This window comes from Stenotrophomonas sp. 3diitr2024 (assembly GCF_042136455.1).
GTDB classification, from domain to species: domain Bacteria; phylum Pseudomonadota; class Gammaproteobacteria; order Xanthomonadales; family Xanthomonadaceae; genus Stenotrophomonas; species Stenotrophomonas sepilia.
Genome location: NZ_JBHHMJ010000601.1, coordinates 1 through 53,760 on the forward strand (window position 1 = coordinate 1; position 53,760 = coordinate 53,760).

General features: G+C 66.5%; 53 protein-coding genes and 2 pseudogenes. 34 read left to right on the forward strand and 21 right to left on the reverse strand.

Annotated features, from left to right (window positions below; all coding sequences use genetic code 11):
• Positions 1 to 138 precede the first annotated feature (138 nt).
• On the reverse strand, positions 139 to 1,650 hold the full coding sequence (locus tag ABGA94_RS15535; protein WP_375367767.1) for a thioredoxin family protein: 1,512 nt from the start codon (positions 1,648 to 1,650) through the stop codon (positions 139 to 141).
• 128 nt (positions 1,651 to 1,778) lie between these two features.
• Complete coding sequence (locus tag ABGA94_RS15540) at positions 1,779 to 2,228, reverse strand: GNAT family N-acetyltransferase (protein WP_375367726.1); 450 nt, start codon at positions 2,226 to 2,228, stop codon at positions 1,779 to 1,781.
• 66 nt (positions 2,229 to 2,294) lie between these two features.
• Between ABGA94_RS15540 and ABGA94_RS15545 the strand changes: the two genes are divergently transcribed.
• The 9 genes from ABGA94_RS15545 to ABGA94_RS15585 all read left to right on the forward strand — a co-directional run bounded on the left by ABGA94_RS15545 (position 2,295) and on the right by ABGA94_RS15585 (position 13,434).
• Positions 2,295 to 3,230, forward strand: coding sequence for a TIGR03571 family LLM class oxidoreductase (locus ABGA94_RS15545; RefSeq protein ID WP_375367730.1), 936 nt, complete (start codon positions 2,295 to 2,297; stop codon positions 3,228 to 3,230).
• A 177-nt stretch (positions 3,231 to 3,407) separates the two neighbouring features.
• On the forward strand, positions 3,408 to 3,719 hold the full coding sequence (locus tag ABGA94_RS15550; RefSeq protein ID WP_032129991.1) for a DUF3817 domain-containing protein: 312 nt from the start codon (positions 3,408 to 3,410) through the stop codon (positions 3,717 to 3,719).
• Between the two features lie 154 nt (positions 3,720 to 3,873).
• Positions 3,874 to 5,070 (forward strand): MFS transporter, encoded by a 1,197-nt coding sequence (locus ABGA94_RS15555; RefSeq protein ID WP_134956237.1) that lies wholly within the window; start codon positions 3,874 to 3,876, stop codon positions 5,068 to 5,070.
• Positions 5,067 to 6,260 (forward strand): isochorismate synthase MenF, encoded by a 1,194-nt coding sequence (locus ABGA94_RS15560; RefSeq protein WP_375367733.1) that lies wholly within the window; start codon positions 5,067 to 5,069, stop codon positions 6,258 to 6,260. Before ABGA94_RS15555 ends, ABGA94_RS15560 begins: the two co-directional genes overlap by 4 nt.
• Positions 6,257 to 7,909, forward strand: a complete 1,653-nt coding sequence (locus tag ABGA94_RS15565) for a (2,3-dihydroxybenzoyl)adenylate synthase (RefSeq protein WP_375367735.1) — start codon at positions 6,257 to 6,259, stop codon at positions 7,907 to 7,909. The genes ABGA94_RS15560 and ABGA94_RS15565 overlap by 4 nt, the downstream gene beginning before the upstream one ends.
• Positions 7,909 to 8,541, forward strand: a complete 633-nt coding sequence (locus ABGA94_RS15570; RefSeq protein ID WP_005416909.1) for an isochorismatase family protein — start codon at positions 7,909 to 7,911, stop codon at positions 8,539 to 8,541. The genes ABGA94_RS15565 and ABGA94_RS15570 overlap by 1 nt, the downstream gene beginning before the upstream one ends.
• Positions 8,541 to 8,798 carry a phosphopantetheine-binding protein gene (locus tag ABGA94_RS15575; protein WP_019659922.1) on the forward strand — a complete coding sequence of 86 codons (258 nt, stop codon included), beginning with the start codon at positions 8,541 to 8,543 and terminating at the stop codon, positions 8,796 to 8,798. The genes ABGA94_RS15570 and ABGA94_RS15575 overlap by 1 nt, the downstream gene beginning before the upstream one ends.
• Positions 8,795 to 12,685, forward strand: a complete 3,891-nt coding sequence (locus ABGA94_RS15580; protein WP_111129149.1) for a non-ribosomal peptide synthetase — start codon at positions 8,795 to 8,797, stop codon at positions 12,683 to 12,685. Before ABGA94_RS15575 ends, ABGA94_RS15580 begins: the two co-directional genes overlap by 4 nt.
• Positions 12,676 to 13,434, forward strand: a complete 759-nt coding sequence (locus tag ABGA94_RS15585; protein WP_095377098.1) for a 2,3-dihydro-2,3-dihydroxybenzoate dehydrogenase — start codon at positions 12,676 to 12,678, stop codon at positions 13,432 to 13,434. The genes ABGA94_RS15580 and ABGA94_RS15585 overlap by 10 nt, the downstream gene beginning before the upstream one ends.
• Before the next feature lie 101 nt (positions 13,435 to 13,535).
• Here the strand turns inward: ABGA94_RS15585 and ABGA94_RS15590 are convergent, their stop codons facing one another.
• The 5 genes from ABGA94_RS15590 to ABGA94_RS15610 form a co-directional block, all read right to left on the reverse strand.
• Positions 13,536 to 14,057, reverse strand: coding sequence for a YrhA family protein (locus ABGA94_RS15590; protein ID WP_240431618.1), 522 nt, complete (start codon positions 14,055 to 14,057; stop codon positions 13,536 to 13,538).
• A gap of 186 nt (positions 14,058 to 14,243) precedes the next feature.
• The gene (locus ABGA94_RS15595; protein ID WP_111129144.1) at positions 14,244 to 14,621 is read right to left on the reverse strand and encodes a DUF2894 domain-containing protein; all 378 of its coding nucleotides are present in this window, start codon (positions 14,619 to 14,621) and stop codon (positions 14,244 to 14,246) included.
• Positions 14,611 to 15,249 (reverse strand): OmpA family protein, encoded by a 639-nt coding sequence (locus tag ABGA94_RS15600; RefSeq protein ID WP_111129142.1) that lies wholly within the window; start codon positions 15,247 to 15,249, stop codon positions 14,611 to 14,613. Before ABGA94_RS15600 ends, ABGA94_RS15595 begins: the two co-directional genes overlap by 11 nt.
• Entirely contained in the window at positions 15,246 to 17,510 is a 2,265-nt protein-coding gene (locus tag ABGA94_RS15605) for a DUF802 domain-containing protein (protein ID WP_375367740.1), read from the reverse strand. The genes ABGA94_RS15600 and ABGA94_RS15605 overlap by 4 nt, the downstream gene beginning before the upstream one ends.
• A 10-nt stretch (positions 17,511 to 17,520) precedes the next feature.
• Positions 17,521 to 18,174 (reverse strand): DUF3348 family protein, encoded by a 654-nt coding sequence (locus ABGA94_RS15610; RefSeq protein WP_005416902.1) that lies wholly within the window; start codon positions 18,172 to 18,174, stop codon positions 17,521 to 17,523.
• Positions 18,175 to 18,320: 146 nt separating this feature from the next.
• Here ABGA94_RS15610 and ABGA94_RS15615 point away from each other — a divergent pair, with 146 nt between their 5' ends.
• Positions 18,321 to 19,244, forward strand: a complete 924-nt coding sequence (locus ABGA94_RS15615) for a M14 family metallocarboxypeptidase (RefSeq protein ID WP_111129138.1) — start codon at positions 18,321 to 18,323, stop codon at positions 19,242 to 19,244.
• On the opposite strand, the gene ABGA94_RS15620 is transcribed toward ABGA94_RS15615, so the two are convergent.
• The 6 genes from ABGA94_RS15620 to ABGA94_RS15645 all read right to left on the reverse strand — a co-directional run bounded on the left by ABGA94_RS15620 (position 19,148) and on the right by ABGA94_RS15645 (position 24,690).
• Positions 19,148 to 20,959: a phosphoethanolamine transferase gene (locus ABGA94_RS15620; protein WP_375367741.1), complete on the reverse strand. Its 1,812-nt coding sequence runs from the start codon at positions 20,957 to 20,959 to the stop codon at positions 19,148 to 19,150. The two genes, ABGA94_RS15615 and ABGA94_RS15620, sit on opposite strands and share 97 nt — an antisense overlap.
• A 73-nt stretch (positions 20,960 to 21,032) precedes the next feature.
• Complete coding sequence (locus ABGA94_RS15625; RefSeq protein WP_065196148.1) at positions 21,033 to 21,419, reverse strand: diacylglycerol kinase; 387 nt, start codon at positions 21,417 to 21,419, stop codon at positions 21,033 to 21,035.
• A 56-nt stretch (positions 21,420 to 21,475) separates the two neighbouring features.
• The gene (locus ABGA94_RS15630; RefSeq protein ID WP_111129134.1) at positions 21,476 to 22,717 is read right to left on the reverse strand and encodes a HAMP domain-containing sensor histidine kinase; all 1,242 of its coding nucleotides are present in this window, start codon (positions 22,715 to 22,717) and stop codon (positions 21,476 to 21,478) included.
• Positions 22,714 to 23,388 carry a response regulator transcription factor gene (locus ABGA94_RS15635; RefSeq protein ID WP_111129132.1) on the reverse strand — a complete coding sequence of 225 codons (675 nt, stop codon included), beginning with the start codon at positions 23,386 to 23,388 and terminating at the stop codon, positions 22,714 to 22,716. The genes ABGA94_RS15630 and ABGA94_RS15635 overlap by 4 nt, the downstream gene beginning before the upstream one ends.
• 102 nt (positions 23,389 to 23,490) lie before the next feature.
• On the reverse strand, positions 23,491 to 24,021 hold the full coding sequence (locus tag ABGA94_RS15640) for a nuclear transport factor 2 family protein (protein ID WP_375367744.1): 531 nt from the start codon (positions 24,019 to 24,021) through the stop codon (positions 23,491 to 23,493).
• Positions 24,022 to 24,057: 36 nt separating this feature from the next.
• Positions 24,058 to 24,690, reverse strand: a complete 633-nt coding sequence (locus ABGA94_RS15645; protein WP_240431617.1) for a hypothetical protein — start codon at positions 24,688 to 24,690, stop codon at positions 24,058 to 24,060.
• Between the two features lie 154 nt (positions 24,691 to 24,844).
• On the opposite strand from ABGA94_RS15645, the gene ABGA94_RS15650 reads away from it, so the two are divergent.
• Positions 24,845 to 25,156, forward strand: a complete 312-nt coding sequence (locus tag ABGA94_RS15650; RefSeq protein ID WP_375367746.1) for a hypothetical protein — start codon at positions 24,845 to 24,847, stop codon at positions 25,154 to 25,156.
• 17 nt (positions 25,157 to 25,173) lie between these two features.
• Positions 25,174 to 25,491: a hypothetical protein gene (locus ABGA94_RS15655; protein ID WP_005416890.1), complete on the forward strand. Its 318-nt coding sequence runs from the start codon at positions 25,174 to 25,176 to the stop codon at positions 25,489 to 25,491.
• A gap of 51 nt (positions 25,492 to 25,542) precedes the next feature.
• Here ABGA94_RS15655 and ABGA94_RS15660 read toward each other — a convergent pair whose 3' ends face one another.
• The 5 genes from ABGA94_RS15660 to ABGA94_RS15680 all read right to left on the reverse strand — a co-directional run bounded on the left by ABGA94_RS15660 (position 25,543) and on the right by ABGA94_RS15680 (position 30,528).
• Positions 25,543 to 25,890 (reverse strand): RcnB family protein, encoded by a 348-nt coding sequence (locus tag ABGA94_RS15660; protein WP_065185701.1) that lies wholly within the window; start codon positions 25,888 to 25,890, stop codon positions 25,543 to 25,545.
• Positions 25,891 to 26,024: 134 nt separating this feature from the next.
• Positions 26,025 to 27,461 carry an efflux transporter outer membrane subunit gene (locus ABGA94_RS15665; protein ID WP_111129129.1) on the reverse strand — a complete coding sequence of 479 codons (1,437 nt, stop codon included), beginning with the start codon at positions 27,459 to 27,461 and terminating at the stop codon, positions 26,025 to 26,027.
• Positions 27,458 to 28,342 carry a biotin/lipoyl-binding protein gene (locus tag ABGA94_RS15670; protein WP_111129127.1) on the reverse strand — a complete coding sequence of 295 codons (885 nt, stop codon included), beginning with the start codon at positions 28,340 to 28,342 and terminating at the stop codon, positions 27,458 to 27,460. Before ABGA94_RS15670 ends, ABGA94_RS15665 begins: the two co-directional genes overlap by 4 nt.
• 1 nt (position 28,343) lies before the next feature.
• On the reverse strand, positions 28,344 to 28,553 hold the full coding sequence (locus ABGA94_RS15675; protein ID WP_005416886.1) for a DUF1656 domain-containing protein: 210 nt from the start codon (positions 28,551 to 28,553) through the stop codon (positions 28,344 to 28,346).
• A 4-nt stretch (positions 28,554 to 28,557) separates the two neighbouring features.
• A complete protein-coding gene (locus ABGA94_RS15680) occupies positions 28,558 to 30,528 on the reverse strand; it encodes an FUSC family protein (protein ID WP_258390363.1) in 1,971 nt (656 codons plus the stop codon).
• Positions 30,529 to 30,598: 70 nt separating this feature from the next.
• Between ABGA94_RS15680 and ABGA94_RS15685 the strand changes: the two genes are divergently transcribed.
• Entirely contained in the window at positions 30,599 to 31,393 is a 795-nt protein-coding gene (locus tag ABGA94_RS15685) for a helix-turn-helix domain-containing protein (RefSeq protein ID WP_111129125.1), read from the forward strand.
• Positions 31,394 to 31,426: 33 nt separating this feature from the next.
• On the opposite strand, the pseudogene ABGA94_RS15690 reads toward ABGA94_RS15685, so the two are convergent.
• Positions 31,427 to 32,248: pseudogene (locus tag ABGA94_RS15690) on the reverse strand (alpha/beta fold hydrolase).
• A gap of 143 nt (positions 32,249 to 32,391) precedes the next feature.
• Between ABGA94_RS15690 and ABGA94_RS15695 the strand changes: the two are divergent.
• The 6 genes and pseudogenes from ABGA94_RS15695 to ABGA94_RS15720 all read left to right on the forward strand — a co-directional run bounded on the left by ABGA94_RS15695 (position 32,392) and on the right by ABGA94_RS15720 (position 36,209).
• Entirely contained in the window at positions 32,392 to 32,781 is a 390-nt protein-coding gene (locus ABGA94_RS15695) for a hypothetical protein (RefSeq protein WP_375367749.1), read from the forward strand.
• A 42-nt stretch (positions 32,782 to 32,823) separates the two neighbouring features.
• A pseudogene (locus ABGA94_RS15700) lies at positions 32,824 to 33,443 on the forward strand (RHS repeat protein); the annotation flags it as partial.
• Between the two features lie 175 nt (positions 33,444 to 33,618).
• Positions 33,619 to 34,059 carry a hypothetical protein gene (locus ABGA94_RS15705; protein WP_375367751.1) on the forward strand — a complete coding sequence of 147 codons (441 nt, stop codon included), beginning with the start codon at positions 33,619 to 33,621 and terminating at the stop codon, positions 34,057 to 34,059.
• Between the two features lie 312 nt (positions 34,060 to 34,371).
• Entirely contained in the window at positions 34,372 to 34,701 is a 330-nt protein-coding gene (locus ABGA94_RS15710) for a hypothetical protein (RefSeq protein ID WP_005416874.1), read from the forward strand.
• A gap of 487 nt (positions 34,702 to 35,188) precedes the next feature.
• Positions 35,189 to 35,578, forward strand: coding sequence for a hypothetical protein (locus ABGA94_RS15715; RefSeq protein ID WP_061479978.1), 390 nt, complete (start codon positions 35,189 to 35,191; stop codon positions 35,576 to 35,578).
• A gap of 151 nt (positions 35,579 to 35,729) precedes the next feature.
• Positions 35,730 to 36,209: a hypothetical protein gene (locus ABGA94_RS15720; RefSeq protein ID WP_240431616.1), complete on the forward strand. Its 480-nt coding sequence runs from the start codon at positions 35,730 to 35,732 to the stop codon at positions 36,207 to 36,209.
• Positions 36,210 to 36,228: 19 nt separating this feature from the next.
• Here ABGA94_RS15720 and ABGA94_RS15725 read toward each other — a convergent pair whose 3' ends face one another.
• The gene (locus tag ABGA94_RS15725; RefSeq protein WP_065179221.1) at positions 36,229 to 36,603 is read right to left on the reverse strand and encodes a hypothetical protein; all 375 of its coding nucleotides are present in this window, start codon (positions 36,601 to 36,603) and stop codon (positions 36,229 to 36,231) included.
• A 575-nt stretch (positions 36,604 to 37,178) separates the two neighbouring features.
• On the opposite strand from ABGA94_RS15725, the gene ABGA94_RS15730 reads away from it, so the two are divergent.
• Positions 37,179 to 37,508: a hypothetical protein gene (locus ABGA94_RS15730; protein WP_005416862.1), complete on the forward strand. Its 330-nt coding sequence runs from the start codon at positions 37,179 to 37,181 to the stop codon at positions 37,506 to 37,508.
• Here ABGA94_RS15730 and ABGA94_RS15735 read toward each other — a convergent pair.
• Positions 37,502 to 37,906 (reverse strand): ribonucleotide reductase subunit alpha, encoded by a 405-nt coding sequence (locus tag ABGA94_RS15735; protein ID WP_111128621.1) that lies wholly within the window; start codon positions 37,904 to 37,906, stop codon positions 37,502 to 37,504. The two genes, ABGA94_RS15730 and ABGA94_RS15735, sit on opposite strands and share 7 nt — an antisense overlap.
• A gap of 194 nt (positions 37,907 to 38,100) precedes the next feature.
• Here ABGA94_RS15735 and moaA point away from each other — a divergent pair, with 194 nt between their 5' ends.
• The 14 genes from moaA to ABGA94_RS15805 all read left to right on the forward strand — a co-directional run.
• The gene (moaA, locus tag ABGA94_RS15740; RefSeq protein WP_111128620.1) at positions 38,101 to 39,081 is read left to right on the forward strand and encodes a GTP 3',8-cyclase MoaA; all 981 of its coding nucleotides are present in this window, start codon (positions 38,101 to 38,103) and stop codon (positions 39,079 to 39,081) included.
• An 8-nt stretch (positions 39,082 to 39,089) separates the two neighbouring features.
• The gene (gene moaCB, locus ABGA94_RS15745; protein WP_375367768.1) at positions 39,090 to 40,088 is read left to right on the forward strand and encodes a bifunctional molybdenum cofactor biosynthesis protein MoaC/MoaB; all 999 of its coding nucleotides are present in this window, start codon (positions 39,090 to 39,092) and stop codon (positions 40,086 to 40,088) included.
• On the forward strand, positions 40,085 to 41,338 hold the full coding sequence (gene glp / locus ABGA94_RS15750; RefSeq protein WP_375367754.1) for a gephyrin-like molybdotransferase Glp: 1,254 nt from the start codon (positions 40,085 to 40,087) through the stop codon (positions 41,336 to 41,338). Before moaCB ends, glp begins: the two co-directional genes overlap by 4 nt.
• Positions 41,338 to 41,598: a MoaD/ThiS family protein gene (locus tag ABGA94_RS15755; RefSeq protein ID WP_005416856.1), complete on the forward strand. Its 261-nt coding sequence runs from the start codon at positions 41,338 to 41,340 to the stop codon at positions 41,596 to 41,598. Before glp ends, ABGA94_RS15755 begins: the two co-directional genes overlap by 1 nt.
• Positions 41,599 to 41,601: 3 nt before the next feature.
• Positions 41,602 to 42,102 carry a molybdenum cofactor biosynthesis protein MoaE gene (locus tag ABGA94_RS15760; protein ID WP_005416853.1) on the forward strand — a complete coding sequence of 167 codons (501 nt, stop codon included), beginning with the start codon at positions 41,602 to 41,604 and terminating at the stop codon, positions 42,100 to 42,102.
• A 36-nt stretch (positions 42,103 to 42,138) separates the two neighbouring features.
• On the forward strand, positions 42,139 to 42,681 hold the full coding sequence (locus tag ABGA94_RS15765; RefSeq protein ID WP_375367757.1) for a molybdenum cofactor guanylyltransferase: 543 nt from the start codon (positions 42,139 to 42,141) through the stop codon (positions 42,679 to 42,681).
• The gene (locus ABGA94_RS15770; protein WP_053499740.1) at positions 42,678 to 43,043 is read left to right on the forward strand and encodes a hypothetical protein; all 366 of its coding nucleotides are present in this window, start codon (positions 42,678 to 42,680) and stop codon (positions 43,041 to 43,043) included. The genes ABGA94_RS15765 and ABGA94_RS15770 overlap by 4 nt, the downstream gene beginning before the upstream one ends.
• 144 nt (positions 43,044 to 43,187) lie before the next feature.
• A complete protein-coding gene (locus tag ABGA94_RS15775) occupies positions 43,188 to 44,606 on the forward strand; it encodes a NarK family nitrate/nitrite MFS transporter (protein ID WP_053499738.1) in 1,419 nt (472 codons plus the stop codon).
• A 72-nt stretch (positions 44,607 to 44,678) separates the two neighbouring features.
• Positions 44,679 to 48,422: a nitrate reductase subunit alpha gene (locus ABGA94_RS15780; RefSeq protein ID WP_375367759.1), complete on the forward strand. Its 3,744-nt coding sequence runs from the start codon at positions 44,679 to 44,681 to the stop codon at positions 48,420 to 48,422.
• Positions 48,422 to 49,966, forward strand: coding sequence for a nitrate reductase subunit beta (narH, locus tag ABGA94_RS15785; RefSeq protein WP_375367761.1), 1,545 nt, complete (start codon positions 48,422 to 48,424; stop codon positions 49,964 to 49,966). Before ABGA94_RS15780 ends, narH begins: the two co-directional genes overlap by 1 nt.
• A complete protein-coding gene (gene narJ / locus ABGA94_RS15790) occupies positions 49,966 to 50,646 on the forward strand; it encodes a nitrate reductase molybdenum cofactor assembly chaperone (RefSeq protein WP_111128611.1) in 681 nt (226 codons plus the stop codon). Before narH ends, narJ begins: the two co-directional genes overlap by 1 nt.
• On the forward strand, positions 50,643 to 51,350 hold the full coding sequence (gene narI / locus ABGA94_RS15795) for a respiratory nitrate reductase subunit gamma (RefSeq protein WP_375367763.1): 708 nt from the start codon (positions 50,643 to 50,645) through the stop codon (positions 51,348 to 51,350). Before narJ ends, narI begins: the two co-directional genes overlap by 4 nt.
• A 3-nt stretch (positions 51,351 to 51,353) precedes the next feature.
• Positions 51,354 to 52,253 carry a peptidylprolyl isomerase gene (locus tag ABGA94_RS15800; protein ID WP_065177653.1) on the forward strand — a complete coding sequence of 300 codons (900 nt, stop codon included), beginning with the start codon at positions 51,354 to 51,356 and terminating at the stop codon, positions 52,251 to 52,253.
• Between the two features lie 23 nt (positions 52,254 to 52,276).
• On the forward strand, positions 52,277 to 53,760 hold a 1,484-nt coding region (locus ABGA94_RS15805; protein ID WP_375367765.1), incomplete at its 3' end, for a ribosome recycling factor.

Here is a 53,760-nt window from a genome sequence, read left to right on the forward strand (position 1 = left end):
GACCGTTGGCGCCATGGATGGCGCCATCGAGCCCCCAAGGATGGGTTTGCGGCGTGTCCCGGCCAGCCCCTTCCCCCGCCACAACCGATATCAACAAAAGCGCCGGCAGACGAACCAGCCGCCCGCGTTTTCATCAACTCAACTCAACCAGTCCTTGCACGCGCCATCCACCTGTTCACCGCACGCCTGCTGCATCCTCTGCTGCAACCGCGCCAGCGTCTCGGCACCCTGGTGCTTCCCGCTCCACGCCTTCAGCTGCCCGGCCAGCCGCTCGAAACGCTGGCGGGTGCGCTGGTGGTAACCCGACGGCTGCGCCTCCAGTTCGGCGATCAGCGAGGCGGTGGCCTGCTCGATGCGCGGCGCGTCGTTCGGCGCCAGCTTCAGCAACCCTTCCACGTACAGCACGCCCCATTGCACGCGGGTGGCCGGGCCCTGCGCACCGTCGTAGGCACGCTTCAACCACTCCAGCGCACCGGCAGTGTCGCCGCGCTGCTCGGCCAGTTCGGCCAGCTCGGGCATGTAGTAGTAGGGCTGCTCGCTGCGCTTCAGCTCCGCCAGCAACAACGCCTCGGCACCGGCGTCGTCACCGACCTGGCGCAGTGCGTAGACCGCGCTGCTGATCGTGGCCTGGCGTGCATGCGCATCAGTGGCGGTGGCATCGGCCGCGGCCACGCGCTGCTTGACCCGATCAACCAGCGGCGCGGGCAGTGCGCCCTTCGGCTGCTGCTGGCGGGCCAGCGATACTTCCGTCAGTGCGCGCGACAATGCGTCGTCGGCGCGGTCGCCGCGCTCGGCATCTGCGCGCTCCAGCGCGACCAACAGCTGCTGCCCCAGCGTGTTGCGGGTGGCCGGGCCGACGCTGGCCTGCTGGACCAACTGTGCGCCTGCATAGCCCAGCAACTCACGGTTGCGGCGGACTTCGGCCGGCTGCGCCAGCACGGCCTGCAGCAGCTCGCGTACTTCGGTAGGCGAGCTGGCGGGCGTGTCGGCGGTGGCCAAGGCCAGCAGGGCGAAGCGGCGTTGCAGCGCTGCGTCGGGTGCGGCCTTGGACAGCTGGCGCAGTACATCCTGGCCCCTGCGCCCGCCAGCCAGACGGTTGGCGTCGACTTCCCAGCCGTAGTCGCCCAGTACCTGCCAGTCTTCTGCAGCCAACTTCTCCGGCGTGGCCAGGGCGGTGGCCAGAGTGGCAGCGATTGCACTGCGGCGCCCGGCGGCGACGGTCAATGCCCGGGTCAGTTCGGCGGCGTCGTTGCCACCGGCCACGCGTGTAAGTTCGTTGCGCTGTGGGTCCAGCACGATCAGGGTCGGGTAGCCGCGCACCCCGAAGCGTTCGCCCCAGGCCTGCGCACCTTCCTCGTCGCCATCCAGGTAGACCGGCACGAACTTGCCGGTCAAGGCGATGAAGGCCGGGTCCTTGAACAGGCCGGCCTTGAGCTGGTTGCACGGCGGGCACCAGACCGCGCCCCAGTACAGCAGCACCGGCTTGCCGCTGTCTGCGGCTTCGGCGAAGGCATCATCGACGTCACCCTGGCGCCACGCGATTCCCTTGGCCGGCGCAGGTGCCTCGGCGGAGTTGGCGGTGGAAACCGGGGCCGGGGCGCAGGCACTCAGCGCCGAAGCCAGCAGCAACACGGAAAGCGCGACGCGCATCGGCAGGATCTCGAAGGGCAGGGTGACAAGGCATTGTAGGAACGCGCAGGGAACCCGCTGATTCAGTTTGCTCATGACGGACATGCGCCGGGGCATGACGCCCCGGGCATTGGCCGGGGCCCGTGCCTTCAGGCGGCTGCCCGCACCATCTGCTGGTAGACCAGCCCGTTGAACTCGCCGGCCTCACCGTCAATCACGAAGCCATAGCGCAGATAGGTCGGCACAGCGTTGAGCGATGCGCGTACGGTCAGGGCCGGCTCGCGTACCTGAGTCAGCACCGCCTCGAACAGTGCATGGCCGATGCCCTGTCCCTGGCAGCCGGGATCGACGAACAGCATCGCCAGGTGGCGACCTTCCTTCAGCTCGACCACGCCGACGATACGGCCGTCCTGCTCGGCCACCAGGATATGGTTGTCGCCGTGCAGGCGTTCACCGAACGCATCGGCGGCGGCGACATTGCCGAACGTGGCGATGCCGGTTGCGCTGAGCGAGGGCGCCACCGCCGCAGTGAACGCGGCCAGGCACACCGCGCTGATCGCGGGCAGGTCATCGACGCGGGCAGGGCGGATGTTCGGCATGCAGTGTTCTTCCCGTGGCGGGCTGCGCGTCATCGCTGCCCCGTGCCTGCACGCTAAGCTGCAGGCATGAGTGATTTCAATCCCGCGTACGCTGCGTTGTTTCCAGGGCAGGGCTTGAGCCTGGGCCTGATGACGCCGGTGGCGTCGCAGGGGCTGGCCGATCCGCATCAGGCGCGGCGCATCGCGCGGTTGGCCGACGATCTTGGTTTCGCCGCGTTGTGGGCGCGCGACGTGCCGTTGATGGTGCCGCAGGGTCCGGACGCGGTAGCGAGCGCGCTGGATGACCCGTTCCTGTGGCTGGGCATGCTGGCCGCTGCGACCGAGCGTATCGTGATCGGCAGCGCGGCCATCGTGCTGCCATTGCGCCAGCCGCTGCAGGTGGCGAAGTCGGCGTTGAGCCTGGACCGGATCAGCGGCGGACGCTTCGTACTGGGCCTGGGTTCGGGTGACCGCCCGGAAGAGTTCGCCGCATTCGGCGGGGATCTGGAGGGCAGGGCGGCGACCTTCCGTGAGCGTTGGACGTTGTTGCGGGCGGCGCTGTCACCGGCCGCCGATGAGCGCACCGCCGTATTGCAGGCCACGGGTGGCTTCGACGTGCTGCCAGCGCCGGCAACCCGCATTCCGATGCTGGTGGTGGGTACCGCGCGGCAGAGCCTGCAGTGGATAGCGCGTGAGGCCGAAGGCTGGGCCACCTATCACCGCGAAGAGGCCGCGCAGGAAGGGCGCATCGGCCTGTGGCAGCAGGCGCTGGCGCAGCGCGGCGGGCCAGGCAAGCCGTTCGTGCAGTCGATGCTGCTGGACCTGCAGGCAGATCCGCAGGCGCCGCCCGAGCCGCTGCCGCTGGGCCTGAAGGTCGGCCGCGATGGCCTGCGTGAGTATCTGCTGCGCGTGCATGCGCAGGGCGTGGCGCACGTGATGTTCAACCTGATCGATAACGGGCGGACGATGGATGACGTGCTGCGCGAGATCGGGGAGCAGGTTCTGCCGGATATGCCCGGGTAGGTGTCCACCTTGGTGGACACGCTCTCGCCGCTGCGCCCGCTGAACTGCTGAGTGTTTCCTGCAGTGGCCGAGGCAGAAGCAGTCGAGCACGGCTCGACTCTACATGCAGCGTGCATCTGCGTATCATTCGCATTTGATACCCCGATGCCGGAGCCCCACGTGACCCAACGTTCCCCCATGCACCCGACCGGACGCCTGTTCGCTGCGGTCGCTTTCATCGAGGCCGTGACCTGGGCCGGCCTGCTCATCGGCATGTGGATGAAGTACGGCCCGATGGCCAACGTGGCGCTGGTGAAGCTGTTCGGGCCGCTGCACGGCGTGGCCTTCCTGGTCTATGTGGCAGTCACCCTGTTTGCTGCCGTGCGCCTGCGTTGGCCGTGGTGGGCCAGTGCCCTGGCCCTGCTGGCAGCGATCCCGCCGCTGGTGACGCTGCCCCTGGAGTGGTGGTTCAAGCGCCGTGGCCTGCTCGGCCTGCGTGCAATGCGCTGAACCCAGTGTTGCGCGCCCATTCAAGAGAATGGGTATCAAATGCAAATACGAGACGTTATCATTTGAGGGTGGCATCTGGCCCTGAGCAGGGTCGGTGCCGGGTGGGGCGCGCAGGCGCGCCCGGCCAATCCTTTCCTGTTACGGCTGGTGTTTCATGCACGCACGTCCCGTCGTTCCCGGCTTGCCGGCGCTGGTGTTGGCTGCCCTGATTGGCACCATGGCGATGATGTCCTTCGTCGCCGTGATCGGCCCGGTGGTCCGCATGCTCGGTTTGTCCGAGTGGCATGCCGGGCTGTCAGTCACCGCCGCAGGCGTGTTGTGGATGCTGGCCGCGCGCCCTTGGGGCCAGCTCAGCGACCGCATCGGCCGCAAGCGCGTGCTGATGCTGGCGATGAGTGCCTACACCGTGGTCTACATCGCGCTGGCGGTGTTCATCGACGTGGCCCTGCAGGCGGTGCCGCCGGTGCTGGTGTCAGTGCTGGTGCTGGTCGCTGCGCGCGGCCTGATCGGCCTGTTCTACGCAGCGGTGCCTCCTGCCGCAGCTGCGCTGATCGCCGACAAGGCACCGACCGGGCAGCGTGCGAAGTTCCTCGCCCGCCTGGGCAGCGCCAACGCATTGGGCATGGTGCTGGGCCCGGCTGCCGCGGGTTGGCTGGCCTATACGAACCTGTCGCTGGCGCTGTACGTGGCCGCACTGTTGCCACTGCTGGCGTTGGCGCTGCTGGCCTGGCGACTGCCGGCCACACCGCCTGTAATGGGCGTTTCCGCCCAGCGCCGCGCGCCGATGAGCCGCCTCGACCCGCGCCTGCGCCTGCCGCAGCTGGCGGCGTTCATCGCCATGGTTTCCGTGACCATCGCGCAGGTCACGGTTGGCTTCTTCGCGATTGATCGCCTGGGCCTGGATGCGGCGGCCGGTGCGCGCATGGCCGGCATCGCGCTGACGGCGGTCGGCGTTGGCCTGATCCTGGCGCAGGCGCTGGTGATGAAGCTGGAGGTTCATCCGCGGCGCTGGATCGTCCTCGGCGCCGTGATCTCAGGCATCGGCTTTGCTTCGGTGGCGGGCGTGCAGCAGGCCTGGCAACTGCCTGCGGCCTACGCACTGGCTGCATTCGGCATGGGCTTCGTATTCCCTTCGTTCCAGGCGTTGGCCGCCGACGCGGTGGAGGCGCACGAGCAGGGCGCCGCCGCCGGTACTGTCGCTGCCGCGCAGGGACTGGGCATGGTCGCCGGGCCGATGCTCGGCACGCTGGTGTATCGCGGCGGGCCCAGCCTGCCATACCTCCTGGTCGGCGCGTTGCTGCTGTTGCTGTGCGCGCTGGCCGCAGTGCATCGGACGAAGGAGACCCCATGAACGATTCCCTGATGCAGGGCGCGTGGCCGGAGGCTGCGCCAGCGCCGCAGGAGAGCAGCGACGACGCAACGCTGTTCCTGCTGCAGCACGCTGGCCAGCACGTGCACGCACGCGGTTGCCGCGCCACGCTGCCGGCCGGTGCGCTGGCGACATTGGCGGAACGCGTTTCGGTGTTCTTTGCCCAGCAGCGCGGCGGCCCGGGCCTGCTGGTCGGCGCAGTCCCATTCGAACCCCGTGCCGACGACGTGTTGTACCAGCCCGAGCGCCTGCTGCCAGCGCTGGCACTACAGCCACAGGCCGCGCCAGCGCTGGAGGGTGCCCTGCAGGCCGAGCCTTCGGCGCAGGCGTACGCGGCGTCGGTGGCTGCGGCGGTGCAGGCACTGCGCGCGCCCGAACTGGACCTTCAGAAGGTGGTGCTGGCGCGCAGCCTGGTGGCACGCACCCACCGGGCGCTGTCTCCGGACGTGCTGCTGGCACGGCTGGGCGCGGATCCTTCGGTGGCGACCTATGCGGTTCCGCTGCCGGTGGAAGTGGGTCAGGCGCCAGCGTGGCTGGTGGGCGCGACCCCGGAACTGCTCCTGCGCAAGCGTGGCGCCGAGCTGTTGTCGCACCCGCTGGCGGGGTCTGCGCGGCGCAGCGCCGATGCCGCCGAGGACGAGCGCGCCGCGCAGGACCTGCTGGCCTCGACCAAGGACCATGACGAGCACCGTCATGTGGTCGAGGCGATCGTCGAGGGTCTGGCGCCGTATTGCAGCCACATCGATGCACAGCCGCGGCCGGCGCTGCATGCCACCGCCAGCATGTGGCATCTGGGCACACGCATCCATGCCACGCTGAAGGATCCGCACACGTCGGCCGCCGAGCTGCTGGCGCAGCTGCACCCCACGCCGGCCGTCTGCGGTACGCCGCGGTTGGCGGCGCTGCAGCGCATCCGCGAGCTGGAACCGGTGCCGCGCGGCTTCTATGCCGGCGCCGTGGGCTGGTTGGACGCGCAGGGGGACGGCGACTGGTATGTGGCAATCCGCTGCGCACGCCTGCAGGGAATGCAGCTGCGCCTGTTCGCCGGCGCCGGCATCGTTGCCGACTCGCAGCCCGAGGCCGAGGTGGCCGAGACCGCTGCGAAGTTCGCCGCCCTGCTGAATGCGCTGGGTGTCCATGAATCCGCGCCTGCGATCGAGCCTGCCGCATGACTACCTCCACTGACGCTTCCCGCCTGGCACTGCAGCAGGTGTGGCCGGATGACCTGATGGCACGCTATCGCGAGGCTGGGCATTGGCGTGGCGAGACCTTCCCGGGGTTCCTGCGCGAACGTGCAGAACGCTATGCCGATGACATTGCGGTGGTCGCCGGCGACGTGCGCCTGAGCTATGCGCAGCTGTGGCACGAGGCCGGGCGGATCGGTGCCGGCCTGCTGACGCTCGGCCTGCAGCCAGGGGAGCGGGTGCTGGTGCAGCTGGGCAACACGGCAGGCTTCGTCACAACGGTCTGTGGCCTGTTCCGCGCCGGACTGGTGCCGGTGTACGCGTTGCCGGCACACCGCATCACCGAGCTGGTGCACTTCGCCAGCAAGGCCGAAGCCAGTGCCTACATCACCACCGGGCTGCATGATGGCTTCGACCATCGCGGACTGGCGCGGGCGCTGCAGGCCGACGTGCCGGCGGTTCGCCATGTAGTGATCGACGGCGATGCGGCGGAGTTCATTGGGCTGGAGGCACTGCAGGGCGATCGCAGCCGGTTGCCGGCCGATCCGGACCCGCAGTCTGTGGCGTTCCTGCAGATTTCCGGTGGGAGCACCGGGCTGTCCAAGCTGATTCCACGCACGCACGACGACTACATCTATTCATTCCGTGCCAGCAATGAAATCTGCGGCATCGACCGCGACAGCGTCTACCTGGTCGCGCTGCCGGCCGCGCACAATTTCCCGATGAGCTCGCCGGGCTTCTTCGGCGCGTTGTACGCTGGTGCCCGCGTGGTGCTCAGCCCCGGCCCCGGGCCGGAGGCCGCATTCCCGCTGATCGCCCGCGAAAAGGTGACCTGCTGCGGCCTGGTGCCGCCGCTGGCGCTGCTGTGGGCGCAGGCCGCCGCTACCGGCAAGCATGACCTGTCGAGCCTGCGGGTACTGCAGGTGGGCGGCGCCAAACTGGTGCCGGAAGCCGCACGGCGGGTGATCGACGGCCTTGGCTGCACGCTGCAGCAGGTGTTCGGCATGGCCGAAGGCCTGGTCAACTACACACGGCTGGATGATCCGGAGGACCTGATCGTGGCCTGCCAGGGCCGGCCGATCAGTCCGGACGACGAAGTGCGCGTGGTCGATGACCATGACCAGCCGGTGGCCGAAGGCGAGGTGGGGCATCTGCTCACCCGTGGCCCGTACACCATCCGTGGCTACCACAACGATGCGGTGGCCAATGCGCGCTCGTTCACCGACGACGGCTTCTATCGCACCGGCGACCGTGTGCAGCAGCTGCCCGGAGGCTACCTGGTGGTGCAGGGCCGCGCCGGTGACCACATCAACCGTGCCGGGGAGAAAATCTCCGCCGAAGAGATCGAAGATCATCTGCTGGCGCACCCCGGCGTGTTTGATGCCGCCGTGGTCTCCATTCCCGATGAGTATCTGGGTGAGCGCAGCTGCGCCTTTGTGATCGCGCAGGGCGAACCGTTCAAGGCGCCGGCACTGAAGGCCTGGATGCGCGGGCGCGGCCTGGCGGCGTTCAAGGTGCCCGATCAGGTCGTGTTCGTCGACAGCTTCGATACCACTGCGGTCGGCAAGATCAGCCGCCGCGAACTGCGTGCGCAGCTGCGTGCGCGTCATCTGCAACAGACAGGAGGAACGCGCTGATGGCGCTGCCCCGTATCACCGATTACCCCTTGCCGACCGCCGCTGAGCTACCGCAGGCGCGCGGACCGTGGCGTCCCCGGCGCGATCGTGTCGCGCTGCTGGTGCATGACATGCAGCGTTACTTCCTGGCCGCGTTCGACGCCGGCAGTACGCCCTTGCGGCCTGCGGTGGACAACATCGTGCGCCTGCTGGCGCATTGCCGTGCGCAGGGCATTCCGGTGTTCTACACCGCCCAGCATGGTGACCAGGACCGTCGCGACCGTGGCCTGCAGGCCGACCTGTGGGGGCCGGGCATGCGTCGCAGCGCCGACCATGAGCCGATCATCGAGGCGCTGGCACCGCAACCGGGCGAGCACGTGCTGGTGAAGCACCGCTACAGCGCATTCCAGCGCAGCAACCTGGAGACGCTGATGCGGGTGCGTGGGCGCGACCAGTTGCTGGTGACCGGCGTGTACGCCCATATCGGCTGCACCGCGACCGTGGTCGATGCCTTCCAGCGTGATATCGAGGCCTTCATCGCCGCTGATGCGGTGGCGGACTTCTCGCGTGCCGATCACGATCAGGCGCTGCACTGGATCGCGCGCACCTGTGGTGTGCCGATGACCACCGATCAGCTGCTGGAGGTGCTGTGATGGCTGCCATGGGTGAGGCGCTGGATCTGGAGCGGATGCGCGCCGACGTGGCGCGCGTGCTGGAGTGCACGCCGGCCGAGATCGGTGACGACGACAACCTGATCGACCTGGACCTGGATTCAATGCGCATGCTCGGCCTGGTCCTGGCCTGGGGCAACACTGGCCTGCCGCTGGAGTTCTCGCAGTTGGCCGAGCACACCACGCTGCGCCAGTGGTGGGGTGTGGTGCAGCAACTGCAGGCCGCGCAGAACGCATGAACGCCGCAGCGCTGGCCACGCCGGTGGCGTTGACCGAGGCCCAGGCGGGGCTGTGGTTCGCACAGCGGCTGGCACCGGACAATCCGTCATTCAATACCGCGCACGCGGTATGGATCGACGGCCCGCTGGACGTGGACGCGTTCGTCGCAGCCGCAGACCAGGCTGCGCGCGAGGCCGAGGCTTTCGCATTGCGCTTTGCCGAAGGTGCCGATGGCCAGCCGCTGCAGTGGCATGACCCGGTACACGTGCCGTTGCTTTCGGTACGCGATGTGTCTGCCGAGGCGGATCCCGCCGCTGCGGCACGCAACCTGATGCACGCCGACCGGCTGAGCGCGGTCGATCCCACCCGGGACCGGATCAGCCAGCAGGTGCTGTTCGATCTGGGTGGCCTGCGCTGGGTCTGGTACCTGCGCGTGCATCATCTGGCGGCCGATGGCTACGGCATGGCGCTGTTCACTGATCGGGTGTGCGCGTTGTATGCCGGTCGTACCGGTGAGTCACTGCCGGGGCTGGCGGGCGTGCTGGCCGATGATGCCGCGTTTCGTGCCGATCCGCGCCGCGTGCAGGCCGGGCAGTGGTGGCGTGAGCACATGCAGGGCGCACCGGCAGGCGCAGGCCTGGCCGGCACGCTCGCGGCCAGTGACGACGCGCTGCGCTGGGTGCAGCCGCTCGATGCGGCATTCCGTGAGCTGTTGCTGCAGGCTTCGGTGCGTTGGCTGCAGCCCTGGCCGGATGTGCTGGTCGCGCTGGCGGCCGAGTACCTGCGGCGGATGAGTGGCGCCGATGAAGTGGTGCTGGGCGTGCCCTACATGGGGCGGCTGGGCAACGCGTCGGCGCGGGTGCCGGCGATGGTGATGAATGTGTTGCCGCTGCGCGTGGCGGCCGGCGAGGGCAGCGTCGAGGCCTTTGCCCGGGGCCTGGGTCGCCAGCTCAGTCAAGGCCGCAGGCACGGCCGCTACCGGGGCGAGCAGCTGCGCCGGGACCTGGGCCTGGTCGGCACGCAGCAGCGCCTGCACGGCCCGCTGGTGAATGTGCAGCCGTTCTACAGGCCGCTGGCGCTGACTGGCGTGCAGGCGGCGCTGGAGGTGCTGTGCACCGGGCCGGTGGATGACCTGGCGCTGGGTTTCCGTGGCGATGGCCAGCGCCTGCTGGATCTGGAGATCGAGGCCAATCCCGCGCTGTACAGTCGCGAGGATGTCGAGGCGCACGCGGTGAGGCTGCTGCATTTCGTGTCGGCGGCGCTGCAGGCTGACGATATCGCCGCCGTGCCCCTGGCGACGCCCGCGGAGGCGCAGCAGCTGCTGCAGGGTTTCAACGCCACCGCGCACGCGCTTCCTGAGACCACCTTGGTTGAATTGCTGCAGCAGGGCATGGATCGGGACCCGCACGCGCCGGCACTGGTGTTCGGCGACACTACGCTGGACTACGCAACGCTGGAAGCGCGCAGCTTCGCGCTGGCGGCACAGCTGCGTGCAATGGATGTCGGCCCAGGCAGCGTGGTGGCGGTGGCATTGCCGCGCTCGCTGGAGCTGGTGATCGCGCTGGTCGCGGTGCTGCGTGCAGGCGCGGCCTATCTTCCGTTGGACCTTGCCCATCCCGATGAGCGGCTGGCGCGCATCTTCGCCTCGGCGCAGCCGGTGTGCGTTCTGGCTGCGGCGGAGATTTCGGCGCGCACGGCCGGCGTACCGGTGCTCGCGCCGGAGCAGTGGACCGCGCTGAGCTTCGCCGCGCCGTGGTCCGATCCGGCGCCCAGCGATGCGGCCTATGTGATCTATACGTCCGGTTCGACCGGGGAACCGAAGGGCGTGGTCGTCGAACACCGTGCCATCGTCAACCGCCTGCTGTGGATGCGCGAGCACTACGGCATCCGCGCCGATGACCGCGTGCTGCAGAAAACCCCGGCCACCTTCGATGTCTCGGTCTGGGAGTTCTTCCTGCCGTTGCTGTGCGGGGCCACGCTGGTGGTTGCCGGGCCCGATGCGCATCGCGACCCCACCGAACTGGCGCGGCTGATCCGCGGGCATGGCATCACCACGGCGCATTTCGTGCCGTCGATGCTCGATGCCTTCCTCGCTGCACCGGCCTCCGAAGGCCTGCAGCTGCGACGGGTATTCACCAGTGGCGAGGCGCTGGACGCCGCGTTGCGCGACCGCTTCCACGCGCGCATGCACGCCGAGCTGCACAACCTGTACGGCCCGACCGAAGCCGCGGTGGACGTCAGCTACTGGCCGGCGTCGGCGCAGGATCGATCGCGGCCGGTGCCGATCGGCTTCCCGGTCTGGAATACCCGCCTTTACGTGCTGGACGCGCGGATGCAGCCGGTGCCGGTCGGTGTGGCCGGTGATCTTTATCTGGGCGGTGCGCAGCTGGCGCGTGGCTATCTCGGTCGCGAGGACCTGACTGCCGAACGCTTCCTTGCCGATCCTTTCCTGGCGGGCGAGCGCATCTACCGCACCGGCGACATAGCGCGCTGGCGCAGCGATGGCGCGGTGGAGTACCTGGGCCGCAGCGACCATCAGGTGAAACTGCGCGGCCTGCGCATCGAGTTGGGCGAGATCGAGGCGGCTTTGCGCGAACTGCCGGGCATGGAGCGGGTGGAAGTGCTCCTGCGCCACGACGCACCCGGCGATGCCCGGCTGGTAGCCTATGTGCCGTCGGCACTGGCCGACGCCAGCATGCTGCGCAGTCATCTGGCCACACGCGTGCCGGATTACATGGTGCCGTCCGCCTTCGTTGGCGTGGATCACTGGCCGGTGACCGCCAACGGCAAGTTGGATCGCAACGCGCTGCCCGTACCACCGCGGCAGGAGATCGCCGGGCTGGCGCCGCGCACGCCGTTGGAACAGGAGCTGGCGTCGCTGTTTGCCCAGGCACTGGGGCGAGAAGCGCCGGTGGCGGTGGATGCGGATTTCTTCAGTCTCGGCGGTGACTCACTGTCGGCGGTGCACCTGCTGCTGGCGATCGAACAGCGCTGGCGCTGCGATCTCGGTCTGGGGGCCTTGTTTGCCCAGCCCACCGTGGCCGCGCTGGCGGTTCGTATTGCCGAGCCGCCGGCGCTGGCCGATCACGCACTGGGGCCGGTGATCGCGCTGGCCGCGACCGACGCTGCCGGGCCTACGCCGCTGTTCGTGCTGCACCCGGCCGGCGGCATCGCCTGGAACTACCGCGCCCTGGCCCGGGCACTGCAGCCGGCACGCCCGGTATATGGCCTGCAGTCGCCGGCACTGGACGCGCGGCAGCCGCTGCCGAGCAGTATCGAGGCGATGGTCAACGACTACGTACAGCGTGTGGTCGCATTGCAGCCGACGGGGGCGGTGCATCTGCTGGGCTGGTCGGTGGGTGGCATCCTCGCCCAGGCGATGGCGGTGCGACTGCATGAGATCGGGCGCGAGGTCGGCGAACTCGTACTGCTGGACGCCTATCCCAGCGAGTGCTGGCGGGCCGAGCCGGAGCCCGATGCCATCGCCGCATTGCGGGCACTGCTGGCGATTGCCGGTCATGACCCGGATGCGCATCCGGAACTGGACAGCCGGGAACGCATTCTCGCGTTCCTGCGTCGTGGCGGCAGTGCGCTGGGTAGCCTGCCGGATGTCGTGCTGGATGGCGTGGTGCGCGCCGTGACCGGCACCAATCGACTGATCCGTGAACATATCCACCGGCCGTTCGATGGCACGCTGGTGCATGTGCGTGCCGGTCGAGATCACCAGGCGCGGCCACAGTTGCGGTCGGCGTTGTGGCGGGCACACGCGCGCAGGGTGCAGTCGTTGGAACTGCCATTCCTGCACGCAGAGCTGACCGGACGCGATGCAGTGGCGCAGCTGGCGCCGTGGTTGTCGGCACGCTTGCGCCAATGGGACGAACAACAGGAGATCGCAACATGCAGTTGACCGGTTTCAAAGGCCGCGTGGCGTTGGTGACCGGCGCTGCCGGTGGCATCGGCGAGACACTGGTGCGGTTGCTGGCCGAGGCCGGTTGCACCGTAGTGGCGACCGATCGCGAGGCGCCTGTTACGGCCGATGTGCGTGTGCACACCTTTGCGCTCGACGTGACCGACAGTGCCGCCGTGGACGGCCTGGTGGATCAGGTCGAGTCCAGCATCGGGCCGATCATGCTGGCCGCCAGCGTAGCCGGTGTGCTGCATGTGGGCGGCGTGACCGAGACCGGCGATGACGACTGGCGCCGGGTGTTCGCGGTGAACACCGACGGGGTGTTCCATGTCGGGCGTGCCCTGGCGCGGGTGATGTCGCCGCGCGGGCAGGGCGCGATAGTTACCGTCAGCTCGAATGCAGCCGGTGTGCCAAGGCATGGCATGGCCGCCTATGCGGCATCCAAGGCCGCCGCCACGATGTTCACCCGCTGCCTCGGGCTGGAGCTGGCGCCGTTGGGCATCCGCTGCAACATCGTCGCCCCGGGCTCGACGCTGACCCCGATGCAGACCGGCATGTGGCAGGACGAGCACGGCGCCGAACGGGTGATCGCCGGCAACCTGGAGACCTACAAGGCCGGCATCCCACTGCGCAAGCTCGCCACCCCGGAGGATATCGCCCATTCGGTGATGTTCCTGCTCTCCGAGCAGGCCGGGCACGTAGCGATGAGCGACCTGTACGTGGACGGCGGCGCCACCCTGCGCGGCTGAGGTCCTCAGAGCCGAACCCATGACTCGGCTGATTCAGAAGGCAGCCGGTGTAGCTGTGAATGCCAACCCGGCGTGGCATGGGCATTCTTGAATCTGTTTGTTCAGCAATGCTGTTCGATCAAACCGATGATGTGACAGAGTAGGCCATCTAATGAAGTGAATTCTTCGTAGACATTATCGAACGCTACTTTGTCACGGACCTGGTACCGCCCTGTTGCGAATTCAAAGACGTAGCAATCCATATCGCTCTCTCCGAGTTCTACATAGCCGCCCATGGATCCCTGGTCGCAAGCGAGAAGGTTCATTTCCACCAAAGCAAGCGCTGACCCGCCATCGCGGTATGAGCGTGAAGTGCTCGAGTAGAGGAAGACTCCCGCTGCTGCCAAGCCATCGTGGCGTGAAAGAAAGCCCAGATAGGACTCCGGCAGGGTGATACCTAGCGTAGAAAGCACCAAGCTCTGGAGCGCGTCGACGTCAGAACGTCCAAGTGGAGGGCCAAGGTACATCTCGGCTTCGTTGAGATTCGCGCGGAGCTTGAGAAGTCTGGCTTCTACTGAAGGCTGCATTTGTTGAGATTGAATTCGTGTGCAATGAGGGCAGTCAGACACTGTGGAATTCGTCATTCGACGTCAATGGCAGTCGCCCCAAGCTGTTCAAGTTGGTCAACCATTGACGTGGTTGGCTCGCGGTAGCGATTGGACAGCAGCGCTGCTGGGAGTCGATAAGCGCCAAGCAATGTTGGCGTAACCAGCAGCGTGGATCAGGATTGTCGTGTCCAAGGGGCGCCGAACGAGGTCGGCGTAATGTGTTCAACCCGCGCTGCGCGGCTTTCGTGTCCGTTTCGGCCTTGCGGTCTCACCGCCGCTGGCGGCGCCATCCTGCAGCGCCTGCAGCCAGGACAAGGTGTCCACATAGTCGATGAAGTGGCGCAGGTAGCCGGGGCTGGTGGCCTGCATCGTGTCGAGCATGCGTTGCACCAGTACCGCCGAGTTCAGCGGGCCGCCATCGGCCGGGGCCTCGGCGCGCAGCGAGCGGCGCACCTGCAGTTCGCTGCGCAGCTCCGACCACTCGCGCTGCACCTGCTGCAGCATCGGCACTTGTGGGTAATACGGCAGCGAGCGCGACCCCGCATTGAGGTCACGCACCAATGCGCGCAGGCCTTCCAGCGCGGGCGGCTTACTTGGCATCCGGGGCCTTGGGCTTGGGAATCGGCGCGATCTCCACGCGACGGTTGCGCGCGCGGCCTTCCTCATTGGCGTTGGAACTGACCGGCTGCTCGCTGCCGAACGCGGCGGCGAACACGGCGTCAGCCGGTACGCCATCGGCGATCAGGGTGCGGGTCACGGTCAGCGAACGCTGCGCGGACAGCTCCCAGTTGTCGGCGAAGCGGCGGTTGCCTTCGCGCACCGGCGCATCATCGGTAAAGCCGCTGACCATCAGGATCTCTTCGCGGCTGCCCAGATAGGCGGCCAGCGGTGCGGCCAGACTGCGCAGCAGCTCCTGGCCTTCCGGCTGCAGCTGGTCCGAGTTCAGTGCGAACAGCACGCTGCCGCTGATGCCGATGCGGCCATCGACCAGGGTCACGCGACCGGCGGCCAGTGGGCCGGCCAGCGCCTGTTCCAGGGTCTGCAGGCGCTTGGCTTCGGCCTGGCGCTGCTTCATTTCCTGGTCCAGCCGCTGCGACAGCTCCAGCTGCACCGCGACCACACCCACCAGGATCAGCACGAACGCACCCAGCAGCACCGACATCAGGTCGCCGAAGGCGGCCCAGATCGGTGCGTGCGAGCCGCCATCGACCTCCAGCTCGTCGCTCATGCGCTACCGGCCTTGCCGCGGCGCGTGGCCAGCTGCTGCAGTTCTTCCATCACCTGCTTCTGCGACAGCAGGCTGAGGTCGACCACCTCGCGCGCCTGCGCCACGTAATATGCCAGCTGCTCATCGCTACGGGCCAGCGAGGCATCCAGTGCGCCACCGATCTGTTCCAGGCGGCCGGAAAGCGCGGTGGCGGCACTGCCGAACTGCGCGACCGCTTCACCGAAGGCGCCGGCCAGCTGGCCGACGTCACCCGCGCTGCCGGTGAGTGCTGCCGCAATGCCATCCAGCTTGCCGGTCTCGGCCGCGATATGGTCGGTAAAGCGGTTGCCGACACGCTCCAGCAGCTCGGCCGAACCGCCAACCAGTGCGTCCACCGCGGTGCGCTGTTCGTGCGATGCGTGGTTGATTGCATCCAGCAGGGTCTGCACGGTGGCCAGCAGGCGACCGCGCTCTTCCAGCATCGCGTTGTCACGCACCAGGCTTTCAGAGAGCGTGCTGCGCAGCTCGTTGATGACGTCGGCAGCAGCTTTCGGTGCCGCTGCCGCGGTCTGCAGCAGGGTGGACACTTCGGCCAGCGTGGCGCTGGCCTGCGCGCGACCGTTCTCGCCGATCTGCTGTGCGGTCGCCGCCAGCGTGTCGCAGACCTGTTGCTGCTGTGCAGCCAGGCGTTCGCCATTGGCCTGCAGGCGCTCGGCCAGCTCGGTGGAAACGTGCTGCAGGGCATCACTCCAGCGCTGCAGGCGCTGTTCGTCGCCAGCCTGCAGTTGCGCCTGCAGGGCGGCGTGGGCCTGCTGCAACTCGGCGCTGACCGCGTCCCAGCGCGCTTGGCGCTGCTGCTCGCGGCTGTCCAGGCTGGCCTGCAGTTCGGCGTGCGCAGTCGCGGCGGCGGCCTGCGCGGCCTGCCACTGCTGCGAGCGCTGCGCTTCATGATCCTGCAGCAGTGACTGGTTGGCGCTGTGCTGCTGTTCCAGTGCCTGCAGCAGCGCCTGCGCACGCGCATCCAGATGTTCGCTGGCGGCGATCAACGCCTGCTGCTGGCGCTCGACCAGCGCGCTGTTGAGGGCCTGCTGCTGCTCGGCGGCGGCACGCAAGGCGTCTGCATTGCTCTGTGCATCGGCCTGCAGGCGCTCGCAGATGCGCGCGATCAACGCTTCGGCATGCGTGCCCTGGCCATCGCTGAAGGCCTGCAGGTGCTGGCGCAGATCACTCACCAGCGCCTGCTGTGCCTGGGTCTGTTCACTCACCACCTTGGCCCAGCTGGCTTCGGTGGCGACCCGGCTGCGTTCGAAACCGTCGCTCAGGCCCGCCAGCTGCTGTTGCACGGCGCGCTCGACACGGGCATGCAACGCTTCGCCATGGTGAGCCAGACCGGCCAGGGTGGTTTCAGCCATCGGCTGCAGCGCGCCACCGATGGCCGCGGCACTGGCTTCGGCACCTTCGCGCAGCGACTGCTGCAGCGACAGGGCCAGGCGTTCCTGCAGCGCTTGGCTCTGGGTCAGGAACTCGGCCTGGCCAGCCAGCAGGCGCTCATTGGCGGCCGCACTGTGCTGTTCAAAGGTGCTGGTCATCGCCTGCAGGCGGTCGACCAGCGCCGGCAGCGCGGCGGACTGTGCCTGCAGCAGGCGCAGCGATTCGGCGCGCTGCCAGGCCTGCGAGTACGGATGCAGGTCGCTGGAAATGGCCCGGTCCAGCTGCTGCACGGCCAGCAGACGGTCACGACGCAGCAGCGCCGCCAGCAGGCCGAGCATGGCCGAGCTGGCCACACCGGCGATCGAGGTGCCGAATGCCACCGCCAGGCCCTGCACGGGCGAGGCCAGCGAGCCGCGGATCGCGGCCATGTCGGTCGCGCTCTGCAGGGCCAGGCCGGTGCCACGCAGCGTGTCCATCATGCCCAGCAGGGTACCGAGCATGCCCAGCAGCACCAGCAGGCCGACCAGGTACGGGGTCAGCACCGGTGCGGGCAGGGCGGTGCGCTCGCCTTCCACGCGCAGGCGCACGGCGTTGCGCAGGCCCATCGGCACGCGCTCCAGCCAGGGGGCCAGGCCGTCCTTTGCGCTGGACAGGTCGTTCAGTGCGGCGCGCAGGCCGTTGCTGGCCTGGCGGTAGCGGTACAGCTCCACGCCGCCGGCGATGTAGCAGGCCGCAATGATCGCCGCCACCGCTGCACCCAGCGGATGCACCGAAACGTAGCCAATGCCGATCCAGCACACGGCCAGCAGGCCGACAAGGAAAACAACGACATGGAGAGCAGTTCTGGACATGGTGTTCCGGTCAGTGGGAGCGCAGGGCGTCTTGCAGCCCTTCGATCGGGTGGAAGCGCAGCTGCAGCTCGGCGAGCAGCAGCGTGCGCATGTCATGGCGGAAGGCCGCGCGCCAGCCGGGCTGGCCATGCACGCGTTCAAAACGGGCGCCGAGCACCGCCGGCGCGGTGGCCAGCAGGCTGTGCTCGCGCGGGGTGAGTGTCTGTTCCATCACCGCATCAACCTCGGCCAGTCGCGCCAGCTCCGGCGAGACCTGTACCAGCTGGTCGCGCAGGCGGCCGCGCAGGCGCCCGGTGGCGGTCTGGATGGCCTGCTGCAGCACCCGGTAGCGCTGGCGCAGCGAAGCGAAGTTGGGTGCGGCAGCGGCCTCGGCCAGGTCCAGCAGGCGCTCGGCCTCGGCGTCCTCGCGGATCGAGGCCAGCAGGCTGGCATGGGCCTGGGCGCAGTCGGCCAGTACATCCTCGGCCCCCTCGGCAGCTTCGCCGGGCTCGGGCAGGCGTCCGCCCAACGCGCCGGACAGGGCCACGGCACGGCTCCAGTCCACCCACTGGCCGAGGCGATCGGTCAGGGCGGGACTGCTGGCCGGCATCGCGCCGTCGCTGAGACGGGCGAGCAGGCGGAGGAACTCCGGTCCACCCAGGACCGGCTGCGCTGCGTTCGCCATCAAGGGGTGAGGGGCCAAAAACCGTTGATTTTACAACCAGATGACCCCGGCTGGATGAAGGCGGGGCCTGGGTGGCGGTACCCGCAGGCGCGACAAGGCTTAGAATGTCCGGCTGCATCCACCCGTTCGACCCCTGGAGTACCCCCATGACTGTTGCGCAGTTCTACCCGATCGGCACCCCCGGACAGCCCTGGGGCGACGCGGAACGCGCACAGTGGCGGGCCCGCCAGCAGCGCCAGCGCAGCTACCACGATGACGTGGTGGCCGCCCTTGAGCGCCTGGACGACAGCGTTTTCGACGTGATCCAGTACGGCCAGCTGGACTATGCACCGGACCATTACCCGCTGTTCGCCGTGGTCAACCACGACTGGAACCCGGCGCTGCCGACCGCGCTGATCACCGGCGGCGTGCATGGCTACGAAACCAGCGGCGTGCACGGTGCCCTGCAGTTCCTGGAACAGCAGGCCGAGCGTTACCTGGGCCGGCTGAACCTGATCGTGGCGCCGTGCGTCAGCCCGTGGGGCTATGAGCGCATCCAGCGCTGGAACCCGGACGCCATCGACCCCAACCGCAGCTTCCGTGACGGCGGCCAGATCGTGGAAGCCGCCACCCTGATGGCCTGGGTGGCCGAGCGCAAGCCGAACCTGCTGGTGCACCTGGACCTGCACGAGACCACCGACAGCGACCTGCAGGAGTTCGATCCGGCGCGTTGTGCCCGCGACGGCAAGCCGTTCGAGCGCGACACGATTCCCGATGGCTTCTATGTGATCGGCAACAGCGAAGATCCGCAGGCCGAGTTCCAGAAGGCCCTGATTGCCGCAGTGGCGCCCATCACCCACATCGCCCCGGCCGATGCCGACGGCAACCTGGTCGGCCTGCCGCTGCAGTCGCCGGGCGTGGTCTGGGGCGAGTCGCGTTCGATCGGCGCCTGCGCCGGCTTCACCGACGCACGCTTTGCCACCACCACCGAGGTCTACCCGGACAGCCCGCGCACCAACCCGCAGGAATGCAACGACGCCCAGGTGGCGGCGGTGTGTGCGGGCCTGGATTTCGCCCTGGCGGCGCAGTAGCGCGCCACGTTGCGGGCGGTGACCGGCATCAGCCGGTGCCGCTTCTTCGCCGGCGTGGCGGCCACAGCCGGCGAACCCGACGGGCGGCATCCGGCAAACACATCCAGATTACGCTGGTACACCGTGCTGCTGACCCCGAACAGGCCCAGCAGCGAGTGGAAGATGTTGTCGTGGCTGTGCGCCCGTTGCAGCGCATTCCCACGCAGGCAGGCCATGTCCAGGCCCGCGTTGCGGCCGAAGTCCGATGAGAACCACATCACCATCGGCACCTGGGTCTGTTCGCGCGGGGCGATGAAGTAGGGCGTGCCATGCAGGTACATGCCGCGTTCGCCGAGCGACTCGCCGTGGTCGGACACATAGATCAGCGCAACGTCGCGCCGGTCCGAATAGCCTTGCAGCAGGTCGATGGTCTCCGCCAGCACCCGGTCGGTATGCACCAGGGTGTTGTCATAGGTGTTGACCAGCGCCTCGTTGCTGCAATGCTGGATCTGGTTGCTGTCGCAGGTCGGGCTGAAGGCCCGCGAGGCAGCCGGATAGCGCTCGAAGTAGGTCGGGCCGTGGCTGCCCAGCTGATGCAGCACGACCAGGCCGTCGCCGTTGATCGCGTCGATGCGTGTGCCAAGCTGGTGCAGCAGCACGTCGTCGTAGCAGGTGCCGTCGGTGTTGACGCACTGGCCCGCCACCTTCAGCGCAGGCATGTCCTCGGTCGGCACGCGCTCGCACACGCCCTTGCAGCCGCCATTGTTGTTGTTGCGCCAGAGCACGCTGACGCCGGTACGCTGCAGGATGTCGAGCACGTTCTCCTCGGTCGCCGCGCGAACGTTGTCGTATTGCTGGCGGTTCATCTGCGAGAACATGCACGGCACCGAGATGGCCGTTGCGGTTCCGCACGAGGAGACATCACTGAAGCTGATGACGCCTTCCGTGCGTGAGAGCCGGGGATTGGTTGCGCGTGGGTAGCCGTTGAGCTGGAAGTTCTGTGACCGCGCGGTCTCGCCGACGACCATGACCACCAGCTTCGGGCGCGGGCCGGGTATGCGCCGCGCGTCCATGCCGATCGGGCGCAGCGGTTGCTGGCGGGTGCTATGGAGGCTTTTCAGGTAACCGTGGGTATGGCGCATCACGTTCAACGGCAGTACCTGGTCGCGGATGTAGCGGTTATTGCGCAGCAGCGAGGAGTAGTCCTTGTAGAACGCAAAGCCGATCACCAGCAGCATCACCAGTGACGCCAGAACGTTGGCCGGCCACACCAGCAGCGACCGTATCGAACCCGCTCCGCTGGCGGTGCGCACCAGGGCAAGCGCTGCAGCGGGCATCGCGCCCAGCGCCAGCAGGGTCAACAGCAGCGGCAGCGAGAGATAGGCGTTCAGTTCGGCCTGATTGGTCTCGAACACGTTCTGCACCATGCTGCGATCGATCAGCACGTTGTAGTGCAGCATGAAATAGCTGCAGGCGGCGCTGGTGACGATGAGTACGGCCAGCAGCGGCTTGCGCACGAAGGGTAGTGCCAGCAATGGCGTCAGCAGCAGATTGAACAGGCAGAACAACACCAGCGGCAGGCTGGCCAGGAACAGGATGCTGCGCACACCGTTGAGATCGGTCAGTTCCCACAGCGACTTCCAGAGGGCGATGTTTCCAATCGTGGTGAAGAAAAACGCTGCGGCCCAGACCAGGATGATCGGATGGGGCCGTGGAAAACGGAGGCATTGACGCACGAGCAGGGTCCGCGGAACAGGAGTGCGCGCAGTATCGAAACGGCCTTATCAGGAAGTTGTCAGGATTGCCGGCCTAGCCCAGCAGGATCACGCCCCACACCGCGCCGACCATCAACAACGCGGTGGTCTGTGCGGCGCTGCCCATGTCCTTGGCGTTCTTCGACAGCGGGTGCTGCTCCAGCGAGATGCGATCAACCACGGCCTCGATTGCCGAGTTGAGCAGTTCCACCACCAGGCTGATGAAGCAGACCGCCAGCACCAACGCGCGCTCGGTTGTACTGATGTCCAGCACGAACGCCGCAGTGATCAACAGCGCGTGCAGCAGCAGCAGCTGGCGAAAGGCGGCCTCGCCGCGGAAGGTCGCGATGAAGCCATCGCGCGAATGGACCAGGGTGTGCAAGATGCGGCTCAGGCCGGTCTTGCCGTGCGGATACTTGCCGCTGTGCTTGGGGTGCTGCATGCCGTTCTCGAGGTTGGGACAACCCCGAGCATGTGCACGTCGCTGTCAGGAATACGTCAGATGCGGGCCGCAGGCCAGTGCAGGGCGAACCGGCAGCCGCGCTCCGAGGACTGTACCGTCATTGTCCAGCCAAGGTGTTCGACGATGCGCTGCACGATGGACAGTCCCAATCCTTCGCCGCTGTGCGGTGCCCCGGGCACGAATCGTTGGAACTGCTGCGGGTCGATGCTGGAGGGCAGGCCGGGGCCGGTGTCTGCGATGATCAGTGCGGTGGTGTCCAGGGTGATCCGGACCTTGCCCTGTTCGGTGTATTGGCAGGCGTTGCGCGTCAGGTTCCAGATCACGCTGTGTACCAGGTCCGGATTGGTGTGCATCGTTACCTCGCGACCGGGATCAACTGTGATGCCGACCGGCTTGCCGGCCAGCCAGGGCTGGCAGCGCTCCACGCAGGACTCGATCAACGGACGCAAAGCCACCTCGCTGCGCGGGACTGAGCCGGGGGAACGTGAGAGCAACAGCAGGCAGGACAACTGGCGCTGCATCTCCTGGGTGGTACGCAGGATGCGCTCCGCGCTGGGAACCAGATGGCTGTCAGGAGGAAGCTGGCAGGCAAGGGTTTCCGCAGCACCGCCGATGATGGCCAGCGGCGTACGCAGCTCATGGCTGGCATCGCCGCTGAAGCATTGCTCGCGGTGCAGGAAACGCTCCAGTTCATCACTGTGCCGGGCAAAGGCGCGGGCCAGAACACCGATCTCGTCGCGTGCGTCCTGGCAGGGAAAGGGCTTCCGCCCGCTCTGCACGGCATCGGCCAACTGCGTGATGGGCGCGATGACGTGCGACGCCACCTTGCGACCGATCAGGAAAGCGCCGAGCACGCAGATCGAAATGACCAGCGCTGCAAAGGCGTTGATCAGGTATTCCAGATAGCCATAAGGCGCCGCGTCCTGCAGCAGGTAGTAGCGCTGTCCGCCACTGTCGAACACGCGCAGGTGCCACTCGTTGGGTGCTGCTTCGCCGTGGTAGCCCAGGCCATACTGGCGCAGCACCACAGGTACGTTCCGGGCATCGTACAGTGCGCTGCCGGAGGGCAGGGCGGGGCGTTGGCCACGAGCCAGTTCGTCCTGCAGGCGGCGTACTTGGCTGTCCTGGGTGCGTCCAACGACGGCGGCCCGTACCTGGTCGTAGTCCACCTGTTCGGCCAGAACGATGAAGCCCATGGCGCCGGCCATCAGCAGCACGAACGAAATCGTGATGCGGGTGCGCAGGGTCAGGCGCCGGTAGAGAGCGGCGGGGGTCACGCCGGCATGCGCCAGCCGACGCTGTGCACTGTGGCGATCAGCGTGGTGTCGAAACTGCGGTCCACCTGCAGGCGCAGCTCATGGATGTGGGTACGCAGCGCGCCGCCGTCCGGTGGCTCGTCGCCCCAGACCAGGTATTCCATCTCCTGCTTGCGGACCACGGAGGGTGCCGCGCGTACCAGGCACAACAGGAGCTTGTGCGAGGTGGGCGTCAGCGCAATGCAGCGTCCCTGCCGCCAGGCCTGCGGCGACCGCGTATCGACCTGCAGGTCCTTCCACGCCAGTACGCTGTCGACCTGGCGGCCCTGGGCGCGTCGCACCAGGGCCTTGATCCGCGCATCCAGCTCCTTCAGCGAGAAGGGCTTGACCAGATAGTCATCCGCGCCCAGCGCCAGGCCCTGCACGCGGTCTTCGACCGGATCGCGCGCCGTCAGCATCAGGATCGGCACCGGATTCTGGAACTCCTGGCGCAGCTTCCGGCACAGCGCCATCCCGTCCAGGCGTGGCAGCATCAGGTCCAGCAGGATGGCATCGTAGTCGTTCTGCGTGGCCCGACGCAGGCCACTGGCGCCGTCACGGGCGTCGTCCAGCACATAGCCGAGTGGCTCAAAGAAGGCGTACAGGTTGGCAACCAGTTCGGGGTTGTCTTCGATGATCAGCAGGCGGGTCATTGGGAGCGTCCTTGCGCGTGGCCGAACTCTGCCCGATCCCTTGCCGGATGCCAATGCCCTGGCTGAATGGATCGCAATCCGCGCTCGGCGTCCTCAAGACGTTCAATCGGCCGGGCTGCGTGAATCGCGGATCGAGTAGATCACCGAGAAGATCTTCCAGCCTTGCTCGGTCCGGACCAGCTGCCACATTTCCCTGCCCCAGTTGGTCTTCACCCCATCGTCGTGGAAGCTGTAGTCGAACGACACCGAAGCCACATCGCCGTCCGTTTCGATCTTCGTGTTGGAGAACTTTTCCTCCTTCGGCTTCGGCGAGGCGACCGCCCCGTCAATCAGCGCGATGAAGTTGTTGGCGGGAATCTGCCGCGCCTTGATCGCATCGGGCTTGGCCTTGCGGATGTCCTGCAGGCGCGCGTCCTCGGAAACGAACTGCCAGCCGATATCTTCCGGCTTGTCAGAGAAGAACAGGCTCATGTAGGTCGGCTTGTCCTTGTTGATCAGCGAGGTGCGGAACGATTCGACCACCTGTTCGATGGCCTTGACGTCGGCAGGGGCGTTCTGCGCGGCTAAGACTGGCAGCCACGCCGGGAGCAGAAGGGCGAGGGCGGCGGAGCGTGCACGTGCGTTGGGCATCATGGGGGTCCTGGGGAGGAGTGAGGTGGCGCTCGCGCATCAGCGCGCGTAGGTTCGCCAGAAAAGCACGTGGTCTTCGGCCGTGTTGACGGCGACGAAGACGGATTTTCCGGATTCGGGCGCGCAGCGAAAGACACGGTACGACGCACTGAGCGTCGCGTTGCCAGGCCACCAGTATCGATTGAATGCAACAGGATCACTGTTGTTGAATGTGGTCGCCTGGCAATCCGCAGGCAGCTGCAGTGGTATCGCAGGAGGCTTGGTGAAGGCCAGCGCGCTGGTGTTGGAGTCGAGGTCATGGACCTCGCGCAGATCGGTCGCCGCTTGCGGCACCCAGCCGGGAATCCACCCCTTGTTCACCCTGTCGGAGTCAAGCGCCTCCTGCAGGGTGTCGAACGAACTGTCCATCACCATACCGCAGGCGCATAGCGCGATACAGAACGTCACGACAATGGCGCGCCAGGCCCATGCAACGGGGCTGGTCATCCTCGTCATGATCTGCGGAAAGCAGCCTACCCACTTCCTAGGGCGGCAAGCGCTTGAGCCGCGCTTCCAGCCCCGGTCGTACGGCCGGTCGCAGGGTTCTGCATGGCGCTGCGCCTTGCGCGCGTACTGCTGCATGAACAGGCCGATCTCCTGCGCGATCCTGTCCTTCCGGCTCTTGCCTGCCATCGACGGGCGTCCCAGTGTTCATCCTGAATCATCGGTCGGCGCACGCTAGCACGGATGACGGGCGCCGCAACAGGCCGGTTTGACGTTGAGGAAGGTCTGCGCGGATGATGCGCGGGCGCGCGGCGCAGGAGGGGATCTGTCAATGAGGACATTGATGTGGGGGCTTGCCGGCCTGTTCCTGGCGTACGTTGCCGGTTGCTCGGCAATCTCGGCGTGGCATTCCCGCGCGCTTGCCTCGGTTCGGCCGGGGGCGGGCAAGGCCGGAGTACTCCAGGCGCTGGGGCAACCTGACGTGGTGGAGCACGCCGGTGCTCCCTTTACCCGCTATGCCAGCCGTGGATGCAGTGGTCGCTGTGCGCAGCGATGGTGGTATGAGAACCGGCTGGGCCTGGATAACGAAGCCTGGTCGGTGGAGCTGGATGCTTCCGATCGCGTGCTCACAACGTCGCGCTTGACGTCACCCTAGAAGACCGCGACGAACGCATGCGCATCCATCGACCTTTCATCTTCATCGCAAGCCTGGCCCTGATGGCGTTGTGCGGGCTGATGGGCGTGCTGGTGCTCATCCATGGCTTCAACGAGCAGGGCCTGCGCTGTGGCAGGCTGTGCTCACTGGAGGTCTCCCTCCGCCTGCTCTTCGGTGATCGGGGATTCGAACTGCTGGTGGCGATGGGACTGTTTGCCACAGCGCTGATGTGCGCGTATATCGCATTGCGGGAGGGCATGCATGCCGGGCGGCCGCGAAGGCAGGTACAGCGTCGGGGGCATAAGCGCCGCCGATCGTCACAGCCCAGGTCGTGAAGTATCTCTCCGCGCGGCGTTCTGCCGCGCGGAGGGACACCGCAGGAGGTGTCAGCGATGCAGCGCGTCGATGATCAGCCCGGTGGCGATCTCCACCAACAGGTACTCGTTATCGGACTGCCGGACCCAGCGCCGGTCGCGGCCCGGCTCGCGCAGGTCATAGCGCGCGTAGTCGTCCACCCAGTAGCGGCGGTCCACTTCGGCCCAAGGGAGGCGGTCGCCACGACGCCAGGCCTTCTTCTGCCAGCCCGGCGGCGGCGCATCGCGGTTGTGCGGGCCACCTGCATGCGGCGGCGGGCCGTTGCCGCGGGCGTGGTGCGGCGGATCGGCGAAGGCGGGGGCCGCAGCCAACGCGGTGGCGGTGGTCAAAGCGATGGCAAGCAAACGTGTGGTCTTCATGGATGTGCCTCCGTCATGGCCGCAGCATGCGGCGCTGTGGCGGGAATATAGGGCAGACAACGTGAATGAATACGGGTGTGCGCGGCACTTTCCTGAACACACAGCGTGACGTGCAGTCGCCGCCCCGGAAAGGATCAACGGGCCCCGTCCGGGGCCGGACCCAATGCGCCCCAGCCGCCGCCCAGTGACAGGAACAGATCCATCTGGCGATCGACCCGGTCCGCGCGCGATGCGGCCAATGCGGACTCCGCATCTGCCAGCGCGGCCTGGGCCGAAAGCACATCGAGAAAATCGATCCTGCCGAAACGGTAGAGCAGCTGCGCCTGTCCCGCGGCCCGCGCTGCGTCCCCATGCGCCTGTGCCAGGCTGCGCTCGCGTTCAAGCGCCTGCGTGCAGGCAGAAAGCGCAGTCTCGGTCTGGCGAAGTGCCTGCAGCACCGCGCCGTCAAAGGAAGCAAGAGCCGCATCTGCATTGGCACCGGCCGCTGCGATGCGGGCCTTGGCCACGCGGCGGTTGGGCCAGTGCCATGACAGCAGCGGCCCGACGCTCGCCCCGAAACTGTCGGCGGAAAGCAGATGCGCCGGTGTGCCAGCCACGCCCGAAGAGGCGCCCAAGGTGATCTGCGGATAGAGACCCGCCGTCTCGACACCGATCATTGCAGTCGCGGCGGCCAGGCTGCGTTCGGCTGCGCGTACGTCAGGGCGCCGCTGGAGCAGCTGCCAGCCGTCACCGACCGGCAATGCCTGCTGCAGCTCAGGGGGCTGTGGGCACCCTCCTGCTTCCTTGGGATAGTCTGCCGGGACTTTGCCCATCAGTGCGGCCAGTTCGAACAGTGCGGCCTGGCGTTCTGCCAGCAGGTGCGGTACCGCCGCCGCGCTGCGGTTGACCGCGGCTCCGGCACGGCTGACATCGAAGTCCGTTCCACGCCCGCCTGCAGCCAGGCGACGGGTTGCCTCCAGCGTGGCGCGCTGTATCGCCAGCACATGCCGGGTCGCAGCGAGCGTGTGATTGCTTGTGCAGATCTGGAGATAGGCACGGGTGACAGCCGCAGCGACCACCACGCGGACCTGGTCGCGTGCCGCAGCGATGGCCTCCGCGTCGGCGTTGGCGGCTTCGATGCCGCGGCGGATGCCGCCTGCAAGATCCAGTGGATAGGAGAGGCGAAGGCCCAGCGCATAGGATTGCGGCGCGACCGACGCCTGGGTGTAGCCACCGGCATGGACGAGCGTGCCCGACGCATCCACGTCCCCTTGCACGGCACCGCGCGCGCGGTACTCCAGCACGGTCGCGCTGGCGCGCCGAAGGTTGGCATCGGCGGCGCGCAGGTCGGTATTGGCCGCCAGTGCTTCGCGTACGTAGGCGTCAAGCTGAGGGTCGCCATACAGTTCCCACCACCGATCCGGTGGTGGGTCGTGGCTGAACGATGCCTCCTGGCCCGAGACGAACGCCTGCGCCGCGCGTGTGGAGGCAGCGACGGCATTCGCAGGCAGGTGATAGTCGGGGCCGGACACGCAGGCCGTCATCGGCAGCAGCAGGGCAAGCAGCCCACCGCGTAGTGTTCGCAGGCTCACTTGCAGGTTCCCTGTGCCGAGGGCGTGATGGTCACACTCGCAGTGCGACCGACGATCAGGCGGGTATCCGGCCGCGCATCGTCAATGCGGATGCGTACCGGGATCCGCTGTGCCAGCCTCACCCAGGTGTAGGTCGGCGCCACCGCCGGCAGCAGGTTGTGGGTGCTTGAGCGCTGATCGTCGGCAATGCCGGCGGCGATGGTATCCACGTGCCCGCGCACGTCGTGGTCGTCGCCCATCAGCCGGGCCACGGCGGCATCGCCCTCGGTGATGCAGGCCAGCTTGGTTTCCTCGAAATAGCCCTCGATGCGCAGGCTGCGGGTGTCGATCAGCGCCAGCGCCTGTGCCCCCGGCTGCAGGTAGTCGCCCGCGTGCAGGTCCAGGTTGGTGACGATGCCATCGGTGGTCGCACGCACCTCGGTGCGTTGCACATTGAGCCGGGCAACGCGCTGTTCGGCCCGCGCCTGCGCCACGGCGGCCAGCTCGGTATCGACCTTGGCGGCATTGCGTTCGCGGGTTTCCGAAGCGACCAGGTTGCCCAGTGCGTCGTCCCGCGTCGATTCGCGGCGGGCCAGTGCCAGCGTGGCGCGTGCGCTGCTGGCCGCTGCGTCGGCCTTCTCAAGTGCGGCAGCGAAGCGCGGCTGGTCCAGCACCAGCAGCAGCTGTCCGGCGCTCACCCGCTGGTTGTCGTGCACCAGCACCTGGGTGACCAATCCCCCCATGTCCGACGCAACGCGCACCACGTCGGCGCGCACCCGCCCATCGCGCGTCCACGGGCGTGTTTCGTAGCGATGCCAGATGGCCAGTGCAGCGACGACGGCAATTGCGAACACCATCAGGGTTGCGCTCCAGCGCCCGATGACAGCAAGCGTGTGTTTCATCTCATTTCTCGAACAGGGGCGCGAGCCGGATCATCAGCTCCGCCAGGATCACGAACAGGGACAGGCCCACCAGTGGCCACGCGGCGAACAACCGGTACAGACCGAGGCTGGCGAGGAAACGTGAGGTCAGTACCGACAGCGCCAGCGCGGCGACGGCCACCGCAAGCAGGCCGGGAATCAGCACGCCGTCAATCGAAAGATCAGGAAGCATGAGGTCAGCGCCGGTGGGTGAACAAAGGTACGAGAAGGTCGCGGCGCAACCCGCAGAGCAGGTGCGACAGATGCTCCCGATCAGCCCCACTGCTGGTAACCACTGCTTCGCGCATTCGGTCCAGCACTTCCAGAAGATGGGTGTCGATACGGCGCGGCGGGTGGGCACGAACCCTGAAATGCTCGGCGATGCGTTCGATCAGCAGTGCATGAAGCGCCCGGACCTGCGGATTGTCCCGGCACTTGTCCAGTGCGCGGAGTTGGCTGGATGCACGTGCCGCACGAACATCCGCAAACAATGCCCGCAGGTCGTGCGCGGCGCTGGAACGGCCCTGCAGCCTGGGAGCGAGCAGCCCGATTCGATCCAGCATGCGGCTGAGCCAGGCGCGTGTCACATCACCTTGTCCGGCGGCGTGTCGTGCGATATCCCGACGGATCGAACGCTCCAGCCGTGCGCGGTTGCGGCCCGCATCGGCGGTCTGGAACAGCTGCATGCTGCACAGTGCCACCGTCGTACCGATGAACAACGCAACGCTGTTGTTGAGTGCGCCGACGATGTTGACCGTATTGGTCGCGCCCAGGCCGGCGATGAGCGGGAAGGTCAGTACCACACCCAGCGCAGCCATGATGAAGGGAGGCCGGGCCAGGAACGATCCGCACAGCAGCAGCGCAGGCGCCAGCGCGGCAATCAGGCCGACGAAATCGGACAGCGCGGGGAAGATCAGCAGACCGTAGAGCAGGCCGACGGCAACGCCGATCAACGACCCCACCAGATAGCGCATGACATGCGGCGCAGGCGCTTCGATCGTGCCGAACAGCACGCACGCCGTGCCGATGATGGACACCGCCGTGGCGCCGTCCGACCAGCCGGTAACGATCCACAGAACGCAGCTCAGCAGGATGCCGACGAACGCGCCCAGCGCGCTGCGCAGGGCAAGCCGATGATCCCGGTGAAGTACCGCACCCTGCACATGTCGCGCAAGGCGGGCAGGTACATGCAGACGCCAGTCGGGGCGGGCAATGTGCAGTTGTGCCTGCAGCACGCGGCAGTCGGCGTGGGCCAGGTCGAGCTCGGCCTGTTGCACGGCAAGGCCGGTCTGCATCAGCTCGCGCCAGCCAGGCGAATCCATCGCGCGGGCCTGGGGTGAGCGCAGCCGGTCGATGGAATCTTCCACCGCGCTGGACAGCGTCAGGACGTCCAGCATCCGGTCGTGCAGGGCGCGCAGGATCTGCACCTGCGCCACGCCGTGGGCGCTGTCGTAGGGCAGGTGGATCGACAGTACATGCAACTCGAGCAGGTCGGCGGCCACTTTCGAGCGGTCCGTCGCCAGCACCGTGTCCGATGCGCCGGCGCGCATGTCCCGTGTCCATCGTTCCGCGTCATCCAGCACGGCAGCGACCCGTGCGTGCACGCGCGACGAAACCCGGCGCGGCAGCACCAGCCCATGGACCAGCGTTGCGGCCAGGATGCCGATGGCGATTTCCTGCACCCGCGTGATGGCGATGGTGAACACGTCTGCCGGCACCATCACCGCAGGAAACCCGATCAGGCTGGTGGTATAGCCGGCCAGCAGGAACGCATAGGCACGTGGCGTGCGGTCGAGCATTGCCAGATACAGGCAAAGTGACATCCAGGTGGCGAGCGCGGCGCTCAGCACCAGGGGGGCATTGGCGAAGCGTGGCACCAGCGCGACGGTGGCGACGGCCCCACCCACGGTACCGAGCAGGCGAAACAGGCCGCGGCTCAGTGTTGCCCCGGAAAGGGGCTGCGACACCAGATAGACCGTGCCGATCACCCAGAACGGGCGATTCAGGCCGATCCGCAGAGAGACATACAGCCCCAGTGACGCGGCGAGCAGGCATTTGAGCGAGAACAGCGCTGCTTCCTGGTCGGTCCTGAGGGCAGGGCTTTTCAACCGGCCGAATGCCTGGAACACATGGGGACGAAAAGGGGTGGGGGAGGGCATGCGGCTCATGCTAGTGATCGGCCGCACTGGCGAATTTCGCTACAATGACAACCAATCGCTAAAACAGGTCAATGTGAGAATGGCTCGCATTTCGCTCCCCGGCTTTGACCTGGACCCGGACGAGACCGATCGCCCGGCGGTCGCCAGCCGCCTGCAGGTGGCCGAGCACGACGCAGAGATTCCCGTGCATGAGCACCGCAAGGGCCAGCTCATTCTTGCGCTGCATGGGGCGGTGACCTGCGAAGTGGCCAACGCGCTGTGGATCGTGCCGCCCCAGTGTGGCGTCTGGATCCCGGGCGGCATGCCGCACAGCAATCGCGCCACCGCCAACGCGCGCCTGTGCTACCTGTTCGTCGAGCCCGGTGTCGTCGACCTGCCGACGCAGTGCGTGACGCTGGCCATCTCGCCGATGCTGCGCGAGATGATCCTGCACCTGGCCGACGCGCCGCTGGACTACCCGCATGGCAGCCACACCGACCGGTTGGCGCGGGTGCTGCTGGACGAACTGGTGCAGATGCCGGCCGAGCATCTGTCGCTGCCGGTCAGCCATCACCCGAAGGTGCGGGCGTTGGCGGCGGCGCTGTCGGCGGATCCGGCAGATCGCAGCACCATCAGCCAGTGGGCGGTGCGCCTGGCCCTGGGCGAGCGCACATTGACCCGGCTCATCGAACGGGAAACGGGCTTGTCCTTCGGGCGCTGGCGGCAGCAGCTGCACCTGCTCATCGCCATTCGGGAACTTGCCGCGGGCGCACCGGTACAACGCGTTTCCGAGACGCTGGGCTATGAGTCGGTGACGGCCTTCATCACGATGTTCAAGAAGGCGCTTGGCCTTTCCCCGGCGCGGTACTTCGCGGTTCGCCTGCGCGGGCAGTAGCGGGGAACAGGGGGAAGCCGTTGCCTGGAACGGCTACTTCGAGGTGTCGGAGACCGATTGAATCGCGGCCACCACCGCAGCAGGGTCCTCGCGCTGGAGGGTGTGGCCGGTTGCCAGGTAGCGATGCCAGCCGCGCGTGAATCCCGAAAAGAGCAGGGCGTGCTGTGCTTTCCAGAGCGCCTTGCCCGCTGCGGTTTCTTCTAAGAACAGCGGTTCGGCAGCCAGCTGGGTTGCAGTCAGCAGCACCACCGGCACGTCCGGCATCGTGCGCGTGGTCTCCGCACCGGGTGCATCCAGCTGTTCGGTCAGCACGGCATAGTCGGCGGCCATGGCCGGCGGCAGCATTGCCCGCAGTTGGGCATCGTCTGCCTGCACGCGTGCACTGTCGGCCTGCTTGAACGCATGGCGCTGCCCCATCGTGGCCGGGTCCACCAGCACCAGGCCCTGCAGGCGCTCCGGATGGCGGCGTGCAAACTCCGTGGCCAGCAGGCCGCCATAGGAGTGACCCACCAGCACCACGCGGCGACCGGGTGCGAGCGTATCGATCACGGCCGTGAGGTCGGCCAGATGCGCATCGATGCGCTTGGGGTGACCGTCGCTGCCGGACTTGCCGAGTCCCGCACGGGCGTAGGTGATGCTGTGGTAGTCGCGCCCCAGACCCGCAACCACCTCCTTCCAGGCGCCCGCGCCCTGGCCGAAACCGGATTCAAAGACCACGGTGATCGGGCCTGACCCCGTTTCTTCGGCCTGCAGTGCGTAAGCGCCTCAATCCACCTGGATTTCCCCTGCGTGCGCGGTGCCCACTGCGGCCATCATCGCGGCCAGCGCCCACAACGTCACTCGGCTGCTCTTCATTGCCATTCCCCTGGGCCGTGCCGCGTGCCAGCCCTTCCGATGGGTCAGGTCTGCAGCGGAGTGCCACAGCCTGCCGACCTCGCGACAGGTCGTGCTGGTAATGTAGTGAGGTATAACACCTACTTCCCGTGCAGGAAGTCATGGTGCATGAGGTCGCTGCGCCTGCGCTGCGGGTTCTTCCGCCCCCCCTATCAACGCGGCTGACCTTGCCGGCATCTGGTGCGTCGGATCTGACGCTGCTTTTGCCCTTTGTCGCCGGCGTTGCAGCAGTTGGAGGAAGGGATGCCGGCAATCTATTAGGTTGCATTGGGTACCGTCTGCGCTATGGTTGGAATTCAAACTGTGTATTGATCCCTATGAAGCTGACGCGCGGATGGTTTCTTGCACTATCTGTAATGTGGCTGGCCATTTTCGCTTTGATGATGTGGCTTGACCGAATCTGGGATGCGTGTGGCGCGTTGCTAGCTGCGACAGCCTTCTTTCTCGTTGCCTTGAGGAGAAAGCAGCATTTGGCTGGTGGATCACAAGAGTAGCGTGCCTTTTCAGCCCCCTCTTCGAAGAGGGGGCTTGAGAATTATGACTCCACCGGTAATCGCACCCCGCTGACCACTTCGGCAGGCACCGCCAGCTACACCTATCCCCCAACCAGCCATCGCCTGGCTGCGGTGGATGGCGAGGTACGCAACCATGACGCAGCGGGGAATACCACCAGCATCGGCAGCAAGACGTTCATCTACAACGATACCAACCGCATGAACGCGGTGAAGCAGGGTAATGCCGTGCAGGAAAGCAACGCCTACAACCATCGCGGCGAGCGCGTGCTGCGTACCCCTGCCGGTGGAACTGCCCAGATCACGCTGTATGACGAAGCAGGGCAGTGGCTGGGCAACTACTCGGCCACGGGCCAGGCGCAACAGCAGGCCATCTGGCTGGACAACTACCCGGTGGCGCTGATCAATGTGCCGAGTACCGGCGTTCCGGAACTGGCCTACGTCCAGCCAGATCATCTGGGCACACCGCACGTGGTGATCGATCCGGTGCGCGATGTGGCGATCTGGGAGTGGAGCAACAAGAGCGAGGTATTCGGCAACCAGATTCCGAGTGCCGATCCGGATGGTGATGGTGTGGCGTTCGAACTGGCGTTGCGATTCCCGGGCCAGCAGCCACGGATGCGAGCGGATTGTTTTACAACTATAGTGGTTCGATCAAAACATCAAGGGCGACTCCACCGCTGACTCCGCTGCGGATCAGCTGGCAAACCGCCTCGGACGATCATCTGGGCAAATGAGCCGTACGGGGAGTTGCTCGCAGATGTGCTGGAGCTATCGACCCGGTGGAAACTCCCCTTACTGATGACTCGGATGCCTCAGATGTACGCTCCCAAGCTGCTCCCAATCGTGACGCTGTCAATCGCACTTTCTGGTTGCATGGAAGTTGCCAGCACCGAGTATGCAGACCGCAAGCAAGCCGTCTCAAGGCAAGCAATCGGTGAATCGAAATGGTTGCCTTCATGGTTGCCTGAGGACGCAGTCAACATACGCGAGTCGCACGACATGGACACAAATGAATCGTGGCTGGTATTCCGCCTGACCAGCGGGGCTCTTGCTTTGCCCGACGAATGTAGGCTGGTGAGCAGGCCGGAGATGTCCGACGCGCGAGTCATGCGGAGATTTCCTCAGTTTGCCCGCAACGCGTGGTCGCGAGCGTCAAGCCATGGCGGCAAGTTCTATCTGTGTCCGGAGGGAAATGTTGGCCGCTGGGTCATGCGCGATGAAGAGCTGGGCCTTGTTTACAGCGGAATAAAATTATAGGTGGCTGGGCGGTCTCACCCAGTAAGCGAAATGCGTGAGGGGCACGTGGCGGTCTCCTTTCCCGGTGCCTGATTCGGCACTTTCCCGCCGAGCGTCGTGTGGGTTCGGGTATGTGTCAAATCGACCTTGCCACTGGTCCGTGTTCACGAATGGTAGGGCCGTGTAGGAAGATCGGATGGTCCGGCAAGCTTTAAGCACCCTGGTGTTCGGCAGGAAGATTGCTGGGCCGCGGTGACGACTGTGCGGGAGGACCTATGGGATGTCGGCTCCATGCTCTATTGTGGCTGCAGCGCAGGCGGTGGATGGAGGCGAATGGAAATGAAAGAAAAAATGAGAGAAAGAGAGGCGCTGTCGCCAACTGGCTTCTATGACCAATACTATGCGGACAGTGGCCTGGATCAGGAAACCGTAGTGGAGCTGCTGGAGCATGTTGCAGACGAGCTTCGTTTGCCCTCCGGGAAGCTCCGTCCTGGAGATCGATTTTCGAAGGAACTGTCGCCTGGTGAAGCTGATGGCTGGGACTCGGGGTATGGAGTTTTAATATTCGAGCTTCAATCGCTCGCGAAAGAACGGGGTATTGCAGTCAATCGGCGGGTGGATTCGCTCGACGACTACATTCGTATCATGGCGGGTATCTATTGATGAGGTTGATGCGTACCTGAATGGTTGTATGCGTGAGACGTCGCAGTGCGTACTGAGGATCCGAGGATGCCAAAGGTGAGGTGTGCCGCAGCTGTCATGGCCGGTCTGGTTCTGGCGGGCTGTGCAACAATGGGTGGCGATATGATCGTGCGCGTCTCGGGAAGCGTGCCGCCAGGTCAGGGTGACGTTCGCGCTCTGGATTGTGAGCTGAGCATGCTCGGGGAGGGCGAAGGTGTAGTTTCGTCGAAACCGGTTGGAAGCACATTCTCGGTCCCCATGATGGTCGTTGCAGGGCCGGAACCCCAGAGCTACCAATTCGCCGTTGAATGCAGGGACGGCCGGAGTTTCGCATCCAAGCCGGTGCAGATCAGTAGTCGGCGCTCCTATGCCCGGGATCTCAATCTTGGGGAGCTCCAGGAGCGGTGAGAGAGAGGAAGGGGCGACCGGGGTCGCACCTCCGTCGTATGCATCTGACGGATTCCAGTGGATGAACGAAGATTTCAACTTGCTCGAATGGTGTGACGCCACGTTGCTGGCCATCAACATTGACAGGAGCAAACCTGGCGTATGCGACGAGGTAAAGGTCCACGTGCGCTGGCCGGACGGCCGGCAGGCAACCGTCTGCTTCTCGGAAGCCTACGGGTGCTCGGCGCTCATGAACTTCGGCGTACTGGGGGAGGAGGGAATAGAGTTCGCCAGGGTCGAGGACGACGAGCCGGGGCTTGCTCATCTTCTTGATCGTTGGAAGGCGGTCGGCTATCCGTTGTCCGGCCTGAAGTGTTTCCGTATCGAGACCACCTCGACCGGAAGCGTAATTCTCATCTACGCCAGGACATGGCGGATCGAGCATCTGCCGATGGCGGGTGCAGTGCCCTGAAGGACATTCCGTGCCCAGATTCCTCACCCCCGACACGGTCTCCCTCATCCAAGGGAAGCGGCCTGAGAAGACCGAGCGGAGATGTGTTTGGGGTCATGATTTTTGGCCCTGCGGCGACGTTGTCCGCCACACTCTGCAAACTGGGGCCTTGATGATGGTGAGGATCCTGACAGCACTACTTCTGATTGGAGTCGGACTTGGATTCTCTGGCGGCGCATGGGCTGTAGGAAAGCGGCCCTTCAAGATGATCCAGTTCTGCGTGCATGACCAAGAGGGCGTGAATCGGTTCAAGCAGACCCTCAGCTCTATCGCCAACGACGAAGGAATGCAGTACTTCGATGGCAGCGCTGAATTGGATCGCCAGCTTGCCAGAGCAAAGGTGGACGTGAAGCGCCCTGTCGTCTACGTCGGAGTGAAGCGGGAAGATGGCTCTGGACTGGAGGCGGGGAACTTCGGATTGGATCGCTTCGAGATAGCCATCGGCTTCTCTGAAGGGAAGATGCCCGCCGAGGCACGGTCATTTTCTTTCCGCGTCGAACGCACCTTGGCCGAGCGCTGGAATGTACTCGCGATTCCCTCGGCGAAGGGCGCTACGCCGCTGGCATGTCGGGTGGAAGGCGGTTCTCGCTGAAGGGCGTTGCACATGACATTCACCCTTCGGGCTGCAAGCGCCCCACCGCCTGCGCGCACAACGACTGGCAGGCCATGACCAACCCCTCCATCACCCGGTCGCCCACGTACTGCCCGGGTTCGCCATTCTGCCGGGTGCGCTCCGCCGCCAGCAGCATTTCCAGCACCACCCGCAACCCGCTCAGCGCGCAATCGGCATCGGCGAGGGCCAGGAGGCGGCCGGGCAGCTGGTGACGCTCCGGCCAGGGTTGCCCGTCGGCCGCCGCACCGGAGCCGATGCGGTGGAGGTTGGCAATGAAGGTGTTCCTGTCCACTGGCGGCGCGGCTTGTGGCGAACCGTCGTCGCCGGCGGTGCTGCGGTAGGCGTGCAGATGCGGGAAGTCCGACTCGTTCATGGCAAGGCTCCGTGCAGGGCAATCGGCAGCCGCCACTCATAAAAGTGGCGGACGGTACGTGGTTCGAACACCGGGTTGATGTCAGTCCGGCGGGCCCGAAGGCCCCCACGCACCGCCCGCCATAGCCGGCAGACGGATTGCCAGCCGGCGCCACGCTGAGGTGGCGCCGGCTGGCAAGCGCATACATCAACATCAACTCGGGTGTTCGAAGCCCGGCCACCCTTTTCCGGTGGCACGCCATCTGAGCCCCTGGCGCTGTGCAATGCCAATCAGAAGAGTTGTAAACATCACTCGATTGGAGACGCTTTCGGCATTCTCCCATGCTGTTAAGCACTGCCAGCGCTGGCTGGCGCGGCGGTCCGCCCGCACCGTGCAATCTGCGACAGATGTCGAGGTTGGGGGGCGTTAGGGAACAAGGGGGGGAGGGGCGATGACGACAGGCTCTGCGGGGAGCGACCTGTGTCGAGCACGGCCCGCGTCTACAGGCGCCAAAGCGTGACGTGCGACTCGGGTTGACGTTCCCAGCCACCAAGCGCAGGCTTGCTCAGCACGTTTCCTAAAACAGAAGGAGACTTATGACCGCCACCGCTTCGCTGCACCCCACCCCCGACACCCAAGGCCGTTCCCGCCTGTGGAGTGTGTTCTGGCTGCAGGGCGTCATTCCCAGCAACATTCTGTGGGCGGTGGCCCTCTGGGCGCTGGCCAACCAGCGCACCACGCTGCTGCTGGGGGTATTTGCCGTGCTGCTGCTCTATACCGGCTGGATCATCCCGGCGGTCTGGCGGGCGGCGCCCACCGCGCACAACCCCAACCTGGGCGTGGCGGCGCGCGGGCTGACCGTGGCCTGGGGGCTGAACACCGTGCTGGTGATCTTCTTCCTGACCCTGCAGCTGGTGGCTCAATAGAACTGAACGGGCTCGCCGCCACGGTCGAAGGCGGCGAAGCGGCCGATCTGACCGCCATGGATGGCGTTGACCATCAGCTGCAACGGGCGCGCGGCTTCGTCGCTGTTCGGCGCGAAACCGCCACGGCCATCCAGCGCCGCTACGAACACCAGGTCCCAGTCGATGCCGGTGGTGGTCGATTCGGCCGCCAGCGCCTGGAAGCTGGGCACCTCGGCCGGCAGCTTGTCCACGCACAGCACCGGCGACAGGGTGCCGCCCTCGCGGCGGTCATGCCGGTCGCGCTGGTCGCTGGTGGGCGATTCGGGCAGCTCGGCGCGCACGAATACGAACAGCAGGCGTTGCGGTTCAGCCTGCTCGCCGGCGGCGTGCAGCAGTTGCTGGAAATCGTTCATCATCATGAGGGTTGTCACACGCCCGCTGCACGGAAAGCCGCATGCTGCCACAACGCCTTCCGCGGGGGGCCGAACGCGATTGATTTAAGTCATGCCGATGGAACTGAAGGCCGCGTACTCTGGCAATCGTTCCAGCAGGCGAGGGTATCCGGGCCGTTCCGGGCACAGGCAAGACGGTGGAGCAACAAGGTGGACCAGCCATGAGCCAACTCACCGACGGTTTCGGACGCAGCTTTCCGTACCTGCGCCTGTCGTTGACCGAAGCCTGCAACTTCCGGTGCAGCTACTGCCTGCCCGACGGTTACCAGGCCGATGGCCACCCGCGTTTCCTGCAGGTGGAGGAGATCGGCCGCCTGGTGCGGGCCTTTGCCGCGCTGGGGATGAGCAAGATCCGCCTGACCGGTGGCGAGCCCAGCCTGCGCAAGGATCTGGACGAGATCATCGCCACCGTGGCGGCGGTGCCGGGCATCCGCAAGGTGGCCATCACCACCAACGGCACGCTGCTGCCGCGGCGGCTGCCGGGATGGCACCGGGCAGGCCTGACTGCGCTGAACGTGAGCATGGACAGCCTGCAGCGCGAACGCTTCAATACCATCACCGGCCATGACCGCCTGCCGGAGATCCAGCAGGGCCTGGCCCTGGCGCAGGCGTTGGGCCTGCCGGCGATCAAGCTCAACGCGGTGCTGCTGCGTGGCCTGAACGACGACGAGCTGCCGCAGTGGATGGACTACCTGCGTGACCGCCCCTTCAGCGTGCGCTTCATCGAGCTGATGCGCACCGGCGACAACGAAGCCTATTTCCAGCGCCACCACCTGCGCGCCGATCGGGTGATCGAGCAGCTGCTGGCCGCGGGCTGGCACGAGCGCCCGCGCGCGGCCGATGCCGGCCCGGCGCGCGAGTTCGGTCATCCGGACCATCGCGGCAGCATTGGGATCATCGCGCCGTATTCGCGTGACTTCTGCAAAGGCTGCAACCGCCTGCGGGTGACCGCCAAGGGCGACCTGCGGCTGTGCCTGTTCGGCGAGTTCGGCGTGCCACTGCGACCGCTGCTGCAGCGCGATGAGGACCACGACGCGCTGCTGGCACGCATCACCACCCAGCTTGGCCTGAAAGCGGCCGGGCATGGACTGCACCAGGGCCAGACCGGGCTGACCCCGCACCTGGCCTCGATCGGAGGATGAGCAACACGATGAGTGGGGAATTGAATGCGGCCTTCCATATGGCCGATGTGCGCAACAAGCGCATCACCCGCCGCCGTGCGGTGGCGGTGGGCGAGTTGCATGCCGGTCCAGTGGCCTATCCGCTGATTGTCGAGCGCCGCCTGCCCAAAGGCGATGCGCTGGTGATGGCCGAGATTGCCGGCCTGCAGGGCGCCAAGATGGCGTCGATGCTGATGCCGCTATGCCATCCGCTGCCGCTGGAACTGGTGCAGGTGTTCTGCTCACCGGTGCCGGAAAGGCAGGCGATCCGCGTGTGGTGCGAGTGCGCCAGCGAGGCGCGCACCGGCGTGGAGATGGAGGCACTGGCCGGCGTCAACGCGGCGCTGCTGACCCTGTACGACCTGAGCAAGCCGGTGGAACCGGCGCTGCGCATCGAAGGTATCCGCCTGCTGTTCAAGGAAGGCGGCAAGCGCGGTGTCTGGTTGCACCCGGACGGCATGGACGAGGCCGAGCGTGAGCGGTTCAAGCCGCGTGCGCCGAAGGGCCTGGAAGGCGCGGCCTGCGCGGTGATCACGCTGAGCGATCGCGCCAGCGACGGCACCTATGAGGATATCTCTGGCCCGACCCTGGTGACCGGCCTGAAAAAGCTGGGTGGCGAGGTGGTGGCCGCCGAGATACTGCCCGATGGCATCGAGCCATTGGCGGGCCGCCTGCAGGCCTTGGCCGCCGAGGGCGTGCGCCTGTGCCTGTGTACCGGTGGTACCGGGCTGGGCCCGCGTGATCTGACCCCGGAGGCGCTGCGTTCGTTGAATGCGCGGCCGGTGCATGGCCTGGCGCAGATGGTGCGGGCACTCAGCGCACAGCACACGCCGATGGCCTGGCTGAGCCGCGCCGAGGTGGTGCAGCTGGGCAACATGCTGGTGTTCGCGCTGCCCGGCAGCCCGAAGGCGGCGGCGCAGTGCCTGGACATCCTGGCGCCGGTACTGGGCCACGCCTTGGCCATGGTCGATGGCGGTGGCCACGGATGATTGCCTACAGCGAGGCCTTGCAGCACCTGCTGGAGGCGGCCAAGCCGCTGCCGGCCGAACGCCTGCCGCTGCACGAGGCCGCGGGCCGCACGCTGGCCCGTGACATCCACAGCGCACAGGCGTTGCCGCCGTTCGACAATTCGGCAATGGACGGCTTCGCGCTGCGCGCCGACGGCGCGACGTTCGAGGCCGGTACCGAATTCGGGGTGCAGGGCTGGCAGGCGGCCGGCGATGCCGGTGCCGAAGGCGGCGAGGGTGCCTGGGAAATCATGACCGGCGCGCGCATACCGGTTGGGCTGGACACGGTGGTGCCGGTCGAGAATGTGGAGATCCTCGCCAGCGAAGAAGGGCGCCCGACCCGCATTGTCCTGAAGGGCACGGTGAAGCCCGGCCAGAACGTGCGCCTGCGCGGCGAGGACGTAAGCGACGGCGAGCGCGTGCTGCAGGCCGGGCAGGTGCTGGACATCAACGCGCGCACCCTGCTGCATGCCATCGGCGTAGGCGAGGTGGCGGTGGTGGCAAGGCCAAGGGCCGCGGTGATCGCCACCGGCAAGGAGCTGGTGACCGAGGCGGCGCAGACGCTGGCGTCCGGGCAGATTCGTGACAGCAACCGGCCGTACCTGGTTGGCCGCCTGCAGGCCGCCGGTGCCGAGGTGGTCTGGCAGGGCACGGTGGGCGACGACGTGGCCGCCTTCAATGCCGTGCTGGATGCAGCGCTGGACGCGGGTGCGCAGCTGTTGATCAGCACCGGCGCGGTGTCGGCCGGCCGCTACGATTTCGTTCCCGACGCGCTGCGCGGCCGGGGTGCGCGCATCGTGTTCCACAAGGTGGCGATCCGCCCCGGCAAGCCGTTGCTGTTCGCGGTGCTGCCCAATGGCGCGCTGTATTTCGGCCTGCCGGGCAACCCGGTCTCCGCTGCCGTGGGCCAGCGCTTCTTCGTCGAGCCGGTGCTGCGCCGCCTGCTGGGGCTGGCACCAGAGCCGGTGCTGACGTTGCCGCTGCAGGCCGACGTGCGCACGCCGCCGGGCCTGCGCTTCCACGCGCGGGCGCGGGTGGAAGTGGACGCGCAGGGTCGCCTGAGTGCGCGCGTGCTCGCCGGGCAGGAGTCGTTCCGTTTGATGTCCATGCTGCAGGCCAATGCCTGGGTGGTGCTGGAAGGCGAGGGCGGCGTGGCCGCTGCCGGCACGCCAGTGCGCGTGCAGGGCTGGGGTCATCAGGACCCGGTGCAGCTGGTGAGCCAGGAGTCATGATGAAACAGGTGAATCTGCAGTTGTTCGGTGCGTTTTCCGATCTGGATGCCAGCCGTGAAATCGCGGTGGAGGTGGCCGGTGGCACCGTGGCCGATCTGCGCCAGGCGCTGCGCGAGCTGCTGCCACTGCGTTGGCCGGGTTTCCGTGCCGGCCTGCTGGATTACTCGGCATTCGCCGATCAGCAACGCGTGCTGCGCGACCACGAGGCGCTGCCCGACGATGGCCGGGTGGCGATCCTGCCGCCGGTGAGCGGGGGCTGAGCGATGAGCGAGACGATCATTGCCAAGGTGGTGGACCGCGCGCAGGCGGCGATCGATCCGGCCGAGGGCATCGCGGCGGTCTCCGATCCGGGCTTCGGTGGCATCGATGTGTTCATCGGCAAGGTGCGCGACGTCAACATCGGCCGGCCGGTGACCGGGATCACCTACGACCTGTTCGAGCCGCTGGTGTTGAACGAGTTCAAGCGGTTGGCCGCCGAGGTCGAGGCGACGTTTGGCCCGAAGCTGAAGCTGTATGTGGCCCATGCCAAGGGCCGGTTGGGCATTGGTGATGTGGCGGTGGTGGTGGCCGCCGGCAGCCCGCACCGTGACGAGGCATTCCGGGCCTGCCGGCAATTGATCGAGGTGGTCAAGCACCAGTGCCCGATCTGGAAGCAGGAACATTACGAAGACGGCGACAGCGCGTGGAGCGAGGGCTGCAGCCTCTGCCACGCGGACAGTGAACCTGCACATGCCCATGACCATGCGCACGATCATCAACATTGATGCCGGCGCAGCCACGCATGGCGTGGCTCTACTGCGATGAGCATCACCGGCATCGTGCTGGCCGGTGGCCTGTCCACCCGGATGGGCCGCGACAAGGCGCTGCTGCCGTGGCAGGGGCGCACGCTGCTGGAACACATGCGGGGCCTGTTGATGCAGGCTGGCGCACGCGAGGTCTGGGTCAGCGGAAATTACCCGGCGTTCGGCGGCATACCGGACCGCCTGGCACGTTGCGGGCCGCTGGGCGGGCTCTACAGCGTGGCGACGCGCATGCCCGATGGCCCGGCCTGGGTGGTGCCGGTGGATACACCGCTGCTGCCGCCGCGATTGCTACAGCAATTGCGTGACGGCCATCGCGGTCCATGCACGATCTTTGCGGGCCACCCCCTGCCCATGCTGGTGGATATAGACGATGCTTGCCGCAACGTACTTGGATCGATGCTGGATGACCCGGACGGCCCGCGCTCGCTGCAGGCCCTGCAGCGCCGTCTTGGCGTGAATTCCGTGGCCCTGGCGCCGGTTGACGAGGCCGGGCTGGTCAACTGCAATACCCCCGAACAATGGGAGGATGTTGCGTCATGAAAGTGCAGTTGCAGGACCAATCGGTACGGCTTCGCCTGGACGAGGCCGAACTGGCGCGCCTGCTGGCCGGTGAATCGGTCGAGAACATGACCCGCTTCGGCGGTATCGAGGGCTGGGGCATGGCGGTGTCGCTGCATGGCGGCGAGCGGCCGGTGCTGCTCGATGGTGGCACCTTCTGCCGCCTGGTGCTGCCGCGCCCGGCGGTTGAGGCCTTGGCGGCGCGGCTGCCGTGCCGGGATGGCCTGCCATTCGACATTGCCCTGGAAGATGGCAGCCGGCTTCAGCTGCAGTTCGATGTGGACGTGCGCGACAGCGTGCGCCAGCGCGGAGTCACGCGCCGCAATACCGCTTCATCGGTTTGACATTTGTCAGGGGCAGGGTGAAAACCGGCCCCTGATTGATCCAGATCAACCCCGTCGTAGTTGCCGCACGGCCTAATGGCTGCACGACGACGGGTCACAACTTGAAAGCAATACCCACGTCATTCCACAGCCTCGGAGCCATGTATGACCGTCGGTAGCGATCCTGTTGTCCGCAGCACTGCCCGTCCGGGTCGCGTCATCAGCGACTGGACGCCGGAGGACCCCGGCTATTGGGAGCGCACCGGCAAGCGGGTTGCCACCCGCAACCTGGTCATCTCGATCCCCTCGCTGCTGCTGGCCTTCTCGGTCTGGGTGCTGTTCTCGGCGGTGTCGATCAGCCTGCCGAAGATCGGCTTCAACTTCAGCACCGACCAGCTGTTCTGGCTGGTGGCGCTGCCCAGCCTGTCCGGCGCGACCCTGCGCATCTTCTATTCGTTCGTGATCCCGATCTTCGGCGGCCGCCGCTGGACCGCGCTGTCGACCGCCTCGCTGCTGGCGCCGACGCTCTGGCTCGGCTTTGCGGTGCAGGACCCGGCCACGCCGTACTGGGTGTTCGTGGCCATCGCGATCCTGTGCGGCTTCGGTGGCGCGAACTTCTCATCGTCGATGTCCAACATCTCCTTCTTCTATCCCAAGCAGAAGCAGGGCCTGGCGCTGGGCCTGAACGCTGGCCTGGGCAATGTGGGCGTGTCGGTGGCGCAGGCGGTGATCCCGCTGGTCATCACTGTAGGCGTGTTCGGTGCGCTGGGTGGTGCACCGCAGCCCACGGTGGAGGGTGGGGCACCGCTGTTCCTGCAGAACGCCGGCTTCATCTGGGTGCCGGCCATCGCGCTGTGCGCCATCGCGGCCTGGTTCGGCATGAACGACCTGACCAGCGCCCGCTCGTCGTTCTCCGAGCAGGCGGTGATCTTCCGCCGCAAGCACAACTGGCTGATGTGCTGGTTGTACATCGGTACCTTCGGTTCCTACATCGGTTTCTCGGCCGGCTTCCCGATGCTGGTGAAGAGCCAGTTCCCGGACGTGAACCCGCTGGCCTACGCCTTCATCGGCCCGCTGCTGGGCGCACTGATGCGTTCGGTGGGTGGCAGCATGGCCGACCGCTGGGGGGGCGCACGCCTGACCTTCTGGGTGTTCGCGCTGATGATCGCGGCGGTGTTCGGTGTGTTGCACTTCCTGCCCAGCGATGGCCAGGGCGGCAACTTCCATGGCTTCCTGCTCAGCTTCATGGCGCTGTTCGTGCTCAGTGGCATCGGCAACGGCACGACCTTCCGCATGATCCCGGTGATCTTCCGCACGCTGCATGAGCGCTGGTCGGCCAACGACAACGCCGAGGGCAAGGCTACCGCCGCGCACCAGGCCAGCATCGAGTCGGCTGCGGTGGTCGGCTTTTCCGGTGCGATTGGCGCCTACGGCGGTTTCTTCATTCCCAAGAGCTACGGCTCGTCCATTACGTTGACCGGCAGCCCCGACATGGCGCTGTACGGATTCGTTGTTTTCTATGTCACCTGCCTGGCCGTGACCTGGTGGTGGTACTACCGGCGCGGTGCCGAAACACCCTGCTGACGACATGAAAACGCACCGCAGCCAGATGACACACACAGCCACGATGCCGATGTCCGCAAAGGGAGATCCCCGATGAGTTATTTCCTCGATCGCTTGCAGTTCTTCAAGCGTGACCCCCAGACCTTTGCCGATGGCCATGGATTTGCCAAGAGCGAGGGCCGCGACTGGGAAAACAGTTACCGCGCCCGCTGGCAGTACGACAAGATCGTGCGGTCCACCCATGGGGTGAACTGCACCGGCTCCTGCAGCTGGAAGATCTACGTCAAGAACGGCCTGGTCACCTGGGAAACCCAGCAGACCGATTACCCGCGCACGCGTCCGGACCTGCCCAACCATGAACCGCGTGGCTGCCCGCGTGGCGCCAGCTACTCCTGGTACCTGTACAGCGCCAACCGGCTGAAGTACCCGCTGATCCGTGGCACGCTGCTGCGCCTGTGGCGCGAAGCGCGCAAGAGCAAGGCCCCGGTCGATGCCTGGGCCAGCATCGTGGAGGACAAGGAGAAGGCGCGTTCGTACAAGACCCGCCGCGGCATGGGCGGCTTCGTGCGCCTGCAGTGGGAAGAGGCCAACGAGATCATCGCCGCCTCCAACCTGTACACGGTGAAGCAGTACGGCCCGGACCGCGTGGTCGGGTTCTCGCCGATTCCGGCGATGTCGATGGTGTCCTACGCCGCCGGTGCGCGTTACCTGTCGCTGCTGGGTGGCGCCTGCCTGTCGTTCTACGACTGGTACTGCGATCTGCCGCCGGCCTCGCCGCAGATCTGGGGCGAGCAGACCGACGTGCCCGAATCGGCTGACTGGTACAACAGCCGCTACATCATCGCCTGGGGCTCGAACGTGCCGCAGACGCGTACGCCCGATGCGCACTTCTTCACCGAGGCGCGCTACAACGGCACCAAGACGGTGGCGATCTGCCCGGACTATTCCGAGCTGGCCAAGTTGACCGACCACTGGCTGCACCCCAAGCAGGGCACCGACGCGGCGCTGGCCTTTGCGTTCGGCCATGTGATCCTGCGCGAGTTCCATGTCGACTCGCCCTCGCAGTATTTCCAGGACTACTGCCGCCAGTACTCGGACATGCCGATGCTGGTGCGCCTGGAGCGCCGCGACGATGGCCGCCTGGTGGCGGGCCGCTTCCTGCGCGCCAGTGAGCTGGGCGGGCTGGGTGAAGCCAACAACCCGGACTGGAAGACCCTGGCCTACGACGAGAACAGCGGCCAGATCGTGGTGCCCAATGGCTCGATCGGTTTCCGCTGGGGTGAAAAGGGCCGCTGGAACATCGAAGAGAAGGCCAGCAATGGCGCCGACACGCGCCTGCGCCTGAGCTTGTCCGACGCCAACGACGGCATCGAGGCGGTGAGCTTCCCGTACTTCGGTGGCATTGAAAGCGACGGCTGGACCGCCGCGCCGGCCGAAGACGTACTGGACCGCAACATTCCGGTGCGCCGGCTGGCCACGGCCGATGGCGGCGAGACGCTGGTAGCCACGGTCTACGACCTGCTGCTGGCCCAGTACGGCGTGGACCGTGGCTTTGGCGGCGGCAACGTGGCATCGAGCTTCGATGACAGGGTGCCGGGCACGCCGGCGTGGCAGGAGCGCATCACCGGCGTGTCGCGCGCCGAGGTAATCCAGATCGCCCGCGAGTTCGCGCGTACCGCCGACAAGACCCACGGCCGATCGATGATCATCGTCGGCGCGGGCATGAACCACTGGTTCCACAACGACATGAACTACCGCGGTCTGATCAACATGCTGATCATGTGCGGTTGCGTGGGCCAGACCGGTGGCGGCTGGGCGCATTACGTGGGCCAGGAAAAGCTGCGCCCGCAGACCGGCTGGCAGCCGCTCGCGTTCGGCCTGGACTGGAGCAAGCCGCCGCGCCACATGAACGGTACTTCGTTCTTCTACTTCAACACCGGGCAGTGGCGCTACGAGAAGCTGCAGGTGGACGAGCTGCTGTCGCCGCTGGCCGATGCCCGCAAGTACAGCGGCAGCCTGGCTGACCTGAACCTGCGCGCGGTGCGCATGGGCTGGCTGCCGAGCACCCCGCAGCTGGACCGCAACCCGCTGCAGCTGGTACGCGAGGCCGAAGCGGCCGGCGTGGCCCCGGCGGACTACGCGCTGGGCAAGTTCAAGGATGGCTCGCTGGACTTCGCCTTCGCCGACCCGGACGCCAGCCAGAACCACCCGCGCATGATGTTCATCTGGCGCTCGAACCTGCTCGGTTCCTCGGGCAAGGGCCATGAGTACATGCTGCGGCACCTGCTGGGTACGCGCCACGGGCTTCAGGGCAAGGACCTGGGCGAAATGGGCGCAGTGAAGCCGCAGGAGGTGAAGTGGCGCGACGAGGCGCCGGAAGGCAAGCTGGACCTGCTGGTCACGCTCGACTTCCGCATGTGCACCACCGCGCTGTATTCGGACATCGTGCTGCCGACGGCAACCTGGTACGAGAAGGACGACCTCAACACCTCGGACATGCACCCGTTCATCCACCCGCTGTCCAAGGCGGTGGACCCGGCCTGGGAATCGCGCAGCGACTGGGACATCTTCAAGGAGGTGGCCCGCACCGTGAGCGAGATGGCGCCGGGCGTGCTGGGCGTGGAGAAGGACCTGGTGCTGGTGCCGACCCTGCACGACACCCCCAACGAGCTGGGCATGCCGTTCGGCGTGGCCGACTGGAAGAAGGGCGAGTGCGAGGCCATTCCGGGCCAGACCATGCCGTCGATGACGGTGGTGGAGCGTGACTACCCGAACCTGTACCGCAAGTTCACCTCGCTCGGCCCACTGCTGGACAAGCAGGGCAACGGCGGCAAGGGCATGAGCTGGGACACGAAGCACGAGGTCGAGTTCCTCGGCAAGTTGAATCACACCGTGCACGAAGAAGGCATAAGCCAGGGGCGACCGGCCATCTCGACCGCGATCGACGCGGCCGAAGTAATCCTGCACCTGGCGCCGGAAACCAACGGCCACGTGGCGGTGAAGGCCTGGGAATCGCTGGGTACCTTCACCGGTCGCGAGCATACGCATCTGGCGGTGGGCAAGGAGCACGAGGCGATCCGCTTCCGTGACATCCAGGCGCAGCCGCGCAAGATCATCTCTTCGCCGATCTGGTCGGGACTGGAAGACGACAACGTCAGCTACAACGCCGGCTATACCAACGTGCACGAGCTGATTCCGTGGCGCACGGTGACCGGTCGCCAGCAGTTCTACCAGGACCACGAATGGATGATCGACTTCGGCGAGGCCTTCATGAGCTATCGCCCGCCCGTCAACACGCGCACGGTGGAGCCGCTGCTGAACCAGCGCCCGAACGGCAACAAGGAGATCGTGCTGAACTGGATCACCCCGCACCAGAAGTGGGGCATCCACAGCACCTACAGCGACAACCTGATCATGCAGACGCTGTCGCGCGGTGGTCCGATCGTGTGGATCAGTGAGGACGACGCGCGCAGTGCCGGCATCGTCGACAACGACTGGATCGAGCTGTTCAACGTCAACGGTGCGATCGCCGCGCGTGCGGTGGTCAGCCAGCGCGTGATGCCGGGCATGGCGATGATGTACCACGCGCAGGAACGCATCATCAACGTGCCGGGCTCGGAGATTTCCGGCACCCGCGGCGGCATCCACAACTCGGTGACCCGCATCGTGCTCAAGCCGACCCACATGATCGGCGGCTACGCGCAGCTGGCCTATGGCTTCAACTACTACGGCACCTGCGGAACCAACCGCGACGAGTTCGTGATCGTGCGAAAGATGGACAAGATCGATTGGCTGGACGATGAGGCAGTACCTGCAGCTGTAAAGGAGGTGGTGTGATGAAGGTCCGTGCACAGATCGCGATGGTGCTGAACCTGGACAAGTGCATCGGCTGCCATACCTGCTCGATCACCTGCAAGAACGTCTGGACCTCGCGCGAGGGCGTCGAGTACGCCTGGTTCAACAACGTGGAAACCAAGCCGGGCATCGGCTACCCGAAGGAATGGGAGAACCAGGACAAGTGGAACGGCGGCTGGGTGCGCACCCGCGGCGGCAAGCTGGTGCCACGCGCGGGCGGCCGCTGGCGCATGCTGGCCAAGATCTTCGCCAACCCGGACCTGCCGCAGATCGACGACTACTACGAGCCGTTCGATTTCGACTACCAGAACCTGCACACCGCCAAGGACAGCCAGCACCAGCCCACCGCACGCCCGCGTTCGCTGATCAGTGGCGAGCGCATGCAGAAGATCGAGTGGGGCCCGAACTGGGAGGAGATCCTCGGTTCGGAGTTCAGCAAGCGCTCACGCGACTACAACTTCGACCAGGTGCAGAAGGAGATCTACGGCGCCTTCGAAAAGACCTTCATGATGTACCTGCCGCGCCTGTGCGAGCACTGCCTGAACCCGGCGTGCGTCTCGGCGTGCCCCTCGGGCGCGATCTACAAGCGCGAGGAAGACGGCATCGTGCTGATCGACCAGGACAAGTGCCGCGGCTGGCGCATGTGCGTGTCGGCGTGCCCGTACAAGAAGATCTACTACAACTGGAAGAGCGGCAAGTCGGAGAAGTGCATCTTCTGCTACCCGCGCATCGAGATGGGTGAGCCAACCGTGTGCTCGGAAACCTGCGTGGGCCGCATCCGCTACCTGGGCGTGATGCTGTACGACGCCGACCGCATCGCCGAGGCCGCTTCGGTAGCCGCCGAGAAGGACCTGTACCAGGCCCACCTGGACATCTTCCTGGACCCGAACGATCCGGCAGTGATCGCCGCCGCGCGCAAGGAAGGCATCCCGGACAGCTGGCTGGATGCGGCCAAGCAGTCGCCGGTGTACAAGCTGGCGATCGACTGGAAGCTGGCGCTGCCGCTGCACCCGGAATACCGCACGCTGCCGATGGTTTGGTATGTGCCGCCGCTGTCGCCGATCCAGTCCGCCGCCGAGCGTGGCCGCGTGGGCATGAGCGGCGAGCTGCCGGACGTGGCGTCGCTGCGCATCCCGATGCGCTATTTGGCCAACCTGCTGACGGCCGGTGACGAGGCGCCGGTGGTACGCGCGCTGGAGCGGCTGATGGCGATGCGTGCCTGGCGCCGGGCCAAGAACGTGGACGGCGTGGAAGACACCGCCGTGCTGGAACAGACCGGGCTGAGCATCGCCCAGGTGGAAGAGATGTACCGCTATCTGGCCATTGCCAACTACGAGGACCGTTTCGTGATTCCGACCGGCCACCGCGAGTACGCCAACGACGCCTTCGGTGAGCGCGGCGGCTGCGGCTTCACCTTCGGAAACGGCTGCAATGGTGACAGCCCGGCGGACCTGTTCGGGCAGCGCAAGACCACCACCTTCGTGGTGGACAAGGGCCCGAACCAGCGCCGCAAGGAGGTGGTGTGATGAGGGTGCTCAAGCTGGTCGGGGTGTTGCTGGACTACCCCCGCGAGGAACTGTGGGAGCACGGCGAGGAGCTGCTCGCCGCCTGTGACGACCCGGCGCTGAACCCCGCCCGCCGCCAGCAGCTGCGCAGCTTCGTGCAGCAGCTGCTGGCCACCGATGCGCTGGATGCACAGGCGGCGTGGCTGGCCAGTTTCGACCGCGGCCGTTCGATGAGCCTGTTGCTTTTCGAACACATCCATGGCGAGTCGCGCGACCGCGGCCAGGCCATGGTCGATCTGGTCGAAACCTACCGCCGCAACGGCTTCGAACTGGATGCCCGCGAGCTGCCGGATTACCTGCCGTTGCTGCTGGAGTTCCTGGCCCACCGCCCCGGTAGCGAGGCCCGCGAGTGGCTGCACCACATCGGCCATATCGCCGGGATGCTGGCCGCGCGTGCCGCCGAGCGTGAGCTGCCGCACCGGGTGCTGTTCGAGATCCTGGTCGAAGCCGGTGACGGCAAGGCCGATCTGCAGGCGCTGCGCCAGCGTGCCAGCGAGGAAGTCCGCGACGATACCGCCGAGGCCATGGACCGCTTGTGGGAGGAGGAGGCGGTGCGCTTCGGCGCCGAAGCCCCTGCCGAAGACTGCAAGCCGCCCGTGCGTTCGCCGGCCCGTCCTTCGCATCGTGAGGTCCAGCCATGAGTTACTCCCTGCATCAATTCGCCTTCCAGTACTACCCGTACATCGCCGTGGCAGTGCTGCTGATCGGCAGCTGGGCCCGCTATGACAAGGCCATGTACACCTGGCGCACCGGCTCCAGTCAGATGCTGTCGGACAAGGGCATGCGGCTCGGCAGCAACTGCTTCCACATCGGCATCCTGGCCATCCTCGGCGGCCACCTGGTCGGGCTGCTGACGCCGCACGCGGTGTACGAGCACTTCATCACCTCCTCGCAGAAGCAGATGCTGGCGATGGTGGTCGGTGGTGTGTTCGGCGCACTGTGCTTCATCGGCATCAGCATCCTGCTGGTACGCCGCCTGTTCAATGCGCGTGTTCGGGCTACCGGCAGCTTCGGTGACACCCTGGTGCTGGTGCTGCTGTTCGCGCAGCTGTGCCTGGGCCTGTACAGCATCCGCGTCTCGTCCGGTCACCTGGACGGCGGGGTGATGGTGCAGCTGGCCGAGTGGGCGCAGCACATCGTGACCTTCCGTGCCGGTGCCGCTGATTACATCGAGGGCGTCAGCTGGGTCTACAGGATGCATATCTTCCTGGGCCTGACCCTGTTCCTGATCGCGCCGTTCACCCGCCTGGTGCACGTATGGAGCATTCCGATCAGTTACCTGTGGCGGCCCTACCAGGTGGTGCGCCGCCGTCAGGCCACGCTGCGCTATGGGCCGCGGGAGTAAACCATGCGCAGCCTGCCGAAATTCCTGCCGATTACCGTGATCGACTCCGCGGCACCGGTTCCCGCCGAGGCGCATTCGCACCACCATGACGCGGCGGCGCAGGGGCCGCGTTCGCTCGGGCAGCCGGCACCGTGCCGGCTGTTCGTGGACGAGACCGCGATAAGCGAGGCCGACATCGCCCGCGAGATGCAGCACCACCGGGCGATGCGCCCGCAACAGTCACGTGCCGAAGCGGCACGTGCACTGGTGGTGCGCGAACTGCTGCGCCTGGAAGCGCAGCGGCTGGGCCTGCAGGCGCCGGAGGGTAACCGGGTAAGTGACGAGGAAGTGCTGATCCAGCAGCTGCTGGAAGACGCGATCGAAGACCGCGTGCCGACCGATGAAGACTGCCGGCGCTACTTCGAGCAGAACCCGGAGCGCTTCCGCTCCCCCGACCGTGTGCGCCTGCGCCATATCCTGCTGGCCGCACCGGCCGACGACGTGGCCGGGCGCTTCGCTGCACGCACCGAGGGCGAGCGGCTGGTTGGGCTGCTGAAGGAGTCGCCGCACCTGTTCGCCGATTTCGCCCTGCGTCATTCACGCTGCCCGTCCAGCAGCGAAGGCGGTGACCTGGGCTGGCTGCAACGTGGGCAGACCACGCCGGAGTTCGACCGACAGGTGTTCCGCCTGCGCGAAGGCCTGGCCGGTTTCCCGGTGGAATCGCGCTGGGGCTACCACGTGGTCTGCGTCGATGCCCGCGAGGAAGGCCAGCCGCAGCCGTTCGAGGCCGTGCTGCCGCAGCTGCGTGACTACCTGGAGTTGCAGGTGCGGCAGCGCGAGGTGCAGGCCTACCTGCTGCAGTTGCAGGAACGCTACCCAGTGCGCGGGCTGGATGAGATCGAAGCCGAAGCGGATATCGGCTGAACCCCTTTGAACGAGGAAAATTCATGAACCAGGCCCTTGCCCCCGCCAGTGCCGGGCAGCAGCAACGTGCGCTGTGGCTGAGCACGTTCGCCTTCACCGTGTGCTTTGCGGTGTGGATGATCTTCTCGATCATTGGTATCCAGATCAGTCAACAGCTCGGCTTGAATGACACCCAGTTCGGCCTGTTGATCGCCACGCCGGTGCTGACCGGCTCGGTCAGCCGCGTCTTCCTCGGTATCTGGTCCGACCAGTTCGGTGGCCGCAAGGTGATGGTGCTGGTGATGCTGTGTGGTGCAGTCGCTACTTGGATGCTGACCTACGCACAGACCTACAGCCAGTTCCTGGTTGCCGCGCTGTGCGTGGGTATCGCCGGCGGCAACTTCTCGGTGGGCGTGGCCTACGTCTCGAAGTGGTTCCCGGCCAGCAAGCAGGGCACTGCGCTGGGCATCTTCGGTGCCGGCAACATCGGTTCGGCGGTGACCAAGCTGCTGGCGCCGCTGGTGATGGTGGCGGCCGGCTGGACCATGGTTGCCAAGGTCTGGGCCGTCGCGCTGGCGGTCACTGCGGTGCTGTTCTTCCTCTTCAGCAAGGAAGACCCGTCTCTGGAACAGCGCCGCCGCGAAGGCGTGAAGCCGGTGCCGTTCGCCGAGCAGATGGCACCACTGAAGAACCTGCAGGTATGGCGGTTCTCGCTGTACTACTTCTTCGTCTTCGGCGGCTTCGTGGCGCTGGCGTTGTGGCTGCCGCACTACCTGGTTGGCGCCTATGGCATGGACGTGGGCCACGCCGGCATGCTGGCGGCGTGCTATTCGATCCCGGCCAGCCTGTTCCGCGTGGTCGGTGGCTGGATGTCGGACCGGATGGGCGCGCGCCGGGTGATGTACTGGACCTTCGGCGTGTCGGCCATCTGCACCTTCCTGCTGGCCTACCCGGATACCGAGTATGTGGTGAAGGGTATCCACGGGCCGCTCCATTTCCATCTGGCCATCGGCGTGGTGATGTTCACCGTGCTGGTGTTCGTGCTGGGCTTCTTCATGTCGCTGGGCAAGGCCGCGGTCTACAAGCACATTCCGGTGTATTACCCCAGGCATGTGGGCGCGGTGGGCGGCGTGGTCGGCATGATCGGCGGCCTGGGTGGCTTCGTCCTGCCGATCGTGTTTGGCGCGTTGAACGATGCGGTGGGCATCTGGAGCAGCTGCTTCATGCTGCTGTTCGTGCTGGTGGCGGCTGCACTGGCGTGGATGCATTTCGCGATCCGCAACATCCGTCAGGACGCGAACAAGGAAATCGCCAAGCTGGTCAAGGACAAAGCGATCAGCGAAGACGAGAAGAAGCGCGGCGAAGACGACATCCAGAAGCTGACCGACGCCAACATCAAGTTCGACCTGGACGACTCGCTGGTGCTGCGTGTCGCCGCCTCGCAGACCCAGACCCTGCCAGACTACTCGGCGCTGGGTGCCTCCTCGTACGGCTCGGACCTGAACCGCACCGGCGGTGGCGGCAATCC

Bases quoted from the DNA above. Each gene is read 5' to 3' on its own strand.
- ABGA94_RS15710 (WP_005416874.1), top strand. From the start codon at position 34,372: ATGGAAATGAAAGAAAAAATGAGAGAAAGAGAGGCGCTGTCGCCAACT.
- ABGA94_RS15735 (WP_111128621.1), bottom strand. From the start codon at position 37,906: ATGATGATGAACGATTTCCAGCAACTGCTGCACGCCGCCGGCGAGCAG.
- ABGA94_RS15680 (WP_258390363.1), bottom strand. From the start codon at position 30,528: ATGAGCCGCATGCCCTCCCCCACCCCTTTTCGTCCCCATGTGTTCCAG.
- ABGA94_RS15610 (WP_005416902.1), bottom strand. From the start codon at position 18,174: ATGGCGAACGCAGCGCAGCCGGTCCTGGGTGGACCGGAGTTCCTCCGC.
- ABGA94_RS15730 (WP_005416862.1), top strand. From the start codon at position 37,179: ATGACCGCCACCGCTTCGCTGCACCCCACCCCCGACACCCAAGGCCGT.
- narH (WP_375367761.1), top strand. From the start codon at position 48,422: ATGAAGGTCCGTGCACAGATCGCGATGGTGCTGAACCTGGACAAGTGC.
- ABGA94_RS15535 (WP_375367767.1), bottom strand. From the start codon at position 1,650: ATGCGCGTCGCGCTTTCCGTGTTGCTGCTGGCTTCGGCGCTGAGTGCC.
- ABGA94_RS15720 (WP_240431616.1), top strand. From the start codon at position 35,730: ATGATGGTGAGGATCCTGACAGCACTACTTCTGATTGGAGTCGGACTT.
- ABGA94_RS15770 (WP_053499740.1), top strand. From the start codon at position 42,678: ATGAAAGTGCAGTTGCAGGACCAATCGGTACGGCTTCGCCTGGACGAG.
- ABGA94_RS15800 (WP_065177653.1), top strand. From the start codon at position 51,354: ATGCGCAGCCTGCCGAAATTCCTGCCGATTACCGTGATCGACTCCGCG.
- ABGA94_RS15595 (WP_111129144.1), bottom strand. From the start codon at position 14,621: ATGCCAAGTAAGCCGCCCGCGCTGGAAGGCCTGCGCGCATTGGTGCGT.
- glp (WP_375367754.1), top strand. From the start codon at position 40,085: ATGATTGCCTACAGCGAGGCCTTGCAGCACCTGCTGGAGGCGGCCAAG.
- ABGA94_RS15600 (WP_111129142.1), bottom strand. From the start codon at position 15,249: ATGAGCGACGAGCTGGAGGTCGATGGCGGCTCGCACGCACCGATCTGG.
- ABGA94_RS15725 (WP_065179221.1), bottom strand. From the start codon at position 36,603: ATGAACGAGTCGGACTTCCCGCATCTGCACGCCTACCGCAGCACCGCC.
- ABGA94_RS15650 (WP_375367746.1), top strand. From the start codon at position 24,845: ATGTGGGGGCTTGCCGGCCTGTTCCTGGCGTACGTTGCCGGTTGCTCG.
- ABGA94_RS15640 (WP_375367744.1), bottom strand. From the start codon at position 24,021: ATGATGCCCAACGCACGTGCACGCTCCGCCGCCCTCGCCCTTCTGCTC.
- ABGA94_RS15780 (WP_375367759.1), top strand. From the start codon at position 44,679: ATGAGTTATTTCCTCGATCGCTTGCAGTTCTTCAAGCGTGACCCCCAG.
- ABGA94_RS15545 (WP_375367730.1), top strand. From the start codon at position 2,295: ATGAGTGATTTCAATCCCGCGTACGCTGCGTTGTTTCCAGGGCAGGGC.
- ABGA94_RS15615 (WP_111129138.1), top strand. From the start codon at position 18,321: ATGACTGTTGCGCAGTTCTACCCGATCGGCACCCCCGGACAGCCCTGG.
- ABGA94_RS15715 (WP_061479978.1), top strand. From the start codon at position 35,189: ATGAACGAAGATTTCAACTTGCTCGAATGGTGTGACGCCACGTTGCTG.
- ABGA94_RS15660 (WP_065185701.1), bottom strand. From the start codon at position 25,890: ATGAAGACCACACGTTTGCTTGCCATCGCTTTGACCACCGCCACCGCG.
- narJ (WP_111128611.1), top strand. From the start codon at position 49,966: ATGAGGGTGCTCAAGCTGGTCGGGGTGTTGCTGGACTACCCCCGCGAG.
- ABGA94_RS15585 (WP_095377098.1), top strand. From the start codon at position 12,676: ATGCAGTTGACCGGTTTCAAAGGCCGCGTGGCGTTGGTGACCGGCGCT.
- moaA (WP_111128620.1), top strand. From the start codon at position 38,101: ATGAGCCAACTCACCGACGGTTTCGGACGCAGCTTTCCGTACCTGCGC.
- ABGA94_RS15540 (WP_375367726.1), bottom strand. From the start codon at position 2,228: ATGCCGAACATCCGCCCTGCCCGCGTCGATGACCTGCCCGCGATCAGC.
- ABGA94_RS15765 (WP_375367757.1), top strand. From the start codon at position 42,139: ATGAGCATCACCGGCATCGTGCTGGCCGGTGGCCTGTCCACCCGGATG.
- ABGA94_RS15580 (WP_111129149.1), top strand. From the start codon at position 8,795: ATGAACGCCGCAGCGCTGGCCACGCCGGTGGCGTTGACCGAGGCCCAG.
- ABGA94_RS15570 (WP_005416909.1), top strand. From the start codon at position 7,909: ATGGCGCTGCCCCGTATCACCGATTACCCCTTGCCGACCGCCGCTGAG.
- ABGA94_RS15755 (WP_005416856.1), top strand. From the start codon at position 41,338: ATGAAACAGGTGAATCTGCAGTTGTTCGGTGCGTTTTCCGATCTGGAT.
- ABGA94_RS15625 (WP_065196148.1), bottom strand. From the start codon at position 21,419: ATGCAGCACCCCAAGCACAGCGGCAAGTATCCGCACGGCAAGACCGGC.
- ABGA94_RS15565 (WP_375367735.1), top strand. From the start codon at position 6,257: ATGACTACCTCCACTGACGCTTCCCGCCTGGCACTGCAGCAGGTGTGG.
- ABGA94_RS15635 (WP_111129132.1), bottom strand. From the start codon at position 23,388: ATGACCCGCCTGCTGATCATCGAAGACAACCCCGAACTGGTTGCCAAC.
- ABGA94_RS15560 (WP_375367733.1), top strand. From the start codon at position 5,067: ATGAACGATTCCCTGATGCAGGGCGCGTGGCCGGAGGCTGCGCCAGCG.
- ABGA94_RS15605 (WP_375367740.1), bottom strand. From the start codon at position 17,510: ATGTCCAGAACTGCTCTCCATGTCGTTGTTTTCCTTGTCGGCCTGCTG.
- ABGA94_RS15775 (WP_053499738.1), top strand. From the start codon at position 43,188: ATGACCGTCGGTAGCGATCCTGTTGTCCGCAGCACTGCCCGTCCGGGT.
- ABGA94_RS15550 (WP_032129991.1), top strand. From the start codon at position 3,408: ATGCACCCGACCGGACGCCTGTTCGCTGCGGTCGCTTTCATCGAGGCC.
- ABGA94_RS15705 (WP_375367751.1), top strand. From the start codon at position 33,619: ATGTACGCTCCCAAGCTGCTCCCAATCGTGACGCTGTCAATCGCACTT.
- ABGA94_RS15675 (WP_005416886.1), bottom strand. From the start codon at position 28,553: ATGCTTCCTGATCTTTCGATTGACGGCGTGCTGATTCCCGGCCTGCTT.
- ABGA94_RS15555 (WP_134956237.1), top strand. From the start codon at position 3,874: ATGCACGCACGTCCCGTCGTTCCCGGCTTGCCGGCGCTGGTGTTGGCT.
- narI (WP_375367763.1), top strand. From the start codon at position 50,643: ATGAGTTACTCCCTGCATCAATTCGCCTTCCAGTACTACCCGTACATC.
- ABGA94_RS15760 (WP_005416853.1), top strand. From the start codon at position 41,602: ATGAGCGAGACGATCATTGCCAAGGTGGTGGACCGCGCGCAGGCGGCG.
- ABGA94_RS15590 (WP_240431618.1), bottom strand. From the start codon at position 14,057: ATGACGAATTCCACAGTGTCTGACTGCCCTCATTGCACACGAATTCAA.
- ABGA94_RS15685 (WP_111129125.1), top strand. From the start codon at position 30,599: ATGGCTCGCATTTCGCTCCCCGGCTTTGACCTGGACCCGGACGAGACC.
- ABGA94_RS15575 (WP_019659922.1), top strand. From the start codon at position 8,541: ATGGCTGCCATGGGTGAGGCGCTGGATCTGGAGCGGATGCGCGCCGAC.
- ABGA94_RS15670 (WP_111129127.1), bottom strand. From the start codon at position 28,342: ATGAAACACACGCTTGCTGTCATCGGGCGCTGGAGCGCAACCCTGATG.
- ABGA94_RS15655 (WP_005416890.1), top strand. From the start codon at position 25,174: ATGCGCATCCATCGACCTTTCATCTTCATCGCAAGCCTGGCCCTGATG.
- ABGA94_RS15645 (WP_240431617.1), bottom strand. From the start codon at position 24,690: ATGGCAGGCAAGAGCCGGAAGGACAGGATCGCGCAGGAGATCGGCCTG.
- moaCB (WP_375367768.1), top strand. From the start codon at position 39,090: ATGAGTGGGGAATTGAATGCGGCCTTCCATATGGCCGATGTGCGCAAC.